This is a genomic window from Stutzerimonas stutzeri, from assembly GCF_024448955.1.
GTDB classification, from domain to species: domain Bacteria; phylum Pseudomonadota; class Gammaproteobacteria; order Pseudomonadales; family Pseudomonadaceae; genus Stutzerimonas; species Stutzerimonas stutzeri_AQ.
Genome location: NZ_JAMOIH010000004.1, coordinates 171735 through 229405 on the forward strand (window position 1 = coordinate 171735; position 57671 = coordinate 229405).

Sequence of the window (57671 nt, forward strand, 5' to 3'; positions counted from 1 at the left end):
TCGTTCCTGTCACCGCAAGCCCTGGAAACCCTGGACGGCTACGCTAAGCAGGCTCATGTTGCGGCCCGCCGAGGCCCCGCCGCGGTGGATAGCTGGATCGCCGCGCTGCAGCAGGACGAGCCTGGGCTGGCGCTGGTCGTGGATCGTCATCATCAGTCGCTTGGCGAGCGTGAACTGGATGAGCGGGAGCGCAATCTGCTGCGCTTCGCCCGGCCATACGATAGCCCCATGAGCCGGCGCGCCGGTCCGCGTCCAATGATCGCCATTCCTTTCAACGAAAGCGGCGACCAGCTGGTCATGCAACTGCCCGAACGCCTCAGCCCCTGGCCTCACCAAGCCCTGCTGATCGTCCTTATCGTGTACCTGCCCCCCGTGGTGCTGTCGGTCCTGTTCGGCTGGCTGCTCTACCGGCTCCTCATATCGCCCCTCGATCATCTGCGCCGGCAAGCCAACACGCTGCGCGGCAACCGTCTGAGTTCACTGCTGCCGCTCACGCTGACCCATCGCAACGACGAGTTGGGGGAGCTCGGCCGCTCGCTCGAATACCTGACCCGGCGCCTGCATGACTCGATCCGCCAGCAACAACAGCTATTGCGCGACCTCTCTCATGAATTGCGAACGCCACTGAGCCGACTTCGGGTCGCCTGTGAAAGCGACCTGCCTCAGGCGGTGCTGCGCGAGCGTGTGGAGCGAGAAGTCTCAGGCATGCAGCGCCTAGTCGACGACACGCTGGAGCTGGCCTGGCTCGATAGCGAGCAGCCACAGCTCGAGCGAGAAGCTGTCGATATCGAGTCCCTGTGGAATCTGATCTGCGAGGACGCCTGCTTCGAATCCGGATGGCCAAGAGCGCGCCTTCACAGCGACATCCCAGAAGACTGCCAGGTTTTCGGCAACCTCAACGCCTTGGCCCAGGCGATGGAAAATGTCCTGCGCAACGCCATCCGACATTCTCCAGCCGACGGCACCGTACGCCTGACCGCACGCCGCGAAGAGGCCCACTGGCGTCTTTGTATCGAAGATCAAGGCCCCGGCGTACGGGAGGATCAGCTAGACGTGATGTTCCGCCCGTTCTCTCGCCTGAGTGCCGCCCGGCCGGGTGGAGATGGCTTCGGCCTGGGCCTTGCCATCGCGCGAGGCATGGTGATGCTGCAGGGCGGCCGCATCTGGGCGGAGAACCTCCACCCTGGCCTGCGAGTGAATTTTGTTTTGCAAGATGTATAGATTGTAAATGCGCTTTACTCTCAGTTGAGAATGACTAGCATTCGTGTGCCTGCGCAAACGACCACACCTGCGCAGGCTGACGCACGCTTAGTTATCCGTTCCCACAGCCCAGCCTTGCCGATGATCCAGGCACGGTAGGCATGCCCTGCAATGACGGGCCGGGGGATATTCGAACAACCAGAGATAAAGACATGCCCATCGTCAAAAGCCGGTTCATCGCAACGCCACGTCCCACGTTCCAGAAAACCCTCATCGCCGCCGCGCTGGCTTCGCTGGCATGTTCGGCCTCAGCACAGGAACGACTGGAACTGGATTCGGTTGTAGTTTCGGCCTCGGGTTTCGAGCAGAACATCAAGGATGCTCCGGCTACCATCTCTGTCATTACTGCAGAAGAGTTGAAGAAGCGCTCCTACACGGATATCACCGATGCGCTGAAGAACGTCGCCGGTGTGCAGATTTCCGGAGGTGGCGTCGAGCAATCGATCATGGTCCGTGGCATGACCTCGGCCTACACCCTGTTCCTTATCGATGGCCGCCCGGCCCAAGGCAACGATGCCTTTTCTGAGAGAGGGTCACAGGCCGGTACGCCGATCAACTTCCTTCCTCCGCTCGAGTCGATTGAGCGAATCGAGGTCATTCGTGGCCCGGCGTCCGCTCTCTATGGCTCCGATGCCATGGGCGGCGTGATCAACATCATTACCAAGAAAGTGACCAACGAGTTGACCGGCAGCATCACCGCCGAATACACCACGCCCGGCAGCGGCAACAAGCTCAACGAAGATACAGTCCAGACCAGCGCTTACTTGAACGTACCGCTGATCGAGGACGTTTTGGGCCTGCAGCTGACCGGGGCGTTCCACGATCAGGAAGAAAGCAACTTCGTCGGTGGAAGCGACAGCGCGGCCACCGATCCCAAGTACGAAAAGCGCAATGCCGGCGCCAAGCTCTCCTGGAACCTGAACGACCAGAATGCGCTGACGATCGGGCATACCTACACCAAGCAGGAGCGCTGGCATAACCCGGGTAGAAGCCTCGCCGAGGAAACCGAGGCAGGCGTTGCCATAGAGCCTACCTACAGCGAGTCGATCAAGCGGAACTACTTCATCGATCACGAAGGCAACTACGACAACCTTCTGCTGAAGTCGTACATCAACTACGACCACTCAGAAAACCCGACCACCGCAAACGCCGAGACCGGCAAAGGCATCGACTACGAAGTCATCACAGCCAACACCCAGGCGACCTACTTCCTCGGTGCCCACGCCATCACGGGCGGTCTGACGCACAAATACGAGAATCTGGAGCACAACTCCAATGGTTTGCGAGAGCCGGTAGTTCCTGACGCCAACGCCACGGTCGAGATGAACCGCTATCAGAACTCCATCTTCCTTGAGGACAACTGGAATCTAACCGAAGATTTCATCCTGACCCTGAGCGGACGCTACGACGACAACCAGGCATTCGGCGGCCAGTTCAGTCCAAAGGTATATGGCGTCTACCACCTGAACGAAAGCTTCACCATCAAGGGCGGTGTCACCACTGGCTACAAGGCGCCTGACCTGCGCTCCAGCGCCACCGACTTTGGCTCCACCTCGATGGGCGGCGTGATCATCGGTAATCCTGATCTGGTTCCGGAAACCAGCGTAAACCGCGAGATCGGCATCGCTTACGAAGATCAGGAACTGGGCCTGCTCACTACCCTGACCGCCTACGTGATCGATTACGAGGACAAGATCAACCGTACCGGCCGCGTCTGCCTGCAGAACGAACCCTGTAACTACAACGGCACGAACTACCCTGCTCATCCGTTCGGCTACACCGCCTACGAGAACGTCGACGAGGCAGAGCTGCGCGGCATCGAGTGGACCTTCGATTACGGCATTCTCGATAACCTCTCCTACCGCCACAGCTACACCTATACCGAAACCGAGCAGAAATCCGGGGACTTCAAAGGCGAGCCGCTCAACGACATCGCCAAGCACATGTTCAACGCCTCACTGGACTGGCAGGTAACCGACCGGCTCAACGCCTGGACTCAGTACAACTATCGCGGCAAGACCTCCGGTCGTTGGCAGACCGGCACCAGCGGTTCCAGCACCAATGGCATTCGCTATCCGGCCTACAGCTTCGTGGACGTCGGCATGGCGTTCAGAGCGACTGACGACCTGAGCCTGAAAGCCGGCGTCTACAACATTGGCAACAAGGAAGTTTCCACCGATGGCGATTACGCCTACAACCTGGACGGCCGACGCTTCATCTTCTCGGTGACCCAAGCGTTCTGATTTATCGCTGAATGACGCTCCCTGGCGATCCGTTGTTTCGCCGGGGAGCGTTCTGGTTTTGAACGTTCAGCCCGTAGGGCCGAATTCATTCGGCCGCAGAGTTGAAGGCCGAACAAGTTCGCCCTACGGCGCTCAACCTGACAGGGCAGGTTCCGTCGAGCGCGCAGCGAAACGGGACAAAACACCTAGCGTCTGTAATGCAAGCGGACCGGCTCCAACCGGACGCGCCAGAGGCCAAGCACAATGAGCAGCAACGATGGGTACGTAATGGACGTGGCCTACCCGCCCCACTTCCACAAGGAGATCCAACCTGTCTGGCTGACCAGTATGGTTCAGTTTCTCGGCACGGCTGCGCCCGATATTTCCAGGCCTTACTCCTACTGCGAGTTGGGCTGCGGTATGGGTATCAACCTGCTCATCGGCGCAATGACGAACCCGCTGGGGCAGTTCGTAGGTGTCGATGCCAACGAGAAAGCGCTGAATATCGCGCGCTCGGCTGCGGCAGCGATGGACATCAAAAACATCCGTTTCGTCCAGGCTGACTTCGCCCAGTTTGCCCAGAGCAACAACCTGTTCTTCGACTTCATCACCACCCATGGTGTCTGGTCATGGATCGCGGAAAGCCAGCAGAAAGGCATTCTGCAATTGGTAGCGAAGTCGCTCAAACCCAAAGGGTTGTTCTATCTGCACTACATGTGCCACCCAGGCGCGACACAAATGCTGCCAGTGCAGAAGCTGCTGAACGACCTGGCTCGACAGTTACCGGGTTCTTCGGAGCAGAAGCTTCAAGCTGCGCTGGATTTCGTCTGCGAACTGGACGCTGCCGGCACCTTCATAGACCAGCCCAACCTGAGCGAAAAGATAAGGTCACTCAAGCAAAAGCCGGCCTCTTATCTCGCCCACGACTTCCTGACCGACCATTGGACTCCGCAGCACTCGACCGATGTTCATCAATCGGTGGCACAGGCCGGCGTCACTTATATAGGCAGTGCCAGCGCCTTCGACAATCTGGACAGCCTGTCCGTACCGGGCGCCGTACAGCCGCTTCTGGCAAAGCTGGCCTCGCCAGCACTAAGGGAAACGGTCAAGGATCTGGCCAGGAATCAGCATCAGCGCAGCGATCTGTTTCAGCGTGCTCCGGTACGCCTGGGCCAGCAGGACGTTCTACAGCAGGTCGATGCCCTTCGGTTTCAGCTGATGCCCCAAGCGCCACGCTCAGGCGCGCTGTCTTTCCAAACGCCAATCGGCGAAATCCAGGGCCCCGGCGACATCTTCTCCCCTCTGCTGGAAAAGCTGGCCGAACGACCCGCCACTTTTGCCGAGCTAAGACAGCTGCCGGCTTTTACCGAAAAGCTCGGCACGCTAACGCAAGCGCTACAGATGCTGATGTGGCAGGGCCATATCCATCCCCAACGTCCGGATGGCCTCAACTGCAGCGATCAGGCAAGCAAATTGAAAGTCTGGATCGAACGGAACCAGCTGAAATTGAACGTTGTGGAGAATTGCGGAACAGCCATTCACCAGCCGACCGGCAACTCATGAACAACTATGGCGCGACACACCGGAGCGTTCGTTTCGGTCCGTACGTTTCGCCCGCCCCCCCTTCGTACCCTGTTCAAAATGAAGAGAACGCACCGATGAAAGCCCCTTCACAACTTTGGCCGGTAGCATCGCGAACCCTCGCGGCCGTGCTGGGCGGCTACGTGTTCACCTACTGTTGCACGGCGGCACTGGCGCGCCTGCTTCCTTTGGCAAAATCCGATGCGGTGGTAGTCGCGTCGCTGGCGGCCTTCATCATCTATACGGCAGTCATCCTCTGGGCGTTTGGCTGCCGCAGCGCATGGCGTGCCTGGGCGGTGCTAGCGCTGGCGGGACCCTTGGCGGTCATCGGCTTCTGGCCACAGTTGCTGGAGGTCTTGGGATGAAACAAAAGACCATCACGCAATCCATGTCGTGGCTGCATACCTGGTGCGGGCTGCTGATCGGCTGGGTGCTGTTCGCCATCTTTCTCACCGGCACCCTGGCGGTGTTCGACAAGGAAATCAGTTGGTGGATGCAGCCGGAGTTGACCGATCAGGGCCAGTCGCCTGCAGCTGCCGCCAACGTCGCGCAGCACTGGCTATCGAAGAATCATCCAGACGAGTCGAACTGGAACATCAGCCTGCCGACCGAGCGCTCGCCGGCGCTCAGCGTATCCGTCGGGGAACGGCGTCGCGGTGCCGGTAGCACTCACCTCGATCCATTGACGGGCGAAACCGTCGAGGCCCGGGAAACCATCGGCGGCAATTTCTTCTTCCATTTCCACTACACCCTGCATATGCCACGGCTGCTCGGCATCTGGGTGGTTGGGTTCGCGGCGATGGCCATGCTGGTGGCGTTGATCAGCGGCATCATCATCCACAAGAAAATCTTCAAGGAGTTCTTCACCTTCCGCCCGGCCAAAGGGCAGCGCTCCTGGCTCGACGGCCACAATGCCAGCGCCGTCCTGCTGTTGCCGTTCCACCTGATGATTACCTACACAGGACTGGCGATTTTCTTCGTGCTCTATATGCCGGCAGCAGTCGATGCACTGTACGACGGCGATCGCCAGGCCTATTTCCGCGAGGCGCAACCGGCCCGTGCCGCCGCTCAGGTGTCGCGCGGCGAGGACCGCGGCAGCAAACCCGTCCAGGCGCCGGCTGCGCCACTACTGGCGCTGGGTGAGATCGTCAGCCGTGCCGAAGCGCACTATGGCGCCGGGATGATTGGCGGCCTGACCGTGAGCAACCCCGGCCGAGCAGATGCCCAGGTCACGGCGCGGCCGGTGCTGGGTAACCGCATCGAACTGACCAAGGGCGAAGGTATGGTCTTCAACGGTGTCACCGGTGAGCTGATCCAGGCTCCCGAACCGTCGCGCACCAGCCAGCTGACCCAGCGCGTGATGGCGGGCCTGCATTTTGCCCAGTTCGGCGGCTACCCGATGCGCTGGCTGTATTTCATCTGCGGGCTGGTCAGCTGCGCCATGATTGCAACAGGGCTGGTGCTCTATGCGGTCAAGCAGCGCAAGCAGGCCAAGGCCAACGCGCACTTCCTGCGGATGGTGGAAAGCCTGAACGTGGCGGTCGTCGCGGGGCTTTCGCTGGCCTGCATAGCGCTCTTGTGGAGCAATCGCCTGCTACCGGCGGAGCTGGCCAGCCGGCAGGATTGGGAGCTGCGGCTGTTCTTCGGCATCTGGGCGCTGAGCTGGCTGCATGCCTGGGTACGCAAGCCGTTACTGGCGTGGCGCGAACAGCTCTGCGGCGCGGCTGTGCTGGCGCTCACGCTGCCCGCACTGGATCTGATGACAACCGACGCGACACTGGACGGCATCCGCTTGCCCATCCTCGCATCCGTCTTTGCCCTGGGTCTGCTGGCTGGCTGGACCGCCTGGAAGATCCCCACACTCGTCGCTGCGAGAAAAGCCCGCCAACCCCAGCTCGACGGCACAGTCACAGGAGTCTCGTCATGAACGGTTCTGCCCTGCTTGCCAGCCTTCTGCTGGCCTACGCCGGCATGCTCGGGTTCTGCCTCGGCAAGGAGCGTCACTGGAAGCAATTGGCTAATCCGCGCGTTCCTGCGCAACTGCGTCGCCTCTGCTTTCCGGCGGGAGGCTTGCTGCTCGGCCTTGCCGTGTATACCGCTACCGGCGTTTGGCCCGGAGGCATGGCGCTGGTTGGCTGGTTCGGCCTGATCTCCCTCGCCGGCTTCGCCCTGCTCCTGCTGATCCCCTACGCACCTCGCTTGGCCATGGGGATGCCGGTGATGGGCAGTCTGCTCTGGGCCGTTGCGGCACTGCTGTGATTTCCTGCCCTGCCGGCTAAGGCGACCGGCGCTACCGCAGGCGTGAATACGAGCATTACCTTCGCCTTTAGCCTCGTCCCTAAACCGCGAGTCCCGACGCGCCTGCGTTCATGACCTTCTTTCAACGAAGCAGATGCGCTGTGTAACGTGGCGGTCTCTGACTTATGCTGCCGGCCATCTCACGTCTATTCTGTGACCGTCATGACCCAGCGTGCCGTATCGCCCTTCCAACTGCTCATTCTCGTGCTCTCGATTTACGTGTTGGGCGCATTGATCGCCGACATCCTGTTCGACCTACCGCCCGACGTATCTGAGTTGCTCAGTTACATAGACAACATTGTCTGCCTGTTCTTTTTCATCGACTTTGCTAGACGTCTGCAACTCGCCGAGGATAAATGGCGCTTCATGCGCTGGGGCTGGATCGACCTCCTGGCCAGCGTACCGGCGGGCGGACTGCAAGCGTTCAAGATGGTGCGCGCCGTGCAGGTGTTGCGTGCGCTGCGTGCGATCAAGTCGACCCAAATGATCTGGCGCCTGCTGTTTCGCAACCGTGCAGAAAGCATCGTCGTGTCCGCCGCTACGGCCACGTTGCTACTCGTGGCATTTGGCGCCATCACGATGTTGCTGGTCGAGGCGCCTAACCCGCAAAGCGCCATCAATACGCCGGAAGAAGCGCTCTGGTGGGCCTTCGTGACCGTCACGACCGTCGGTTATGGCGACTACTATCCGGTCACGACCCAAGGCCGTATCGTGGCGGTGCTGCTGATGGTGTCCGGGGTTGGCCTGTTCGGCAGCTTCGCCGCCTATATCGGCTCGCTGTTTATCGCCGACAAGCATGATGAAAACATCGAACAGCAGGAAGCGGACCGAGCGGTGCTGCACAACCTGCTCGAGCAGGTAGAAAAATTGACCACCGAAGTCCAGGCTTTACGAGGGCAACTGGAGGAACGGGGACAGCCGCCACGGGAGTAATTGTCAGTGGTACCGGCAGCATCTTTCAGCCTGCCCGTGCAGGCTACCGTCGATCCTGAGCAACGGCACACTCCGCAATACGCACCGATCTCCCGCGTCGACCTGCCGAAAACGCCCAGCGGCCAATCCCAAACCAGCCGCCAACCATTACAATGCGCGACTTTCGATTTACCGGTCCGCGCTCATGTCCCTACCCCAGCATCACCTCGAACTCCTCAGCCCCGCGCGGGATGTGTCCATTGCCAAGGAAGCCATACTGCATGGCGCCGATGCGGTGTATATCGGCGGGCCGAGTTTCGGGGCGCGGCACAACGCTGAGAACAGCGTGGCGGACATTGCCGAGCTGGTGACTTTCGCCCACCTGTTCCATGCGCGGGTCTTCGTCACCATCAACACCATTCTTCATGACGATGAACTGGAAGCTGCGCGCGCGCTGATCTGGCAGCTGTATGAAATCGGTGTAGATGCGCTGATCGTTCAGGACATGGGCGTGATGGAAATGGACATTCCACCCATCGAGCTGCACGCCAGCACCCAAACCGACATCCGTACCCTGGAGCGCGCCAAGTTTCTCGACAAGGCCGGCTTCTCTCAGCTGGTGCTGGCCCGCGAGCTGAATCTGCAGGAAATACGTGCGATCAGCGATGCCACTGAGGCTGCCATCGAATTCTTCATTCACGGTGCCCTGTGCGTAGCGTTTTCCGGACAGTGCAACATTTCTCATGCGCAAAACGGCCGCAGCGCCAACCGTGGCGACTGCTCCCAGGCGTGCCGCCTGCCCTACACACTCAAGGATGATCAGGGCCGCGTCGTCGCGTTCGACAAGCATCTGCTGTCTATGAAGGACAACAACCAGAGCGCCAACCTGCGCGCACTGGTCGATGCCGGCGTACGCTCATTCAAGATCGAGGGTCGCTACAAGGATGTGAGCTACGTGAAAAACATCACCGCTTACTACCGCCAGCGTCTGGATGAGATTCTTGAAGACCGCACTGACCTGGCACGCGCTTCCAGCGGCCGTACCGATCACTTCTTCGTGCCGGACCCGGACAAGACCTTTCACCGCGGCAGCACTGACTACTTCGTTACAGATCGCAAAATTGACATTGGTGCCTTCGATTCGCCGACCTTCACCGGCCTCGCTGTAGGCGAAGTGCTCAAGGTCGGCAAGCACGATCTCACGGTGCAGACACGCGAGCCGCTGTCAAACGGCGACGGTCTGAACGTGCTGGTCAAACGCGAAGTGGTGGGCTTTCGCGCCAGCGTCGTCGAGCCTTTAGGGCAGTTCGAAGAGGACGGCCAGCAGTTCTTGCAATACCGAGTCGAGCCCAACGAGATGCCGGCTGCCCTGCGTCAGCTGCGTCCGAACCATCCGCTGAATCGCAACCTGGACCATAACTGGCAGAACGCGCTGCTCAAGACTTCCGCCGAGCGCCGCATCGGTGTGCGTTGGTTAGCCAAGCTGCGTGCCGATGAGCTCGAGCTTCACGTCACCAGCGAGGAAGGCGCTTATGCCAGCGTCTCGCTGGCCGGCCCGTTCGGCGAAGCGAAAAAGCCCGAGCAAGTACCCGGACAGATCGCCGACCTGCTGAGTCAGCTGGGCACGACGATCTACCACGCCGAAGAAGTCGACGTGGACGCCCCGCAGGCGTTCTTCATCCCGAATTCGCAGCTCAAAGCCCTACGCCGTGAAGCCATCGATGCGCTCACCGAGGCCCGCGAAGCCATCCGCCCGCTGGGGAGCCGCAAGGCCGTCAGCGTACCGCCGCCGGTCTACCCCGAGTCGCATCTGACCTTCCTCGCCAACGTCTACAACGAAAAGGCGCGCACCTTCTACCAGCGTTACGGTGTCGAGCTGATCGATGCGGCCTTCGAGGCCCATGAGGAAACCGGCGAAGTGCCTGTGATGATCACCAAGCACTGCCTGCGCTTCTCCTTCAACCTGTGTCCGAAACAGGCCAAGGGCGTGACCGGCGTGCGCACCAAGGTCGCGCCAATGCAGCTGGTGCATGGCGATGAAGTACTGACCCTGAAATTCGATTGCAAGCCTTGCGAGATGCACGTGATCGGCAAGATCAAGGGCAACATCCTCAACCTGCCGCAACCGGGCAGCGCCGCCAGCGTGGTCGGGCACATCACGCCGGATGACCTGATAAAGACCATCCGCAGCAAGCCGCGCGCCTGAGTGCGACCAACGCACCCGATGACGTATTCAATGGCCGAATAAATTCGGCCCTACGATGGACGCTCTGTAGGGCCGAGCTTGTTCGGCCGCCGGGCGATCCCCTCGGCGCGCGCTGTAGGACCGACGTCTGAACTTCGGGCAATACTGTTGTCTGCTGTTCAGCTTCCGCAGGCGGCACCGGCAATGAGATTTGCACGCCGTTCATATGCAAACAAGGACCGAACATGCTTCAAGGATCAGCTCGCTGGATCGTCACGCTGTCACTCGCCGCCGCACTCGTCGGCTGCTCGATGTCCCCTCTCCGGGGTCCTGCCACGAGTCCTTCTCCGCCATCCGCCGTAGGCGAACATATCGGCTCCGGAAAAGCCTCGTACTATGGAAGCCAGCACCACGGCAAGCTGACCGCCAGCGGCGAGCGTTTCAATCAGGGGGCGCTCACCGCCGCCCATCGCAGCCTGCCCTTCGGCACGAACGTTCGGGTCACCAATACTCGCAACGGCAAAAGCGTGGTCGTGCGTATCAATGACCGTGGCCCCTTCGTACGTGGGCGGATCATCGACTTGTCGAAAGCAGCCTTCGAGCGCATCGGCAACACGCGGGCCGGCATCATCCGGGTGCGCCTCGAAAGGGTCGATTGAATCGGACGGGGCGACTCCAGACGCCCCACCTGATCGCATTTCGGGATTTCTCAGAGTACCGTTCAGCTTCAGCCATTTCGGCCAGCGCGCTGTAGCGCTTGGGGTCACGGTCGATCCGGTGACGGTAGTGCCGTTCCGGCATGGGCGCCTGTGTGCCTGGTCAGCGTTCGTTTCAGCCAAGATCGAGAGATCGCAGTAAAAAATTAAAGCCATCAGTGTGCGTTAAGAACCGCCATGGCGTGCCGATAGAGATGCACGTCAATCCACCATGGTGCTTCCATGTTCAACGGCCACTTAAAAAAACAACTCCAAGAACAAAGGGCGGAGCTGGCGCTGCTGCGTCAGCTCCATGAGCAGATGGAAAGTACGATGGCGTCGATCACCCTCGACCCTGATTTTCGTATTGCCGCTCTGAACCAAAGGTTCGCTCGCACGCTCGGTTACAACCTCGAGCAACTGAAGGGGCGCGCAATGGCCGACATCGTGCCGACTTACGTGAAAGATTTACCGTGCTTTCATAACTTCCGCGCCGCGGTAGCCAAAATGACTCCCATCAGCGATGACTATCGCTACCTGCGCGCCGACGGCAGCCTTGCCTGGTTGCATGTCGATTGGTATCCGATCAAGAACGAAAACGGCACCCTGCTGAACATTCGCGGCATTGCCCGTGAAGTGACCAAGGAGTTGCAGGTGGCGAAGGAGAACGAGGCGTTCATCAACGCGCTTCTTCGCTCCACCGCGGTCATCCAGTTCAATCTGGACGGCACCGTGATCACCGCCAACGACCAGTTCTTGCAGGCGATGGGTTACTCGCTCAAGCAGGTCGTGGGCAAGCATCACAGCCAGTTCTGCACTGCAAGCGAGGCCGGATCGCAGCAGTACAAGGCCTTCTGGCAGACGCTCAACCGCGGCGAGTTCGTTGCCGACCGCTTCAAGCGGGTCGACAGCCAGGGCCGCGACGTCTGGCTCGAGGCGAGCTACAACCCGGTACACGACACTGAGGGCAAGCTGTGCAAGGTGGTCAAGTTCGCCAGCGTGATCACCGACCAGGTTGCCCGCGAAGAGGATGTTCGGGGGGCGGCCGGCATCGCCTATGACGTGTCCCGGCAGACCGATACCAGTGCCGAGCGCGGCGCCGTGGTGGTCAAGGACACGGTCGCGACGATGCAGCGCATCGCCGAGCAAGTGGAGTCGGCCACGCAGGGCATCGAGGCTCTGGGCCAGCAATCGCTGCTTATCAGCTCGATCGTGCAGACCATTAGCGGTATCGCTGCCCAGACCAATCTGCTGGCACTGAACGCAGCCATCGAAGCGGCACGCGCCGGAGAGCAGGGTCGCGGTTTCGCGGTGGTCGCCGATGAGGTTCGCCAGCTGGCAGGCCGCACCAGCGCAGCCACAGAAGAGATCGTCAGCGTGGTGCAGAAGAACCAGTCATTGGTAGATGAGGCCGTACGAGAAATGGCCAGCAGCCGAGAGCAGGCCGCCCAAGGCCTGTCATTGGCCAATCAGGCCGGCGCGGTGATCGTCGAGATTCAGGACGGCGCCAAGCAGGTGGTGAACGCTGTCGGCCGCTTCGCAAAAGAGTTGAAGTAAGACTCAGCTGTGACGAGGCGGATGCTTCATCCGCCTCGTTCATGCGATCAGAGCGCAGCCTTCTCTAACGGCCTGGCGAAACGATAGGTCGCCAAGCAGCACAGCACGACACCACTCGATGCCAGCAGCCCACCGACAATGCCCACATTGCTTAGGCCCAGATGGACGGTAACCAGGCTGCCGAGCAGCGCGCCGCCGCCGATGCCGACGTTATAGATGCCAGAGAACATGGCCATGGCGACGTCGGTCGCATCGGACGCAAGATTCAGCACCTTCGCCTGCAATGCCAGGCCAAAGCACATCCCGGCGATCCCCCAGACCACCACCAGTGCGCCCAGCAGCGAACTGTCGCGTGAAGCCGGCAGTAACAGCAGCAAACACGTCGCCATGGCCGAGATCGCGGCGATCGGAAAGCCCCTCGGATAACGGCCGCTGTAGCGACTGAACAGGAACGAACCAAGAATGCCGGCGCCGCCGAACAGCAGCAGCAATGCCGTAGTCATGTCACCGCTCAGGTGGGCGATGGTCTGCGCGAAGGGTTCGATATAGGTGTAAGCCGTGAATTGCGCAGTGATCACCAACGCGGTCAGTACGTAGGCCGCGACCAGCGCAGGGCGCTTGAACAGCACCGGCAGGCTGCGCAGCGAACCGGAATTCTGGCTCGGTAGCAGCGGCAGCGTCCGCGCCAGGCAGAGCGCCACCAGCGCCGCGATCACGCCAATCGAGAGGAATGTCGTGCGCCAGCCCAGCGCTTCACCCACCACACGGCCAAGCGGAATGCCCAGCACCATGGCCAGTGCGCTGCCGGTGGCCAACAGACCCAGCGCCTGGGCCTGCTTGCCTTGCGGCGCGACGCGCACGGCCAGCGATGCGGTGATCGACCAAAACACCGCGTGCGAAAGCGCGATACCAATACGGCTGATCATCAGCATGCTGAAGCTCGACGCCACGCTGGACACCAGATGGCTGCCGATGAACACCGCGAAGACGACGATCAGCAGCCTGCGGCGTTCGACGTTGCGCGTCAGCAGCATCATCGGCAGCGACATCAGTGCCACCACCCACGCGTAGATGGTCAGCATCAGACCGACCTGGGACGGCGGCATGTCGAACGAACCCCCGATGTCGCTGAGCAGAGCGACCGGGACGAACTCCGTGGTGTTGAAGATGAAGGCGGCCAGCGCCAGTGCGACGACACTGAGCCAGCTTCCGGCGTGGGGGTGTTGCGATTCGTTCATGTGGGCGATGTCTTGATGCTGCCAATCGGCAACCGCAGCGCGCCTTTTTGAAAAGCTATGTCTGTTGGCGCAAAGGCCCGCAGTGTGGGCCGGGCGACGTTCCGCTTCAGCCCACCAACGCGGTCAGCGTGGGCTAAAGCCCACCTACAAGGCTCGGAGCCTTCCCAAAACCAATTGGCAACAGACATAGCCTTTTTGAAAAGGCACACCACAGCGTGACGAGAGAGAATTCAGGGACGACGGTCGTGCTCTATCGTCACAACGCACCCGACCCGCGAGCTTCGAAGAAGTACGGGCAGCAGCGGAAACGATTGAGATGCGAAACAGGACAGTCGGAGCGGCGCGGATTCTACGCCCGCGCCGTGCCGATGTCAGGCCGCGAAAACCATCTGCGACGAGCGGCCGCAGCCGCGGCTCGCTAGCGTCGCCAAAGGCTCGTCCGGCCTTGAACGTTCGAGGCCGGGTGATACGCGTATCACTTGGCGAAGTACGCCTGCGCACGCTCCGCTTCCGCGGCGGTGGGCTTGTAGCTGATCCACTCGTCGCTCTCGTTCTTCTTGTAGCGCACGACGCCCTGCGCCACATCGAACTCGTAGAAGGGATAAACCTCGCGCAAGTTGTAGAACGCAGCGGGGGCGAAGAAGAGGATGTCAGCGGCCAGATAGCCACCGTTGAACTTGAGCGGGATCAGCCCGTACATGGGCTCCATGCCTTCCTGGGTGGCGCGGAAGCGGTACTGGCCGAAGCTGGTGGTTTTGTAGGTTTTGCTGACAGGGTTCTTCAGCACCAGCGGTGCATCGTCATTGATCTTGACGCTGAGACTCGGATCGCTGGAACGCAGCGAGGTGGTGGCGGTACAGGCGGACAGCAGCGCAGCCATCAGCGGCAGCGCCAGGAGTTGCTTGGCTTTCATGTTCGATCCTTGCAGGTGGCGTGGACGACCTGGACCGGCCCTACGCTGGGGCCGGCGGCCATCCTTGGCGGGCGGCACTATAGGCCACTGCCTGATCATAGCCAAGCGCCATCAACCTGGGGTTCGTAGGGTGCGCTTCGCGCATCGCCGGGGCTTCGGTGCATCTGGTGCGCGGAGCGCGCCCTACTTGTCCTAGACGAAACCTTTTTCGATCACTGGCCATGCGCGTACCACTCGGCATTCAGCCGAAACTTTCCCGCCCTCCATCAGCCGTACCTACAGAACCCACTCACACCGGAGAAGGTATGGCTTACCCGAAGATCCCCGCACAGAAGCAGGACCGCCAGCCCGGCTTGGAGAGCGAGATGCAGCCGCCCGCCGAGTTCATCCGCGGCAATTACAAAGGCAGCGGCAAGCTGGCCGGCAAGGTGGCGCTGGTCAGCGGCGGCGACAGCGGTATCGGTCGCGCGGCAGCGCTGCACTTCGCGCGCGAAGGGGCTGACGTGGCGATCATGTACCTCGACGAACACGATGACGCCGCAGCAGCCAAGCGCATGGTGGAAGCCGAAGGGCACCGCTGCATCACCCTGCCCGGTGATATCCGCGACAGCCGCCACTGCAACGAGGCGGTCAGGCAGACAATCGAAGACTTTGGCCGACTGGACGTGCTGGTGAACAACGCCGGGCGGCAAGAGGTACAGACGCGGCTCGAGGACATCACCGACGAGCAGTGGGAGAAGACCTTCGCCACCAACATTCACGGTTATTTCTATCTCACCCGAGCCGCCCTGTCCCATCTGAAAGCTGGCGCGTCGATCATCAATACGACCTCGATTAATTCCTTCATCGGCAATCCGATGCTGGTCGACTACACCGCGACGAAGGGCGCCATCGACGGCTTTACCCGAGCCCTGTCGCAGCAGTTGATCGAGCGCGAAATCCGCGTCAACCAGATCGCTCCCGGCCCGATCTGGACGCCGCTGCAGCCGGCCACCATCGGCAAGCACGACCCCGAGATGCTCGAAGATTTCGGCAGCCAGATGCCCATGGGCCGCTGCGGCCAGCCGTCGGAGCTGGGCCCGGCTTACGTTTATCTGGCATGCGAGGACTCGTCCTATGTCAGCGGACAGACCATTCACATCAATGGCGGCAAGGTGGTGAACGGCTGAGGTTCGCCATACCGAACGCAGCCTGGTCTGCACGAAACCGAGGTGAAATCATGACCCAGATTCTCATTGCCGCTTTTGACCATTACGCCGAAGCCGAGCACGTCAAAGCCGAGCTCCTGAGCAAGGGAGTGCCTAGCGACGACATCCAGATATCCGCCTCCTTCAATCCCGCCACTGTCGACAGCAGCCGGGTCGAAGTCATCGGGGAAGAGCCGGACGAGGACGCTACTGTCTCCGAAAAAGTTGGCAGCTTTTTTCGCAAAGTCTTTGGGGATGGCGCGAGTGAACATGCCGGACGCTATCCAGAAGCGGCCCGTCGCGGCTCCACCGTCGTCACCGTCACCGTCGAAGATGAAGGCCAGGTGTCGATGGTCGAGCAGCTGATGGAGCGAAACGGCGCAATCGATATCGACGAGCGCAGTGCCGGCTGGGGCGACGATGACACGACGCCCGTCACGGCCAGCACCGAAACCCTGACGACCGGCTACCCGGACGCCACATCCATCAGCGTCGACGAACGCGAGCTGAATGGAATGGCCACACCGGATCGCGGCGCAGACGATGGCTCGATTCCAGGCCGTGCCGAAAACGAAAAGGCCGCGCGTCGTGACAACACGGCCGGGCGGGTGCGGATCGTTCCGCGGTAACGCGCCGCCGAACGTGCGTCACACTCATTGCGCCGTGAACACCTCATCGAGCAGGTCGTTCATGGCCTCGAAAGCTCGCTTCGCCACCAACGGGTTGTACTCGTTGCGGCCCGGCACCTTGGCGTAAGGATCAGTGAACGAATGCACGGCGTTGCCATAGCTGACCATTTGCCAGTCGGCATCGGTGGCTTGCATCTCGGCGACGAAGCCATCGACCTGCTCCTTCGGCACCGCCGGATCATCGGCGCCGTGCAGCACCAGCACCGGCGCTTTGATCTGCTTGGCATCGTCGGGGTTAGGCGTGTCCAGGTTGCCATGGAAAGAGACGAAGGCGTCCAGATCGGCACCGGAGCGGGCCAGTTCCAGCACCGCGCCGCCACCGAAGCAGAAACCGATCGCTGCCATCTTGCTGGTATCCAGCGCTACCTCCTGCTGTGACCTGAACGCATCGACCGCAGCCTGGGCGCGCTTGCGCATCAACGCACGATCACTGCGTACAGAGGTAGCGGCCGCCTTGGCTTCATCCGGATTCGATGGCCGTACCGCCTTGCCGTATAGATCCGCCATGAACACCACGTATTTCTCCCCTGCGGCGCGCGCGGCTTTCTCAGCCGAACGCTCGGTCACCCCGAGCCAGTTGGGCACCATCACCAAACCGGGTCGTGGCGTGGTCACCGCATCGTCGTAAACCAGCAAGCCCTCGAAGGCTTCGCCGTCGATTTCATAGGCATGGGGTTTGACCACCACAGCGGCTTCGGCAACGCCGACCATCCCAGCCAGCGCCAGGGCAATGCACGTCTTTTTCATGGATTCATACCTGCGAAGTGAGACGACGTTTCAACAGTAGCGGAAAAACACCATCGCACAGGTGCAATGCTGTGCGCTCAAGCGCTGTCGCCTCAGGCTCCTGTTTTTCGGACAGGCCTACGGCCTGTTCGCAGCGAGGTCGCGCCTCCCACTGAAGCCATGTGCACCCGCTTTCGTGGGAGGCCCGACCTCGGGGCGAACTAGCTTAAGTGAACGACATTGGTCGCGCAGGCCACCTAACTTGGAACCGTTTCTGTTTGTGTCGGTTTTTATCAGTGACCGTCGCCGCCTGGATCAAGATCAACAGAGACGACTCTGCAACTCCAGCGCATTGGCCGTCGCCGCCCCGCTGGCCGTGTTGTCGAAGATGCACCAACAGGCAACGCCCTTCGGCTGATCGGCCAGGCGTTCGGCCAGCGCACCAAGCCAATCAGCGTCGTACGAAGAATGGTAGATGCGCGGCGAACCGTGTAGGCGGTAATAGCGAAACCCCGGCCAGCCGCCCGGCTCGGCTGCTTCGGCGAAGGGTGCCGGATCGGCGACGACACGGGCGATCTGCGCTTGCTGCAGCAGCGACTCTGCATCGAGCCAGCTGCGATGGCGAGGCTCGATGGCCACCGGGCCGTCGTGACGGGCTCTCAATGCAGCGAAAAAGACACTGGCGCTTGCCAGGTCATAAGCCAGCGAAGGCGGCAATTGCACCAGCAGGCAGCCCAACTTGTCGCCCAGATGGCCGCACTCCTGCAGAAAACATTCGAGCAATTCTTCGCAGGCGACCAGCCGCCGTTCGTGGGTAATCTGCTTGGGCAGCTTCACGCAGAAGCGAAACGCCGCTGGCACGCTTTCGGCCCATTTGGCGTAGGTCGCGGGTCGATGGGGACGGTAGAACGAGCTGTTGATCTCCACCGCAGGAAAACGACCGGCGTAGCGCTGCAGGTGCGTGCCCTCGTCCGGGAAAGCTGGCCACTGCTCGCGTGGCAGGCTCCAGCCCGCCGTGCCGAGAAATATGGAGGTGTCGAAGTCCTTCACTGAGGGTCCCGCCGGATGTTGGCTCTTATAGATGACCATCGCGCATGCCGGCTCGATCCTCCCGGCGGTAATCGAGCCTAGCGTGCCGATTGCGTGCCCGACTGGACGGGCAGCCGCTTGAGCAGCCATTTGCGCGCCGGCACTACAGCATGCTCCTGCGCCCAGACACAGAGCACGACCGTCAAGATCAAGTAAAGCGGATAGAACAATAGTGTCAGCTGCTGTTCTCCGGCTCGGACGGCGCAATCGGCCCAGGCTTCGAAGCAGCTGGTCGAAGCGACGCCCAACAACTTTTCTGATCGGGAAAACAGGATGAACGCCGGTACATGCAGCACAAACAGCGGCAGCGATGCCGTCCCTAGACGTTGCGACCAGCGATTCACGCGGGCGCTGCCTGGCGTAGCGATCAGCGCAAAGAGGTAGACCAGCGTCAGCTGCGAGGGCAGCAGCAGCCCGTTGTGCAGCAGGAAGTACCAGAGCTTTTCCCCCTTCAGCAGCCAGATGGCGGCGATGAAGCAGGCCAGCACGAAGCCTGCCAGCGCCAAACGACTGCCCAGCCTCGGCACGCGTCCCTGGCTCTGCATCTCGCGGAATAACCCGTACAGCAGAATCCCGGCAAGGAATTCGGGCAGGCGCAGCAAGGGCATGCGGTGCAGCATGCCGGTATAGGGAATCCCGTATTCCTGCTGCTGGATCACCCAGAGCGGCGGGATCAGGTAGATCACCGCGACGACTACGAGCCAAAGTGCCTTGTGCCGCAACCGCATCAGCCGCGGCGCCAGCAAAGGGAACGTCAGATAGAAGAAGAACAGCGTGGAAATCGACCACAAGGGTGGGTTGAAGGTCAGGTAAAGCGGATTCCACGCCTGCAGCATGAACAACTGCAGGACGAAGTTAAGCAGCAATTCGCCATTGCCCATGAAGTGCTCAAGGGTCTCTCTGGACGCCTCGCCCAGATCCTCGTTGGTGTCATAGACCACGAAACGCAGGGTCGCCTTGACGTCGTCCGGCGGGATACCGAGCTTGGCGATAATGAACAACACCACCGCCGTCAACCCCAATGAAAACAGGTGCAACGGGTAAAGATTGGCGAAGCGCCGGCTCAGAAAGCTGCGCCCCGGTTCGCGCAGTTGTCCTTGCTGACAATAGACATGGGCCAGCAAGAAGCCCGACAGGACGAAAAAGCTGCTGGTCGCGAAAAAGCCCACCCCGGTCAGATCCGACAGCCACCAAGGCCGCTGCTCCTCGGGATACGCATGGATCGTATGAAAGAACACCAGATACATGCCGAGCGAAAAACGCAGCCACTCGAGCCCGATGAATTTTTCCTTGCTGTCTTGCTCCACGCATTGCTCCTTCCATGCGGCAGCCAACGTGCCGTACGAACTAGGACGGCACGTTGCAGGCAGTCGTTCGATATCCACTTCGCATTGGGCCGCTCGCCGACGTGATGGCGAAACCGGCGGCATACGGATCGTCAGCCGTATCAATATTTCGTCACGTATGTGTCGGGCACGGGCCGGGGCGATGCAGGTCCAACCATGATCAATAACCGGCAGAGAGGTCCGCTAACCGTGTTGTTCCGAGCCAAGCCCCAGCTACGAACAGGTATCGCAACGTCCCTGCTGATGGCAATGGTCCTGCTTGCATCGCCACTGCGGGCGGTGGCGCAGGACGGCTTCAGCTGGACGGAAAACTTCCTCGAACACATCGCCAAGGTCGATGCGAGCACCTCGGGCGAGCTGGGCATCTACCTCAAGGATCTGGATACCGGCGTGTCAGCCTCCTACCACGGCGAGGAAGCCTGGTACCTCGCGTCCACGGTCAAGGTCCCGGTGGCCATTGCCGTCATGCGGCGCATCGATCAGGACACCCTGAGCCTGGACAGCACCGTGCGCCTGCTGGAGTCGGACTATGTCGACGGCGCCGGCCCGACCAAACGACACGCACCGGGCACCTCGCTCAGTGTCCGTTACCTGATGGATCAGATGCTGATCCACAGCGATAACACCGCAAGCGACATGCTTATTCGCCTGGTCGGCCTCGACGCAGTAAACGCCGTGACCCGCGAGCTGGTGCCGGCAGGCCTCGGCCCGATCACCACCCTGGCGGATGTGCGCAGGCTGATCTACGGGGAACTGCACCCCTCTGCCCGCCTGCTCTCCGGCAGGGATTTCCTTTCGCTCAAAGCGCAGCGCAGCGAAGCCGGCCGCCTCTCGCTGCTGGCCAGCCTGCTGGGCGTCCAGCAGAGCGCGTTCACCAAAATCCCGCTGCGCGACGCCTATGAGCGTTATTACGCGACGCCCTTCAACTCGGGCACGCTGCAAGCCTATGGCGATCTCTTGTCCGCAGTGGTGGAAGGCAAGGCGTTGAGCCAGGCCAGCACCGAATACCTGCTCAGCGTGATGAATCGCGTGGCCACCGGAGCCCAGCGCATCAAGGCCGGATTGCCGCCGACGGTCGGCTATGCACACAAGACCGGCACTCAGCGCGCCCGCATCTGCGATGCCGGCGTGATCGCACCGCCGCCATTTCGCATAGCCGACCCCGCCGGACGTATCGTTGTGATCGCCTGCGTGCGCGGTGCTGCATCCACCGCCAAGGCCGAACGCGCGTTGCGCGGCGCGGGCGAAGCGATAACCGCCTCTGGAGTGCTTCGCCTATGAGACCAGTCCCGCTCGCGCGCACAGGGAAATTGCTCGCCCTACCGGCCTTGGTAGGGCTCGGGCTGGCGCTCTGGGCATATAAGGAACAGGCCTATTCGGATTCCTGGCGCAACGTGCTGGAGCAGGACATCCGCCAGATCGACGAACAGAGCCCGGGCAATCTCGGCGTTTACATCAAACATCTGGGTGACGGCGAGGCACTCGATTACCAGGCGGACCGCTTCTGGTACCTGGGCTCGGCGGTCAAGGTGCCGATCGCCATCGCGGTCCTGCAGAGCGTCGACGAAGGCGAGCACAGCCTCGACGAACAGATGAGTTTGGAAGCCACCGACAAGGTTGACGGTTCCGGCGATCTGGTCTGGCAGGACAATGGCGTCGAATACTCAGTGCGCGCGCTGCTGAATGAAATGCTCATCGAAAGCGACAACACGGCCGCCAACATGCTGATCCGGCTCATTGGAGAGGATGAGCTGAACGAGCGCACCCGCAAGAACATGGGTGGCAAGGGCTTTGAACGCATCACCGACTTCACCCAGGTGCGGCGGGACGTCTACGGCGAGCTGCATCCCGATGCGCACGAGTTGGACAATATCGAACTGGTGAAGCTTGCATCGGCGCCCTTCAGCGAGCCGCGCTACGAGGCGGTCGCCAACGCCCTGTCGCTTCCCAAAAGCGAGCTGAAGGCCGACAGCATGGAGCAGGCTTACAAGCGCTATTACGCGCGTAACCTGAATTCCAGCACACTGGAAGCCTACGGTACGCTGCTGGAGAAGCTGGTCGAAGGCGATCTGCTTTCCGAGTCCAGCCGGGATCTGCTGTTCAAGGACATGAAGCTGGATCGGTATGACGCCTACCGCCTCGAAGCCGGCCTGCCCAGCGATGTGCCCTTCATCCAGAAAACCGGCACGCAACTGGAACGCGCCTGTCACGTAGGCGTGATCGAACCCCTGGCAGAAAAGCAGGCGAAGACCGTCATCATCGTGGCCTGCGCCGAGGCCTTGGACGAAGCCAAGGAAGCCGGAGCGGCCTTCGAACGCGTGGGCGAAGCCATCACCCGAGTGCTGCTAAACAAACCCGAGTGACGTTCGATGGTTCCGCCGCGCCCGTGCGGCTCAAACTCAAAAGCTTCGCCCCGAGGGCGGGCCTCCCACGAAGTCAAAAGCACAGGCCGCTCAGTCCGTAGGGCCGAATTCATTCGGCCGCAGTTGCGAAGGCGAACACGTTCGGCCCTACGGCTCCGAGAGTAGACCTCTCAGTGAATGCAGAGCGAGTGATCGGAAGTTGTCATTGGGTTGTCCATAATGGCAGCTGAACTGATCAGAGAGGCGTCGATCATGCGCAAGGCCGAAGTCAAACACCGCAATACCGTCAAGCTGGAGCGGTTGCAGCGCTTTCTGAGCTGGGCGGCGGAACGTCATCCGGACTTCGTGCCGAAGAAGAACCATCAGGAAAAGTGGTTCAGCACCTATATCGGCCATCAACCGCCTGAGATCGGTCGCGCGGCGCGGTTGTTCTGGTTGGGATTGGACGAGCCGACGGTCGATGCCAACCTCGAAGGAGCCGAATCCCAGAGCCTGATTGGCCGGTTGCTGAATCGGGATCTGAACGACTACAGCTGCAACGTCGATATCTTCGGCATCGAGAAAACGCTCGACTGCGGCCCGGTACAGAACTTGCTAGAGCCCGAGCTCGCGCTGCGCATCCCTGACAGCACCTCCATCGACGAATTCGAAGCCAACGTGGACGACGCCATCGAAGCGCTGGTCCGGGACCGCCTGCACGTGCTGGAGCGCCCCTTCGCCAGCATGACGGACGAGCAGAAGATGCGCGTCCTGGATCGCCTGCCGGTAAGACTCTCCCGCCTCGATGACTTTGCCGCCAAGGCCGTCGATATCCTCAACGAGGTGAAGCATGAACTGCGCTATGTCGTGGAGCTGCGCCACGGCGACGTCGCGCTGGACCTACAGCGGCGCATTCCGGGCGGCCAAGGCCATGTATTGAGCGACCAGGACGTGGCCGAACTGAAGGCGCAAGATCGTCAGGATCTGCTGGCCAAGTTCGAGACAATGATCGAGGAAGCCGGCGACTTCGACTTGCAGCTGCTGGGCGAGAAGCGGCTGACCGAAGTGTTCATGATGGAGCCGAAGAAACTTCGCCGAACCATCCGCTTCGCCCGCCAGGACCACAAGGAAAAGATGGCCTTCGCGGTGCTACTGGAGAACAACCCGCGCTTCGTGCACTACCACAAGCTCTACGCGGCACGCCGCATCACCCGCACCTGGACCGCCCTGCTCGGCCCGACCAACAGCGGCAAAACCCACCAGGCCATCGAGGCGATGACCGGTGTCGTTCACGCCATCTATCTGTCGCCACTCAGGCTGATGGCGCTGGAAAACCAGGAACGTATCGAGTCCATGGGCGTGCCCTGCTCGTTGGTCACCGGCGAAGAGGAAATCATCCGCGAAGGCGCCACGCATTACTGCTGCACGGTCGAAGAGTTCGCCCGTTTCCGTCATCAGCCCTGGGACGTGGTGGTCATCGACGAAGTGCAGATGATGGCCGACTCGCAGCGTGGCTGGGCCTGGGTCGATGCGCTGGTCAGCGCCTATACCCCAGAGCTGATCATGACCGGTCCGGAGCTGATCCGACCCTCGCTGAAAACGCTTTGCGACCTGTGCGAGGACGAACTGGTGGTCAAGCGCACCAAGCGTCTGTCGCCGGTCGAAGTGGCGCGGCGTTCGACCACGCTCAAGCAGCTCGACGAGGGCTCGATGCTGGTCGCCTTCAGCCGCAAAACGGTGCTGGAGCTCAAATCGATGCTGGAGATGACCGGCAAGAGCGTCTCGGTGGTCTACGGCGCGCTGTCACCGGAAGTGCGCCGCGAGCAGGCGCGGCGATTTCGCGAAGGCGAGGCGGACATCATGGTCGCCACCGATGCCGTCGGCATGGGCTTGAACATGCCGGCGCACACGCTGTGTTTCTACACGGACGAGAAGTACGACGGCATTCAGAACCGTCAGCTCAAGGTGCAGGAGGTCAAGCAGATCGGTGGGCGCGCCGGGCGTTTCGGTCACCACGACAGCGGCCTCATCACCGCGCTCGATGCCCAGACCTTGCAGTCGATCAAGCGCCTGTTCCACAGCGAGGACCTGCCGGTGGACCTGTCGCAATTCCAGGTCCGGCCGTCCATTGAACACCTGCAAGCCATCTCCGAATTGATGGACGAACCCAGCCTGTTGCGCGCCTGGCTGACCTTCAATCGCAACATCAACTATGGCGATGAGTTCATCTCAGTGCTGCCGGACGAGTTGGCCGAGTGGATCAAGCTGATCGACGACCCAACCATCGACCTGCCACTGCGCTGGATCTTCGCCTGCACGCCGATCCGCGGAGGTCTCGACAGTCCCGCCAGCATCTTCGCCCAGCAATGGCTGAAGAAGGTTGCGCAGGACAAGGAAGTCCCGCTGCCGCGGCTGATCATCGATGCCGACCTGGCGACCTTGGAAAGCTCGCTGCATGTCATCGAAACCTATCTGCATCTGGCGCGAACACTGCCGGCGCACTTCCCGGCGCTGGAACAGGCCGAACAGCATCGCAGCCTGCTCAACGGCGCCATTACCCGCGAGCTGTCGCGCCAGCGCAAGCCACGCAGTTCGGACCGCCGGCGGCTGTCTGGCGAAACCCGCAACTGCAAGCAATGCGGCAAGGCGATGCCGATGGCCGAGCGGCAATTTCGTTTGTGTCAGAACTGCTTTCAGGAACAGCGGAGCAAAGACCAGCCAAGCGCCAAAAGGCGCGCTCCAAAGCGGGTAAAAACGTAGCGAGCCACAGCCAGGCGGGCGCCCCATCAGCTCAAATGATTTATGAGCCGTAGGGTGCCCGCTTCTTTGCTTTGGCTGTTAACGATGTCCTCTGCGCCAGTCTCGACGCTCCACTGGCACCATGACGTACTCGACGCGTTTCGGCCGGTACTTCACCGCACGGAGCGCATGCCGATGGTGATGAACATGATGCTTCGGCTGGTGCTGATAACGGCGAGAATGTCGATGGCTGTGACGGTCATCGGAATCGTTCGATAGCACTGCCACCAATACCGCCCCAACTGCCGCACCGGCCAATACCGGAACAACAACGTTGCGGTCGGCCGCTGAAGCGACATTGGCGGTAACCAGGCAGCCGGTAAGCAGACCGATCTTGAGTATGCGACTGAACATGGCTTTCTCCTTCAACGAGTGGGCTCGTTGCCCACAGCCATCAAACACCGCCGCTCGGTCAAGGGGCGTCAGCGCCATGTAAACAACGCGTAAACAGCACCTCAGAAGGAGCGAATCATCGAGCCCGGGGCTGTCTCATATGAACGATGGACGCAGCGTGCGGAGGCACCCATGCACGATACTTACGACCTGAAACGATTCGTCGCCGCTCAAGACGGCATCTACGACCGCGCCCTGGCGGAACTGCGCAGCGGCCGCAAGCAGAGCCACTGGATGTGGTTCGTCTTTCCGCAGATCGCCGGGCTCGGCCATAGCGACATGGCGCGACGCTACGCCATTTCCAGCACAGACGAGGCGCTCGCCTATCTGCAGCATCCGCTGCTGGGAACGCGGCTGGAGGAATGCACGCAGGCGATGCTGCAGCACACCGATCGTCCGGCGCGGCAGATTCTCGGTTCGCCCGATGACCTGAAGCTACGTTCAAGCATGACCCTGTTCAGCGCCGTGGCACCCGAGCGAACGATCTATCAGCAAGTCCTGAACACCTTTTACAAAGGCGAGGCAGACCCGGCGACGCTGGCCAGACTGCAACGCTGAGCGTTGCCAAGCTCTAGCATGTGGTTGTCAGAGGCGATTGCACTGTCGCTATGCCGGAGGGGCCTTGGTGCGCGGAGCGCACCCTACAAGGGTCTCGTCCATCCTTAGGGTGCGCTCTGCGCACCGGCCAGTACCTCACAGTTCGTTTGCCTGAGCGTCCGGCGTTTTTTTCTGTGAAAAAACTCTTTTGGCAGATCACCATGCGAGGTGCATCAGAGTTGCGCCGCGCTGAGGCCACACGGCGTTGACGTTCCACTCTTCTTCGCACTTTGCCGCTGCCTGGCCTGCGCCAGCTGATGGCGACAACAGATCTACCGCTCCGTTCGCTACCTTTTCGATGAAATGTTCAAGTTTTTACTTTGACAGCGCCTATTTTTGACTTTAAGTTTTCGCTTCCGAACATTTCCGAACCCTCGCAGTATTCGGATTATAAAAACAACAGTCTCCATAAGAGGTTCTGCGCATGAGTAACCCGTCCACCCCGACGCTACGGGGGCAATGCATTGCCGAATTCCTCGGAACCGCCCTGTTGATCTTCTTCGGCACCGGCTGCGTAGCCGCGCTGAAGCTTGGTGGGGCTGATCTAGGTCTTTGGGAAATAAGCGTTATCTGGGGGATCGGCGTCAGCATGGGCGTGTATCTGGCCGCTGGCGTGTCGGGCGCTCACCTGAACCCCGCCGTGTCCATCGCGCTCTGGCTGTTCGGCACCTTCGAGCGCAACAAAGTACCCGCCTTCATCCTCGCCCAGACGGCAGGCGCGTTCTGCGCCGCCGCGTTGGTTTACGGTCTTTACAGCAGTCTGTTTTTCGATTTCGAACAGGCGCAGCAGATGACGCGCGGTAGCCTCGCCAGCCTGGAACTCGCGTCAGTGTTCTCCACCTATCCGCATGCATCGCTTTCGATCGGCCAGGCTTTTCTGGTGGAAGTGGTGATTACCGCTATCCTGCTCGGGATGATCATGGCGCTGACCGATGACGGCAACGGCCTGCCCCGCGGCCCGCTGGCACCGCTGCTGATCGGTTTGCTGATCGCGGTGATCGGCGGCGCGATGGGCCCGTTGACGGGCTTTGCTATGAACCCGGCGCGGGATTTCGGACCGAAGCTGATGACCTTTTCCGCCGGCTGGGGCGAAGTGGCGTTCACCGGCGGTCGGGACATCCCCTACTTCCTGGTCCCGCTGATCGCGCCGGTGCTGGGCGCCTGCATCGGCGCGGCGGGCTACAAGGCACTAATCTGCAAGCATCTCCCGAATCTGGGTTCGGGCGCTTGTGCTGCACCTGAGCCAGATCACGAAGCCAAGCGTTACAGCAAACACGATGCCACCGCCCAAGAAGCTCGTTAAGGAATCGACACCATGAGCAACCCGAACGACAAGCAATTCATCGTCGCCCTCGACCAGGGCACCACCAGTTCCCGTGCCATCGTGCTGGACCGCAACGCCAACGTGGTCACCATCGCCCAACGCGAGTTCGCCCAGATCTACCCGCAGCCGAGCTGGGTCGAGCATGACCCAATGGAGATCTGGGCCACCCAGAGCGGCGTCTTCGTCGAGGCATTGGCGCAGGCCGGCATCACCAATGAGCAAGTCGCAGCCATCGGCATTACTAACCAGCGCGAAACCACCATCGTTTGGGATAAGAAAACCGGTCGGCCTATCTACAATGCCATCGTCTGGCAGAGCCGCCAGAGCACGCCGATCTGCGATCAGCTCAAGCGCGACGGCATGCAGGAGCACATCCGCAAGACCACCGGCCTGGTCATCGACCCCTACTTCTCGGGCACCAAGATCAAGTGGATTCTCGATCACGTCGAAGGCAGCCGTGAGCGCGCACGCCGTGGCGAGCTGCTGTTCGGCACCGTCGACTGCTGGCTGATCTGGAAGATGACCCAGGGCAAGGCTCACGTCACCGATTACACCAACGCCTCGCGCACCATGCTGTTTGACATCCACAAGCTGGACTGGGACCCGGTCATGCTGGAGGCGCTGGATATTCCGCGCGAGATGCTGCCAGAAGTACGCTCGTCGTCCGAAGTCTATGGCCACGCCTATCTCGGCTCCGGCCAGAGCACCGGCATTCCCATCGCAGGCATCGCTGGCGACCAGCAAGCCGCGCTGTTCGGCCAGATGTGCGTCGAACCGGGTCAGGCGAAAAACACCTACGGTACCGGCTGCTTTCTGTTGATGAACACCGGAACCAAGGCCGTGCAGTCCGAGCACGGCCTGCTCACCACCATTGCCTGCGGCCCCAAGGGCGAGGTCAATTACGCACTCGAAGGCGCCATCTTCAACGGCGGCTCTACCGTGCAATGGCTGCGCGACGAGCTGAAGGTGATCAACGATTCGCTGGATTCCGAATACTTCGCCACCAAGGTCAAGGACAGCAACGGCGTCTATCTGGTGCCGGCGTTCACCGGTCTCGGCGCGCCCTACTGGGACCCACGCGCCCGTGGCGCACTGTTCGGCCTGACCCGCGGCGTGAAGGTCGACCACATCATCCGCGCCGCGCTGGAATCCATCGCCTATCAGACCCGCGACGTACTCGACGCGATGCAGCAGGACGCTGGCGAGCGCCTGCGTTCGCTACGCGTTGACGGCGGCGCGGTGGCCAACAACTTCCTCATGCAGTTCCAGGCCGACCTTCTCGGCACTCATGTGGAACGCCCGGAAATGAAGGAGACCACCGCCCTCGGCGCGGCTTATCTAGCGGGTCTGGCAACCGGATTCTGGAGCAGCCTCGACGAGCTGCGCAGCAAGGCCACCATCGAGCGCATCTTCGAACCGGCATGCGATAGCGAACAACGCGAAACGCTCTACAAAGGCTGGAAGAAAGCCGTCGGCCGTACTCGGGACTGGGAAGAGGAATAACCCATACCGGCATTGCTAACGACGTGGCGCTCGGCCCGGATTCGATTCCGCGCCGGGCGCCGCTATTCGTAAACGAACAATTCTTTAATCAACGACCAGACTGCGGCATGCTTCCCGGCATATCGATAAGAAGGAAGCCTCCATGAGTCTGGCCCCACGACAGCAGAGCATTCTCGAACTGGTGCGCGAACGCGGCTACGTCAGCATCGAAGAGCTGGCGCAGCAGTTCGCTGTGACGCCGCAGACCATCCGCCGCGACATCAATCAGCTCGGCGAAGCCGGCCTACTGCGCCGTTACCATGGCGGTGCGGCTCACGACTCCAGCGTACAGAACACCGCCTACACCCAGCGCGCCCGGCAAATGCGCGACGAGAAACGGCGCATCGCTGATGCCATGGCTGCACATATTCCCGATCAGGCCTCGCTGTTCATCAACATCGGCACCACCACCGAAGCCATTGCTCACGCCCTGCTCAATCATCGCGACCTCAAGGTCATCACCAACAACTTGCACGTGGCGAGCATCCTCAGCCCCAAGGAAGACTTCGACGTGCTGATAGCTGGCGGCAACGTGCGCAGCGACGGCGGCGTGGTCGGCCAGGCCACGGCGGACTTCATCAGCCAGTTCAAGGTGGACTTCGCCCTGATCGGCATCAGCGGCATCGACGAGGACGGCACTCTGCTGGACTTCGACTACCAGGAAGTCCGCGTCTCCCAGGCCATCATCAACAATGCTCGCAAGGTCTTCCTGGCCGCAGATTCAAGCAAGTTCGGCCGCAATGCCATGACCCGCCTCGGTTCGCTGGAACAGATCGACATGCTGTTCACCGAGGCCCAGCCACCGGAAGCGTTTTTGGAATTGCTGGCCCGACATAGCGTGAAGCTGGAAGTCACTGGCTGAATCATTCAGCGATAGCCTCACATGGCTCATGCTGTCACCAAGGCGAAGCACCACAGGCCTGCCTGTAGGAGCGAGATCACTGGCTGAGTCGAACTACTCGGCGAATCTCACATAGCCCGGTGCAGTCCCGTAATGCTATTCAGCTAAGACGAAAGCGCCACGGCACGGCACGAGGGCCGTGCCTGTAGGAGCGAGCTTGCTCGCGAAGCGTTTGCGAGGCCTGGGTTCGCGAGCAAGCTCGCTCCTACAAAGGCGAAATCACTGGCTGATCGAACTACTCGGCGAATCTCACATAGCCGGTGCAGTACCGTAATGCTATTCAGCTAAGACGAAAGCACCACGGCACGACACGAGGGCCTTGCCTGTAGGAGCGAGCTTGCTCGCGAAGCGTTTGCGTGGCCTGGGTTCGCGAGCAAGCTCGCTCCTACAAAGGCGAGATCACTGGCTGAATCGAACTACTCGGCGAATCTCACATAGCCCGGTGCAGTCCCGTAATGCTATTCAACTAAGGAGAAAGCGCCACGGCATGAAGGCCTGCCTGTAGGAGCGAGCTTGCTCGCGAAGCGTTTGCGTGGCCTGGGTTCGCGAGCAAGCTCGCTCCTACAGCAGTGAAGTTCGCTTACCCCCGAAACGCATGAATCTCGCCGCATACAAACGAGCCTGGAAGCATCAAAAATAGTTCGTTTTAATTCGATTATTTTCTTTTGATATAAAAAGTGAACATCAATTCTGGAGAGAAGAACTCTTCTGCGTTACGATGTTCACATTCGAAAGTAGATATTCGTTTTTTAGGAGAGACCCGTGAACGACACCCACTGCCCCGTTTCCGAGCTCTACGACATTGCCGTCATCGGTGGTGGAATCAACGGCGTGGGTATCGCCGCCGATGCGGCTGGGCGCGGCCTGTCGGTTTTCCTGTGCGAACGCGACGATCTGGCAAGCCATACCTCATCGGCAAGCAGCAAGCTGATCCATGGCGGGCTGCGCTATCTCGAACACTACGAATTCCGCCTGGTACGTGAAGCGCTGGCCGAGCGCGAGGTGCTGCTGCGCAAGGCACCGCATATCGTCAAACCGATGCGTTTCGTCCTGCCCCACCGCCCGCATCTACGACCTGCCTGGATGATTCGCGCTGGGCTGTTTCTTTATGACAACCTCGGCAAGCGGGAACAGCTGCCCGCCTCGCGCGGCCTGCGCTTCGGCGATGAAAGCCCGCTGAAGCCGGCAATCAAGCGCGGTTTCGAATATTCCGATTGCTGGGTCGACGATGCGCGGCTGGTGGTGCTCAACGCCATGGCCGCACGCGAAAAAGGTGCGCACATCCATACCCGTACCCGCTGCCTGAGCGCCAAACGTGCCGGTGGCATCTGGCATGTCGAGTTGCAACGCGAGGATGGCACTCGGTTCGCTCTGCGCGCCAAGGCGCTGGTCAACGCGGCGGGGCCTTGGGTCGCGCAATTCATCGGTGAAAACCTACAACAGCGCTCGCCTTACGGCATCCGCCTGATCCAGGGCAGCCACGTCATCGTGCCCAAGCTGTACGAAGGCGAGCAGGCGTACATCATGCAGAACGAGGATCGGCGCATCGTGTTCGCCATCCCTTATATGGGCCGCTACACCATGATCGGCACCACGGATCGCGAGTATCACGGCGATCCGGCCACGGTCAGTATCAGCGAAGAAGAGATCGGCTATCTGCTGGGCGTGGCCAATGCGCACTTCCGCAAGCAGTTGGAACCCAAGGACATTCTGCATACCTTCGCCGGCGTGCGCCCGCTGTGCGACGACGAGTCCGATAACCCCTCGGTCGTTACCCGCGATTACACCCTGTCGCTGGAAGCCGAGCAGAAGCAGGCGCCGCTGCTTTCGGTGTTCGGCGGCAAGCTCACCACTTACCGCAAACTGGCCGAGTCGGCGATGGAACATCTTGCGCCGTTCTTCCCGCAGATGGGCGAGCGCTGGACCGCGAAGGCCAGCCTTCCCGGCGGCGAAGGCATGAATTCACCGCAAACGCTGGCCGAGGAGCTGGTCGCCAAGGTCGAAGGCATCGACTTCGATTTGGCCCGGCGATGGGCGAATCTATATGGCGGCCGCGTCTGGAAAATGCTTGGCGAGGCCCGTTCAGTTACCGAACTGGGTGAACGGCTGGGCCAGGATCTCTACGCATTGGAAGTCGAATATCTGCACCAGCAGGAATGGGCGACCTGCGCGGACGATATTCTCTGGCGCCGCACCAAGCTCGGCCTGTCGTTCACGGCTGAGGAACTCGCCCGATTGCAGCACTACCTGGACACCCGGCCCGCGCTGGCGAAAGCAGCGGACGTGGATGCGGCCTGACGGTCGCCGCATTTCGAATCACCGTCAATTGCGGTAGGCTCAGCCACTTCTCAAGACGGAGTAACACCCCATGGCCCGAGCCACTGCCCGCCACATCCTGGTTCCCACCGAAGACAAGTGCAACGAACTGAAAGCTGCCATCGAAGGCGGCGCCGATTTCGCCCAGGTTGCCAAGGACAATTCCACCTGCCCATCCAGCCGTCAGGGCGGCGATCTGGGCTCGTTCGGCCCCGGCCAAATGGTCAAGGAATTCGACACCGTGGTATTCAGCGCCCCGCTCAATGAAGTGCAGGGCCCGGTGAAGACCCAGTTCGGCTACCACCTGCTGGAAGTCACCAGCCGTCAGGATTGATCCTGTGCCCCCGCGCTACGGTGCGGGGGCTCCCTCGCTTAACGTTTTCCGATCTTGCAGTTTTCCAACCTTCCAGCGACGCGCTGTCAATCGATCTGCCTGCCGGCGACGTGCCGATGGCGCCGCAAGCGTCAGGCTTCCAGCCGGAAGCGTCCAGTCAGTTTCTTCAAACCATTCATGCTCTGCATGATCGTCGTGCCGGAATTCGCCGTGTCCTGAGTGACCGTTGCGGCCTGATCCGCGACCTGGGCGATGCGTGTCAGCGAACAATTCATCTCTTCGGCAACTTGCGACTGTTCTTCGGCCGCGGTGGCGATCTGGTTGGTCATGCCGCGTATGGTCTGCACCGCGCCGACGATCTGGCTCAGCGCATGTTGCGTGGCTTCGATTCGCGAAAGCGTATCGCTGCTGCTCTGACGCGACGCATCCATGGCTTGGCCGGCGCGAGCGGCCTGGCTCTGCAGCCGCTCGACCAGCACCCCAACCTCCTTCGCCGACGTCTGCGTGCGACTGGCAAGGCTGCGCACCTCATCAGCGACCACCGCGAAGCCGCGACCCTGCTCACCGGCACGGGCCGCTTCGATGGCGGCGTTCAGTGCCAGCAGGTTGGTTTGCTCGGCGATGCTGCTGATGACGCCCAACACCTTGCCGATCTCATTGCTATCCAGGACCAGTTGCTGCATCACGCCGGACAAGCTGTCGACGTGACTGCCGAGCGCACGGATGGCATCGACGGACTCACTCATCACGGCACTGCCGTTGCTGGTTTCATGCTCGGCCAGATCAGCTGCGCTGGCGGCTTCTACGGTGCTGCGCGCCACTTCCTGAGAGGTCGCGAGCATTTCGTTCATGGCAGTGGCGACCTGATCGATCTCCGCTTGCTGGCCCTCAACATTGCGAGCGCTATCGCTGGCCAGGCTGGCCATCCGGGTACACTGACCGTCCGCCTCGTCAGCGGCTTGGCGTACCCCGCGAATCATCTCGCCCACCTGGCCCAGCAAGCGGTTATAGGCGGTGGTGATTTTGCCCATTTCATCCTCGGCGTAACGCACCTGGATCGGCGAGGAGAAGTCGCCCTGGCTGACTTTCTCCAGCCGCCCGCGCAACTCGTCGATCTGCAACATCAGCCAGTTCATGCCGGCGATACGCCCCAGGACCACCAATAGCAGGATGAAAAGGGTCGAAGCCATCGCGACCCACAATTGACGTGCCGCGCTGCGGTTGGCGTCATCGGCGATCAAGGTCACCACTTCGTTGGTCTCGGCGAGAATCGCCTTGGCATCGGCCGCAATGGCAATGAGATCGACAGTGGTATTACTTGTCGCCCCGGCAGCGAGCGCAACCACAGCCGGACGAAAGCGCTGCCATATCTGGTCGACCCGCTGCAGGTGCTGCTTTGCGGTAGCCACCTCGACCGGGGCGATCCCTCTCGCGGGGTCGCCCTGCAACAGCAAACGATGGGACGCTTCGAATTGCCGCACAGTCTCTTCCATATCGCCCGCGCTACCGATGCCCTGCGCGGCCAGCAATGCCTCCTTGACCATCTTCTGGCTCAGCATCCGCTGGGCACCGGCCATGTCGAGCTGAGCGGCGTCCTTGCTGGAGAAAAACAGCACGCCAGCCGTCACTGCGGCGCAGAGAAATATCAGGCAGTAGGAAAAGAAGAACTGAAGATTGATGGTACGTAGTCCCATGCCGCGTAAGAGGGTCTGAATGGCGTTCGCCAAGGTGCTAGTCATGCGAGTCGTCCTGTAGGCCGAAAGAAGCACCGCTGCCGTCGATACTTCTTTGGGCAGTGGCGCAGTTGCCGCCTCTATCGGCCCGAGGGAAACGTTCTTTACACCGTTGATCACCGCTGAAAGCATTGATTTAGAGCGGGTTTATGCATTTAAAGCCTCACCCATAAAAGCTTCACGATGGCATTGATTCACATCAATGAATCATCGATTTTTTGCGGCTTCCCGTAGACGCACACAGCCACGCGCTATGCTCAGAAAAGCTACCTCCACCGCAAAAGGAGCGATGTGATGTTCCACGTAACGCGCATAGGCGACAAACGCATCGACGTCGATTTTTCCGGCAAGCTCGACAGCAATGAAATGCGCTTCGCGCTCGATGAGCTGATGCGCAAATCAGAAGGCATCACCCATGGTCAGATGCTCTATCGCATCGGCGACTTCGACATGCCGACGCTGGGCGCTGTTGGAGTCGAGCTGTCACGGATTCCGCAGCTTTTTCGCTTCATCCGCCGTTTCGACCGCTGTGCCGTGGTCAGTTCCAGAGAGTGGGTACGCAAGGCCAGCGAGATCGAAGGTGCGCTGATCCCTGGCCTGACGATCAAGGCATTCGATGCGCACCAGAGCACTGAAGCGCATAACTGGCTCGAGGGCCTGCAATAGCCTGCCGGTATCTCAACGCGGCATGCCGAAGACTTGGGTCCAGTAACTGATGGCAGCGCTGTCCGGATTCGTCGCATACGCGGCGCCCATCTCGGTGAAGTCCGCCCGCATGATGTTGCGGCAGTGCCCGGGGCTGGCCAGCCAACCGGCCACGGCCTGCTCCACCGAGCCCTGGCCTGCCGCGATGTTTTCACCGACCCGGCTCCATGCGTAGCCGGCGCGGTTGGCTCGATCGCTGACCTGGCTGCCATTCGGCGCCCGATGGCTGAAGAAGTCCTGATTGGCCATGTCGCGGCTGTGGGCCAGCGCAGCCTCGGCCAGCCGATCATTCCAGCGCAATGCCGGCACCGCCCCGAATGTCTGGCTGCCACAGGTTCGCGCTTGCGCGCGGGCTTCGTTGACCTGTTTCAGAATCTTCTTCCCGACCTCCTGCCAGTCGCCTAGATCCGGCGATAGCAAAGGCTTGGCAAGTAGCACCTGCCAGGTACTCCCCTGCCTGGAGACACCGATTTCCGCGAACTCTTCGCTACGCAGCGCGCCGCAATAGCGTTGCCTGAGCGCATCCATGGCAGCCTTCGCGCTCGCAGGACCGGATATCGAGACCGCTTGCAGTTTCGCCGGACGATAGCCGGACGCTTGCAATGTACGTTGCAGCTGCGCCCCGCTGGTCGTTGGGGCCACGGCCAAGGCATCAGCGGGCGCAAGCGGCCCTACCGCGGCGCCTTTGGCACCGTCGCATGCCTGATCGGTATCGCGGAAAGCGTTGATCAAGCCAATCAGGTCTTCCGGTTCATCGGCGCTGATCCCGCCCGCGAACAGCGCAGTGAGCAGCAGCAATGGGCCTGCCCGCAACACATGGATCAGCGCTCGATCCGTTCGCGTCGAGGCTATCGATGGCGATCTGAAAGCTGTCATGGCAACACTTCGCTCCGGTTTGGCCGTGCCCCGTCAACGCGGAGCCTGACACTGGGTCGTTATTCTGCTGACCACAAGCAGCCGAGAGCGATCCAGGCGAGCAAGCGAAACAGGTCAGCAAACATGCGATCATCGCCCGGCAAAACCGAATGCCACGCGCCACATTCATCGATTCCGAACCACACCCAGCCATGACCCTGTCCGATTTTCTGCTGTTCGCGCTGCCTGCGATCTTTCTCACCGGGCTATCCAAGGGTGGCTTTGGCGGGGCCCTGGGCGGGATCGCCGTGCCTTTGCTGGCGCTCGCCATCTCGCCGAAGCAGGCGGCCGCCGTGATGCTGCCGATTCTCTGTCTGGCGGACGTGGTGGGTCTGAAGGCCTATTTCGGCAAATGGGACGTCCCCAATCTCAAGGTCATGCTGCCCGGCGCGCTGATCGGCATCGCCCTCGGCTCGCTCACCTTCGGCATGCTCGACGAGCGGATGATCGGCCTGATGATGGGGTTCATCGCCGTGGGTTTCGTGGCGCTCGGGCTGATCACCAACAACGACAAGCCCCGCCCTCTGCAACGCGGGCGCGGCACCCTGCTTTCGTCAGTTGCCGGCTTCACCAGCTTCGTCGCGCATGCGGGCGGGCCGCCGATCCTGATGCACCTGCTACCGCAGCAGCTGGACAAGCTGCGCTACGTCGCGACTATCAATTTGTTCTTTCTGATGACCAATGCGATCAAGCTGATTCCCTACACCGCACTCGGCCAGTTCAACCGCGAGAACCTACTACTGAGCCTGGCGCTCTCGCCCATCGTGCCGTTCGGCGTCTGGGCCGGGCTCTGGCTGCACAAGCGCATCGATCACACCTGGTTCTACCGGATCGCCCGCATCGGCATGGCGCTCGCCGGCTTGCAGCTGATCTGGAAGCATCTCTGAAGCCGGACCGGCATACCGCTGGCGCAACAATGCTGAACGATCACAGCTCACCCCAGTCGGAAATAATGTACCCACTGCAACAGGAGTCATCCTCATGCTGAAGTTTCTGGGCAGCACAATCGGCATCATTTTTCTGATCGGTCTGTTGGTGGTGATCGGTTTGTTCATGTTGGTGTTCTAACCACAACGGCAACCAACAGGCGCACAAAAACAGTTCGGCAATTCCGCTGTGCCGAACCCAGCCGTTCTCGACTATGCCGCCGGGCTTTCTGGCGGCATGGTCGTTCTTGCACTGAGTTCGGCGGGCATCGCTTCCGACCTACGGAACCGAATGTCTTGACCGAGACGATGGTCCAAACAGCACCTACACCAACCGAGGATGATGAAATGGGTCTGTTCGACAAGATCAAAGACAAACTGGGCTTGGGCGGCGTCAGCAACGAAGCGCACAAGCCTGCCGCGCCGAATTCGGGCGTCAACCAGCATGCAACTGACACGGTTGTCGATTCCGACCGCCCGACCACAGCCAACAACGCGACCACCACACCGCCCGGAGCCAGCGCATCGACATCGGGTATGGCTGGCAACGCCGGTACGGTCGGCGGCCCTAACAACGTTGTGGATGTCCCGGCGAAGCTCGACGGCATGGCGGCGAATTTTCCGGAGCAGCTGAACTGGCGCACCTCCATCGTCGACCTGCTCAAGCTGCTGGGCCTGGACAGCAGCCTGGAGTCGCGCAAGGAACTCGCTACCGAGCTGGGTTGCCCATCGGACAAGATGGCCGACTCGGCGCAGATGAACATGTGGCTGCATCGCGCCGTGATGCACAAGCTCGCGGAACACGGCGGCACCGTGCCGCCCGAACTGCGCACCTGATGAAGAGCTCGTTCCCACGCGCCAGCGTGGGAACGCAACCCGGACGCTCCTGCGTCCGAAACCTCAACCGTCCAATGAGGGCCCGATCATCTCGGCCAGTTGCGGATAGACCCCGGGGCAGGCGACGAGATAAGGATTGCCAAGCAGCAGCCCGTCGTTGCGAAAGAAGTCGTTCCCTCGTCCGCCCGCTTCCTTGACCATCACCAGCCCGGCCACGCAATCCCAGCTCTTGAGCTCGGTCTCGTAATAACCGAGCAGGCGGCCCGCCGCCACATAGGCGGTCATCAGCGCACCAGAGCCGTTGCGAAAGAACATGCCGCCCGCAGCCAGCAGTTTCTCGAGAAAAGGAATGAAGTGTTCCTTGCCGCGCGGGTGAAAGGTCCCGGTGGCGGTCACGCCTTGGCCCACATGAGTGGCATCGCTCGCCTTCAAGGGCCTGTCATTGACGAACGCGCCTCGCCCCAGACGGCCATGGAACAGCTCGTCATGATTGGGATCGGCGATAGCGCCCAGGTGCGGTTCGCCGTCGATCAGCAGACCGATCGACACGCACCAGTTATGCAGACCGTTGACGAAGCAGGCCGTGCCGTCGATTGGGTCGATCACCCACACGCAGCGGGCGCCGAGTCCAGCGGAACCGCTCTCCTCGCCGAGAAAACCGTCCTCGGGAAAGCGTTCGGTCAACCGACCGCGAATGAAGCGTTCGATCTCTTTGTCGGCGACGCTCACGACATCCTGCAAGTCATCGCCCTTGTGCTCGACCGTCAGCGCGTCGCGCTTGCGGTAGTACTCCATTCCCAGCTGTGCCGCCTCGAGAGCAAGGGCTTTGGCGCAGGCATAACGCGCGTCGATATCGAGTGGTTGCTCGGAACTCATGGCTGTCCTATGAACGGTTGCGCACAATCGCGCGGGGAGCAGGATTTTAATGAATCACGCTATACGGGCATACCACGCCGCAGCCCTTCCCAGTCACAGCGGCGCCATTCCGTCTGGCGCAGTTGCGCCAGACGGAAGCCTGGAGGCGGCTCAGCTTTCGCGTTCGCCGCTGCTGTAGGTCGATCCCGCCAGGTTTTCGCCCGGCGCGGCACGTCCTTCCAAGGGCGGTAACGCCTTGGCCTTTTCGATATCCACGCCAACGCCCTCCGCCAAGCGCTGACCGTAGTCCGGGTCGCAATGCCAGAAATGCCAGATCATGCGCAGACAGATTTCCTCAGGGCATTCCTTGAGGTCGGCGGTTATGTTGGCGATCAGGTCGTCGCGCTCCCAGCCCTCGAAACTGCGGTAACGCTCGCCGGCCTGGTGATAATCCGCGGCGGCTTTGGTCGTCTGATAGCGCCCCAGATGCCCTTCGACCCACTGGTGATAATCCTGCGTGGGCTTGGGTGCTTCCTTGAGTCCGCCGACGGAACTGGGCTCGTAATTGATGTGCGGATTGCCGCCGCCATCGACGAAGTGCGCCATCTGCCCGTCGCGCTGGTTGGTGGCGTACGGGCATTTGGGCGCGTTGATCGGCAGCTGCAGGTAATTCGCACCGACGCGGTAGCGCTGGGTATCGGAATAAGACAGCGTCCGGCCTTGCAGCATCTTGTCATCCGAGAAATCGATGCCGTCCACCAGCACGCCGGTGCCGAAAGCGGCCTGTTCGGTTTCCGCGAAGAAGTTCGACGGGTTGCGATCGAGCACCAGCCGTCCTACCGGGAGCAGCGGAAACTGGTCCTCGGGCCAGCGCTTGGTGTCGTCCAGCGGGTCGAAATCGAGCTCTTCGTGCGGATCATCGGACATGATCTGAACGCACATTTCCCACTCGGGAAATTCGCCCCGCTCGATGGCGTCGTAGAGATCGCGGGTGGCGTGGCCGACATCTTTCATCTGGATTTCAGCAGCCTGCTGGGAGGTGAGGTTCTTCACGCCGAGCTTAGGCTCGAAGGAGAACTTGCAGAGCACCGCCTCGCCCTTGTCGTTGACCATTTTGTAGGTGTTCACGCTCGAGCCCTGCATGTGCCGGTAGTCGGCAGGGATGCCCCAAGGGCTTTTGACCCAGGTCACCATGTGCAGCGCTTCGGGGTGGTGCTGAACGAAATCGTAGAAGCGCCAGGCTTCCTGACGGTTGGACACGGGATCGGGCTTGAAGGCGTGGATCATGTCCGGAAACTTGATCGCATCGCGGATGAAGAACACCTTGAGGTTGTTGCCCACCAGGTCCCAGTTGCCGTCTTCGGTGTAGAACTTAATGGCGAATCCGCGCGGGTCACGGGCGGTTTCCGGTGACTCTTTGCCACCGATCACGGTGGAAAAGCGCAGGAAGACCGGAGTACGCACACCCGCCTTGGTCAGCACCTTGGCGCGTGTATATTTGCCGGCCGGCTCGTCACCGATCTTGCCATAGGGCTCGAACCAGCCATGCGCCGCGGTACCGCGCGCATGCACGACGCGCTCGGGAATGCGCTCGCGGTCGAAGTGGGTGATCTTCTCGATGAATTGATAGTTTTCCAGCGTCGCCGGGCCACGCTCGCCGACGCTGCGCAGGCTCTGGTTATCGCTGACGGGATGGCCCTGACGGGTCGTGAGTGTGTTGCGTTCATCAGTCATAACGGCTCCTGGACAAGTCTAGGATGGGTGCTTTTTTAGGTGAACGGGGTGCTGCAACAAAACCGTGGGGCTATTTACGCCGCCGTCCCGCAGGCCCCTCAGGGCTGCTTCTGCTCTTCGTGCAGTCGAGCGTTGAGCTCATCGACGATCGGTACCCACTCAGCGTCTTCTATCCATTCTTCCGTCAGGAATGCACGCTGCGCGTCGCTCCAGAATGGCGCTTCGGTCAGTTTCATGTGGTTGGGTAGCGGGGCGTGGCTGGAGATGAAATCATCGATGCTGGCCGGGTCTGACGGTAGGCCCAGCTGCTCGAACAAGGTGCGCATGTCTTTGTTGGGAAGTTCCATCAAACGGCTCCTCTGCCTGATCGTTTTGCTGCCTATCGGGGCAGGCGATGCTTCCAGTAGAGGCATTCGAGCAAGCAACAGTTCAACAGATGAAACGTCGGGAACAAGCAGGAAGAAAAAGAACGGGCCTCGCCGAAAGCGAGGCCGTCACGAATTCAAGCCACCTTGTCGAACAACTGCCTGCCTTGGTTCAGGGATTGATCCACAAGCCACTTGCCGTGGGCAATGGACGCCCGCTGCGCTTTATCGAGTTCCGCCATGAAGGCGTGCCCGACCGGGAGCGCCATGCGCCGGCTGGTCTGTCCTTGCGGGTTGGTGATTCGGCAACCGCCCGCCCAGGGCGTCGGCGTGCCGGGGTGCTCCATTACCTCGGCGGTAATGATGTGATCGCGGTATTCACATTGCATCATGGTCATGGTGCCACCTCCTGACTGATGGCCGTGGCAATTCCTAAGCGATGCCGCCACGCGCCAATTGCCCCCCTCTCGTCAAGGTCCGCCACGAGCCTAGCGCGCCGGTCGTCGGCGCTCCTCGTGCGATACCTTCAATGGGTATAGCACAGGCACCGGAGATCGATAGGCCCGGTGGTCGCGCTATTGCCAAATAGGATCAGGTGGGACCGGGCGGTAACTGAGGCGAGGAGCAGGCATCGCGGGGCGATGCCTGCTGTTTCGATGGCGGCCATGCCCAATTCACATGGCACGGCTGGTTTCAGGAGGTACGCAGTTGCTCGTCGGCAAGAAAGTCCGCCTCTAGCAACGCATCCCTGTCTTGTACTTCGAGGGTTTCGCCTTCGATGGGCGTCGGCGCCGTCGCGCGTTTGCTGCGCAGTTTGCCGAACTGGTGCTTGAGAGCGTTGTTGAGCTTGTCGACGGCGCCATCGACGGCCAATTCCAGCGAAGCCGCCTTGTGCGTGACGGAAATCGGCTGCTGGCCTTTCGGCCGGGCCTCCATCTGGCAGCGCTTGTCCTGCGCGCCGGACTTGGAGCCGTTTTCGTCGTTCAGGTGCACCACGACGCGGGTGACGTCGTCGTCGAATCGATCCAGCTTGTCGGCAACAGCGCCACTGACCCAGCCTACGAGACGAGCGCTTCCTTCGATGTGTTTATCGCTATGTACCTGGATTTGCATATATTGCTCTCCCTTCAACGCGATCTGGTAAACCACCGTTCAGCTGCAACGGTCAGGACTAGCAATGCCACCGTTGGCGATATTAAGCAAGGCCAACGCAACGGCATCGGGAGCTCGACCGATGCGTTTTCGGCACGGCGGCACGCTGCCAGCGAAGCGCGCAGGCTCAAGGGAGAGGGATCGTAGCGGAGTGCTGGAGCACGTGCAGTCAGCACGCTCGTTGAGCAATCACTGACTGGTGGACAGCTTCTTCTTCGGATAAATGTCGTAACGGCTGGACTTGCCTTCCAGGCTGTAGCCCGGCTTGGGGCCTTCTATTGCGGGCGCCTTGCGCGGCCGCTTCACCACCACGCGGTGGCTGGCCAGCGCCAACGCCTGTTCCAACAGCGCGCCGGCATCCAGGTCGTCACCGACGAAGGGACGGAACAGGCGCATTTCCTTTTTCACCAGCGCGCTCTTTTCCCGGTGCGGAAACATCGGGTCAAGATAAATGACCTGGGGTGGCTCATCCTTCCATTGGCTCATCAACTCGATGGCGTTGCCGTGAAGCAGGCGCATGCGCGTGACGATCGGACGCACCTCGGCATCGTCTCGCGCTCGCGCCAAACCATCCTCCAGCAGTGCAGCGATCAGTGGCTGACGCTCGCAGAGCAGCATTCCGCAGCCCAGCGTCGCCAAGACAAACGCGTCACGCCCGAGCCCGGCGGTCGCATCCAGTACGCTGGGCCGAATGCCGGGCTGAATCCCGACCGCCTTGGCGATCATCTGTCCGCTGCCGCCACCGAATTGCCGGCGATGCGCGGCGCCGCCTTCGACGAAATCCACTCGCACCGGCCCCGGCGCCTGCGGGCCGAGCAGCTGCAATTGCAAACCGCCCTCACCCAGCTGCAGGGCGAATTCCGCCTCGTCCGCTTGCGTCGGCAAGCCCAACCGCGAGGCCCAGGCGTGCGCCTGCTCGACGAACTCGGGGGCAAGGGCTTCGACACGGACCAACGGGGATGAGGCTGTCATACGGAGCTCGGAAGACGGAAACGCCGCATTTTGCCAGAGGCGATGCCGGCACGCCTCAGCGGCACATGCCGAAACCGCCCATATCGACGTGGAAATGATCGTGGTGAGCGGCGTTGTATTCCGGACTCAGGGTGATTTTGAACGCATCGCAGGCAGCCGCCTTGACCTGGCGAAGGAAGCGCGCCTTGTCGTCGTCGCCGTTCCAGTCACGTGCGACGGTTATCCGCGTGCCGTCCTGCAGTCGAAACCCGGCCAGATCCAGTGCATTGGCCGAAGCATGCTGGCTGCGCCTGTTGCTGCGCGCGATATTGCGGCAGGCAAAGCTGCCGAAATGATCGACGCGCACCACCGGCTGGCCGAACACCTGCTGCGCCGCTGGCTGTAGTCCATGCCGCTCGAACAGCGCGTAGGCCGCAGCCAACGGGCAGGTCGCCAGAAACGCACCATTGAAGCGCACCGCCGAGCCGGTGACACGCACGGCGTTTTCCACCGGACAGCCAGGCTGCGGCGTGCTGTCGGAGACTGCGACGTAATCCAGATCGGAGGTGGTCAGCGCCTGCTCGCAAAGCGTTCGGTCGCTCTGCAGGCGCTGCAGCTTATAAGGCGTGAGCAGGTTCGGCGTCTCGCGGATGTCCAGCGGCGCCCAGGGATTCCACTTCGACGGAACGTCGACGTGGCCGCGCCACACCGCATAAACGAATCCGGCGAGCGCGAGCAGAAGCAATAGGAAGAAGCGGCCAAACGTCATGCTGGCTTTGGCAACGCGAGCGATTCAAGGTTGCAGGTCCGCTTCGTCACCTGCTTCGTCACGCAATACGGCGTCAGGCACCAAGCAACGACAGCTGCGACTCGCTCTGCATCGCAGGCACTGCCAGTGGTGGCAGACCTGGCAAACGCTGGGTGAGCTGTTCATGAAAACGCATGGCCAGATCCGGTGCCAGACGGTTATCCGGCGTATGCAGATAGACATGCGGTTGTTTGCCCGCCTCGATCCAACCCGCGACCTTGTCCAGCCAAGGCGTGAGAAAGGGATCGTTCGCCTCCAGTTCGGGATGCCCGACAAAGCGTACCTGCGGAAATTGACTGAACGCCGCGGGCCGCACTGGAAGCCGCGGCTTCTTGCTTTGCGCATGCAGCAACGCTGGATCGCGTGACCGGCAGCTGAACAGCGCACGTGTGTCCATGCAGATACGCTCCACGCCCCGCCCGTGCAGCAACCGGTTCAGCGCACGCTCCTCCTCGCCCTTGGCGAAGAAGGCGGTGTGGCGCACTTCCACGGCAAGAGGTCGATTCAGGGTCTCGATCACCTGCGCCAGCTCACCGAGGCGAGCCGGGCCGAACGTGGCCGGCAACTGCAACCAGAACGGGCTGACTCTCTGGGCCAGCGGCGCTAGCAGCGAACGGAACGACAGGACCAGATCCAGTACGTCATGCAGATTCGGCGCCTGGCTGATTTCACGCGGTAGCTTGGCGCAGAAGCGAAAGCCATCAGGCATCAGCGCCGCCCAGCGCTCGATCTTTTGCTCCGACGGCCAGGCATAAAGCGTCGTGTTGCCCTCGACGGTATTGAAGATCGAGCAATAGCGTGCAAGGAATTCGGTCGCAGGCAATCCTGGCGAATAAAGCGATCCACGCCAGGCAGCCTCGTTCCAAGAAGGGCAGCCGAGAAAATAGGGAAGATTCACGCGATGCGCGACGCCTTAGGCGTAGAGATCCAGGCCGAGTACTTCGTGCGCGTCGAGATCGGCATTGAAGCTCGCAGTGGTGCCATAGCTCTGCAGCGCCTGGGTCGCACGGCTGGTCAACGGGCGCTCCATCATGGCTTCGAAGCGCGACGGCATGAAATTGCCGGGGACGACCGAGGTGTAGTCGGTGGGCTCGTTTTGCGGGCGTCGAACGAGATGTTCGTAGGTGGGGTCGGCCTGATCGGCTGGCGAAATGATTGATTGGCGCGCCTGCTCAACCGCCTTTTCGCTTTCGCGATAGGGCACCGGCACGTTTTCCCGCTGGGGAACGTACTCGATGGGATAAGCGGAAGGAGCAAAACCGTTGAGGCGCATCATTCACCTATACGAAGTGATGTCGACTCTAGCGAGCCGCCTCGGGATTGGCAATGCCGTCCGTCACCGTGCGGCCTTCGGCGTCGCGACATTGTCACGCAGGTAAATTGGCTGGGCCTGATCGGCTTCTACCGCTTCCCCGCGCTGCCAGCCAAAACTGGCCAGGTGCAGCAGGTCTTCAGCATGCGGCAGCAGCGCGGCATCGACCGTCGCGGGCTGGACGGCAAGACGCTCAGCGTAGCGCCAGCCGGTGCCAGCACCGAACCAGTTACCGGAGCCATCACGCGGCAGACTGATGTGTTCCGGAGGCAGTACGGCTTCGATCCCGGCCAGCTGCATCTCGCCTTGGTGGGCGCGATAACAGCCCCAGTAGACTTCATCCATACGTGCATCGATGGCGACCGCCACCTGCTCCGCGCCATGCTCACGTTGCGCCCGCTGAGCGATCGTAGCGAGCGTCGAAATCGGCAGCACCGGACGCTCCAGCGCGAACGCCAGGCCCTGGACCACGCCAACCGCGATCCGCACTCCGGTAAAGGCGCCGGGACCACGACCGAACGCCAACGCATCGACCGCCGACAAGGCAATGCCCGCCTCGGCCAGCAGCGTCTGGATCATGGGCAGCAACCTTTGCGCATGCAGCCGCGGAATCACCTCGTAATGGCTCAGCACGCGACCGTCATGTAGCAGCGCGACGGAGCAGGCTTCAGTGGCGGTATCCAGGGCCAGCAGTGTGGTCATTGGCGGTTCCGGTCAGTCGAAAAAAGGCGGCGATTGTAACAGCTGTACGCGCGTCAGATTCCTTATGGACAACCCGGCTCGGCGTGAATGCATTGGCTGAAACGAAAACGGCCCGCAAGCGGGCCGTTCTGATTGCCTGGCGAGATCAGCTGAGCGCAGCCAGCACCTTGGCAGTGATTTCTTCCACCGAGCCGACACCTTCGACGCGGCTGCACTTGGGGGTGCCTTCAGCAGCTGCGAGGTTCTGGTAGAACGCCACCAGCGGCTTGGTCTGCGAGTGGTAGAGGCTCAGGCGGTGGCGGACGGTTTCTTCCAGATCGTCCTTGCGGTGAACCAGCTCCTCACCAGTGACGTCATCAATACCAGCGACTTTCGGCGGATTGTGCTCAGTGTGATAGATGCGACCCGAAGCCGGATGCACACGGCGACCGGACAGACGACCCACGATTTCCTCGTCATCCACGGCGATTTCCAGTACGTGGTCCAGCTTCACGCCGGCATCACGCAGCGCTTCGGCTTGCGGAATGGTGCGCGGGAAGCCATCGAAGAGGAAGCCGTTGGCGCAATCGGCCTGCTGCAGACGCTCCTGGATCAACGCGATGATGATCTCATCGGAAACCAGGCCGCCGCTGTCCATCACGTCCTTGACCTGCAGGCCCAGCGGCGAGCCCGCCTTGACCGCGGCACGCAACATGTCACCGGTGGAAATTTGCGGGATGGCGAACTTCTCGGTAATGAAGCGGGCCTGTGTGCCTTTCCCGGCACCGGGTGCTCCCAGCAGAATTACGCGCATGGATGAGTCCTCAAAGTTTGCAAAGGGATGCCGCCAGGATCGTTGGTCTGCAACCCTACCGCTGGCGAATCAAAAAATCTGGCCTGTCGCCATGCGACAAAAGGTTGAACACGATACACAGCGCATAGAACGCAGACAAGCGGCGCCCATGGGCCTTGTTTGGCGAACCGCGCTCCGGAGAATGGAGACGGAAAACCGTCTCTGTATAGTCGAAACGACGTTGGATCGTCACCTCCAGCCGGCCCCGCTTGTACTCATCCCGTGTTGCGCAGTCCCGCTGCAATACCTGCGACGCTGACCAACAGAGCTTGCTCCAACGGGCTTTCCGCCGGGGTGCGCTGCTGTCGCGAACGAGCCAGCAGTTCGATCTGCATCAGATGCAGAGGATCCAGATAGGTATTGCGCAGACTGAACGCTTCAAGGGTGGCGGGACTGTGCACGAGCAGCTCGGACTGGCCGGTCACGCTCAGGACCGCCTCCACAGCCTGCGACAATCTGTCACGCAAATCAGTACCCAGCGACTGCAATTGCGCCGTGACCAGTCGCTCGTCGTAGCGACTGGCGATATCCGCATCGGTCTTGGCCAGGACCATCTCAAGCATGTCGATGCGCGTGCTGAAGAAAGGCCAGCGCTGGCGCATCAGTCGCAGCCGATCGCCTTCGTCGCGCGCCAGCGCGGCCTCCAGCGCCTGCTCCCAACCCAACCAGGCGGGCAACATCAGGCGCGTCTGGGTCCAGGCGAATATCCACGGAATGGCACGCAAGCTCTCGATGCCCCCTTCGCGGCGCTTCGACGGTCGGCTGCCCAAGGGCAAACGACCCAGTTCCTGCTCGGGCGTCGCCTGGCGGAAGTAGTCGACGAACTGCGGGTGATCGCGCACCACGCTGCGGTAGGCCCTGACGCCCTCCTCGGCCAGCCGTTCCATGGTTTCGCGCCAGTCCGGCTCGGGTATCGGCGGCGGCAACAAGGTCGCTTCCAGTACCGCGGCCAGGTAGAGACTGAGGTTCTGCTCGGCGATATCTGGCAGCCCGAACTTGAAACGAATCATCTCGCCCTGCTCGGTGGTGCGGAAGCGCCCCGCCACAGATCCAGGCGGCTGCGACAGGATCGCCGCATGCGCCGGCCCGCCACCACGGCCGACCGTACCCCCTCGGCCATGAAACAGCAGCAACTCGACCTGATGCTCGCGACAGATGTCGACGAGGCTTTCCTGCGCGCGGTACTGCGCCCAGGCCGCCGCGGTGGTCCCGGCATCCTTGGCCGAATCCGAATAGCCGATCATCACTTCCTGCGGACCGTGCAGACGCTGGCGATAACCCGGCAGACCCAACAGCCGGTCGATGGTGGGACCGGCATTGTTCAGGTCATCGAGCGTCTCGAACAGCGGTACGACGCGCATCGGTCGCAGCAGACCCGCCTCTTTCAGCAACAGTTGAACCGCCAGCACATCCGACGCGCCGCGAGCCATGGAGATGACATAGGAACCGAGCGACGCACCCGGCGCCTGCGCCACCACGCGACAGGTCGCCAGCACCTCGGCGGTCTCGTCCGACGGCTGAAAGTGCGGCGGGAGCAATGGACGGCGATTGTTCAACTCGCGCTGGAGGAAATCCAGGCGCTGCTGCTCGTCCCACTGATCGTAGTGGCCGATGCCCAGAAAGTCGGTGATTTCAGCCAGAGCCGCGACATGCCGAGCGGAGTCCTGGCGGATATCGAGGCGCACGAGAAACAGGCCGAAAGCGGCAACCCGGCGCAAGGTATCGAGCAAAGCGCCATCAGCGATCACACCCATGCCGCACGCATGCAACGAGTGGTAGCAGAGTTCCAGCGGCTCGCGCAGCTCGCGATTGTCCTGCAACACCGCTGGCGACATCGGCTGGTCAGCGCCACCGGCCCAGTCGCGCGTGGCTCGCAGTCGTCCGCGCAGCCGCTTGAGCATCACCCGGTACGGCTCAGCCGACTCGCCGCTGTGGCGCAATAATTCCTCACTGGCGGTCTGCATCGACAGCGCAGTGATCAGCCCCTCGATATCGTGCAGAAACAAATCAGCCGCCACCCAGCGCGCCAGCATCAGCACCTCACGGGTCACCTTCGCCGTCACGTTGGGATTTCCGTCGCGGTCTCCGCCCATCCAGGAAGCAAAACGAATCGGGGCGGCGTCCAGCGGCAAATGCAGGCCGGTGCTTTGGCAGAGCGCCTGATCGGTCTGTCGCAGCACATTGGGCAGCGCCTGCCAGAGTGAGTTTTCGATGACGGCGAAGCCCCACTTCGCCTCCTCCACCGGCGTCGGTCGGCTGCGGCGGATTTCCTCGGTATGCCAGGCCTCGGCGATCAATCGCTGCAGACGCAGCTCGATCTGCGCCAGTTCCGCCTGGCCGAGGTCGGTGTGGTCGCGTGCTGCCAGCTGCGCGGCGATGGCGTCGTATTTCTGGATCAGAGTGCGTCGCGATACCTCGGTCGGGTGGGCGGTCAGCACCAGCTCGATGTCCAGCCGGCCTACTTGCCGCGCCACGAATTCCTGGGCGAAGCCCTCGCCTTTGAGCCGCTCGAGCAACCCACTCAGCACACCGGCCTCGAACGGCGCCGGCTCGCCGGGTCGGCGGCGGCGGATCTGGTGATACTGCTCGGCGATGTTGGCCAGGTTGAGGAACTGGTTGAAGGCGCGGGTCATTGGCAGCAATTCATCGTCGGCCAGCCCATCAAGGGTTTCCTGCAGCAACCGCGCATCGTCATCTGACCCACGTCGCGCGCCCTTGGCGCCTTTACGGATGCGTTCGATCTTGTCAACGAAGGCATCGCCGTGCTGCTCGCGAATGGTGTTGCCCAGCAGTTCGCCGAGCAGATGAACGTTTTCGCGCAGTCGCGCGTCGATCTTCGCCATGGTCCTGTCTCCCGGGTCGCATCACCGAAAGCGCCTTTCGATATGCGACCGATTGCTGAACGGCTACCTGTTAGAACCCTCCAAACAGAGTGCCCAGCGTCTCCGTCGAAGACAAGGCGTAGCGAAAAATGCCAGTTCGACGGCCGCTCGCACTCCACGTAGATATCGCTCGCCACGGCGGGCTAAGGATGGAGTCAATGAAAATCTCAGAACTGGTCCGTGAGTGGGAAAGCAGCGCCACTGGCCGCATGAGCAGCACGCAGTACAGCATCCCCCTAGACGTCGAGAGTGCCGCACGGCTGGCTGCCCTGGCGGAGATGTACCCCAAGCGCAGTACCGAAGAGCTGCTTGGCGAATTGGTCGGCGCCGCGCTCGAAGCCATCGAGACCAGCCTTCCCTATCAACAGGGCGCCAAGGTCATTGCCACCGATGAGCAAGGTGATCCGATCTTCGAGGACATTGGCCCGACACCGCGTTTCCTTGCCCTGTCGCGTAAGCATCTCGAGCGCTTGCTCACCGAGCAAGCGGAGCATTCCTAACGTTGCTCAGGTGGCACCGTTGCTCGGCGGCAAAGCTGTTCGCAAGCCTGCTAAGAGGCGACGCTCAGCTGCGCATCGCCCCTTTCTCGATCACACCGAAAAGCTGCTGAAAAGCCCTATCCAGAGGTTTCGTTTGCATCTGCGCTGGAACGATTGAGCGCCGCCGGCCTCACAAAAACATGCCCGTCGTGATTGGCGGACCCTTGAGTAAGGGCCGCTGCGGGCACTGTTCCGTGATCTTCAACTGGAGACTGGCCATGAAAATGAACACCATCGAAAGCCCTCTATTGCGATCTCAGTTACCCAAGCTGGCAGCCGTTGCATTAGGCGGTCTGCTGCTGGTTGGTTGTGCCGGCAATCCACCGAACGAACAGTTCGCCGTGACCGAATCCGCGGTACGTAGCGCCGTAAGCGCGGGCGGCACCGAATACGCCGCCGTTGAAATGCGCAACGCGCAGGAAAAATGGAAGCAGGCCGAGCTGGCCATGCAGAAGGAAAATTACGACGAAGCGCGCAAACTGGCCCAGCAAGCCGAGTGGGACGCTCGCGTCGCCGAGCGCAAGGCCCAGGCCGCCAAGGCGCAGAAGGCTGTGGAGGACGCCAACCGGGGAATCCAGGAGCTGCGCGAAGAAAGCATGCGCGGCACCCAGTGATCACCCTCCATTCCCACGCCTTCAAGACAGGATGATTCGTTATGAATAAATTACTGACGCTCCCTACCGTTCTGGCCATGACCATCGGCTTGGCCGCCTGCTCCTCGCAGCCCAACCAGAATCTCGAGCAGGCACGCGGGCAGTATTCGCAGCTACAGGCCGACGCCCGCTCCGCCACCCTGGCAGCGCTGGAAACCGAAGACGCCGGCAAAATGCTGGAGAAGGCCAACCAGGCCTACCTGAGCGATGCGGACGAAGAAAAGGTCGATCAGCTCGCCTATCTGACCCAGCGTCGAATCGAGCTCGCTGAGCAGACCATCGCCCTGCGTACCGCCGAGCAGGAAATCGAGAAAGCCTCTGCCAAGCGCGCCGAAGCCCGCCTCGAATCGCGGGAGCAGCAGCTCCAGCGCCAGCAGGAAGAAATTCGCAAGTTGCAGCAGGATCTACAAGCCAAGCAGACCGAACGCGGCACTCTGGTGACCTTTGGTGACGTACTGTTCGACCTCGACAAGGCGGAACTCAAGCAGTCCGGCATGCGCGGTGTGCAGAAGCTCGCCGAATTCCTCAATGACAATCCGGAGCGCAAGGTCGTGGTCGAGGGCTACACCGACAGCACCGGCGCGGCCAGCTACAACCAGCAGCTCTCCGAGCGTCGTGCCCAGTCCGTTCAGCGCGCCCTGACCCATGCGGGTGTCGATCCGCAGCGCATCCAGACGGTCGGTTATGGTGAAGAGTATCCGGTGGCAAGCAATGGCTCGACCTCAGGCCGGGCGATGAATCGCCGCGTGGAGGTGACGATTTCCAATGACAACCAGCGCGTCGCGCCACGTTCGTCCATGGAATGATCGGCCTCGTTCACGAGGCTTCTGTACGCCCGCCCTCGTGGCGGGCTTCAGGCTGCTGATACGTCTTAGCTTCGCCCACTCCCCCATCAAGCGCTAAGCCGTGTGCGGCCAATGCGCCCAGATTGCCTTCCAAGTTCGCCGCTCATACATATAGGTAGCCGGCTCAAGCGACTCGTCACCTCTCGAAGCTGACACTGTTCGCTCAAGACTTAGCTGAACGCATCGACAAGCATCACTGTTGGGTTGCCGGTGCCTCGCTCATCGGCACCTGCTGCCCCATGCAACGAATCGCACGCTTGCGGTTGTCTACCAGCACGCCGGTCAACCCCTTCTGCTCGGTGTCGAAAAGCACCAGCACACCATCAATGCATTCGGCCACCTGCGGTGCGGGCTTGAGCGAGACGCGATAGTCTTCGCCGGGAATGGTCTTGAGCATGGTGTAGTCGGCCAGCAGCAGGGCATCCTCCGGCTTGGCGATATGCACGTAGCCATAGTACGACAGCACCACGACGGTACCGATGACGCTGCCGATGGCGGTGAGGATCAGCGGGATGGGGTTACGTTCGGACATGGTCGGGCTCGCCTGATTTGAAATGCCGCATTGTCGCAAAATTAACGCTGAGGTGGAGAAGACACGCCGCTGGACAGTGCGACGTGGCTGGACAAAGCACGCGTAGAACTGTCGTTCTGCCAGCAAGATTTCCCTCAGCTGATTACCTGCCATTAGCGGAGCGAATAGCGCTTCCCGCTGATGCGATTACAGCTGAAGGTTGAAACTGCTTTCTTCCGACCGAACGAGCAGCCATGAATACTTTCGCCCGTCCCGATGCCTTCGATCTCGACCAAGCCTTTGCCGCCATCCCCGACCTCATCGCGCACCGGGCGGCGCACCGGCCGGACCATGCCGCACTGATCCAGGAAACCCGCCGCCTGAACTTCGCCCAGCTCGACGCTCGCATGAGCGAGGTGGCCGCCGCGTTGCAGCGCGACGGCGTTGGGCCGGGCGATGCCATCGCAATCTGCGCACTCAACTCCATCGAGTACGCGATTGTATTTCTCGGAGCCTTGCGCGCCGGCGTCGCGGTAGCCCCACTGGCGCCGTCCGCCAGTGCCGAAAGCCTACTAACCATGCTGACGGACGCCTCGGCCCGACTGTTGTTCGTCGACGCGCCATCGGCGCAGCACCTGGAGCCGGTCTCGGCGCAACTCCCCTGCCGGGTACTGCGACTGGAACAGACAGCCACGAACGGGCTGTCCGAATGGCTGAGCAATGCGATGCCGGAGCCGGTGGCGATCCAGCCGAGCTGGGCGTTCAACATCATTTATTCGTCCGGCACCACCGGCGAGCCCAAGGGCATCGTGCAATCACACGCCATGCGTTGGGCGCATGTCCGTCGCAGCGTCGCCTACGACTATGGGGTCAATGCCACCACGCTGATTTCCACGCCGTTGTACTCCAACACCACGCTGGTCGCCTTTCTGCCGACGCTGGCGCTTGGCGGCACGGTGGTGCTGATGAGCAAGTTCGAAGCAGGCGAGTACCTGCGGCTGGCGCAGCAGCACGGCGTCACCCATACCATGCTGGTGCCGGTGCAATACCAGCGAATCATGGCGCGCGACGATTTCGGTGACTACGACCTCAGCCGCTTCCGCTACAAGATGTGCACCAGCGCCCCGTTCAACGCCTCGCTCAAGGCGGACGTTCTGTCGCGTTGGCCGGGTGCCCTGATGGATGTCTACGGAATGACCGAAGGCGGCGGCACCTGCATCCTCGCCGCCCATGAATATCCAGACAAACTGCACACTGTCGGCAAACCGGCCGACGGGCATGACATTCGCTTAATCGACGACGAGGGCAACGAGCTGTCACCCGGCGCCGTAGGCGAGGTAGTCGGGCACTCGCCAGCGATGATGATCGGATACCTGAACAAGGCGGAGAAAACCGCCGAAGCCGAATGGTTCGACGCCAGCGGCAAGCGCTTCATCCGCACTGGGGACGTCGGGCGCTTCGACGATGAAGGCTTCCTGACCCTGCTCGATCGCAAGAAGGACATGATCATCTCCGGCGGCTTCAATCTGTACCCAAGCGATCTCGAAACGATACTGCGCGAACACCCAGCGATAGCCGACGCAACCGTGGTCGGGATGCCATCCACGCGTTGGGGCGAAACGCCGGTGGCCTTCGTGGTGCTGAAGTCCGGCGCGATGGAAACGCCCGAAGCGCTACTGGACTGGTTCAACGGTCGTGTTGGCAAAACCCAGCGCCTGGCACGCCTGGAACTGGCTGACGAGCTACCGCGCAGCGCCATCGGCAAAATACTCAAGCGCGAGCTACGCGATCGCTACCTGGCCGAGCATGGCATAGCGGACTGAGCGGACCGGCAACGCCGGCCGGTGAATAACAAAGTCCCGTTCAAAACCCCACGGCATGATGGCCCCGCCTGTAGGAGCGAGCTTGCTCGCGAAGCTTTTTGGTTCGAAGGACCCAGCGCCCCCCCTCGCTCCTGCTACGGAGGCGGAGTCGCTTAAGCCGAAAAAACGCCGCACCCTGCATAGAAGCGGCGTTTTTCTAATGGAAGGCATTACGCCTCGGGCAAAGCCGCTGGCTTCGAGCGGCAGAAATTTTGTCGCCGCGGGACGCGCCTCCCAGCGGAGCGAGCCCCCGCTCTTCAATAACCGCGCTGGATATCAATGACGCCGCTGATGGATTGGCCCCTTTCCAGCGCCGAGATCTTGCCGGTGATCTGAGCAATGGTCGCTTCGCGCAGGGTCCGCGCCGAGACATGCGGGGTGATGGTTACCTGCGGCATGTGCCAGAACGGATGCGTCGTCGGTAGCGGCTCCTCACGGAACACGTCGAGCACGGCGCGAGCCACGCGACCTTCTTCGATGGCGCGGCAGATATCCTGATCTACTAGATGCTCGCCGCGACCGACGTTGATCACCACGGCATCGGGCTTGAGCTTCGCGAGCAGCGAATAGTCGATCAGATCGCGGGTGCTGTCGGTCAGCGGCAGCGTATTGATCAACACGCGGGTTTCGCCAAGAAAGCTGTCCAGTTCGGCCTCGCCGGCGAAGCTGCGCACGCCCTCGATGTCGTACTTGGAACGCGCCCAGCCGCACACGGGATAGTCCAGCCTGGCCAGGGTGCGGGCGACGCGCTGGCCGATATGGCCGAGCCCGAGCACGCCAACCGGCCATTCGCTGCGCTCGATCGGCCGGCGCAGTTTCCACTGCCCAGCGGCCTGCTGCTCGCGGTAGGCGTCCATGTCGCGGCTGATGCCGATGACGTGATACGCCACGTATTCGGCCATTTGCACCGACATGCCGGCATCTTCCAAGCGCACCACCGGAATGTCGCGCGGCAGGTTCCGTACCCGGACCAGCGCATCCACGCCAGCGCCGAGATTGAAGACGGCCTTGAGCTGCGGTTCCTTGTCGAACAAGGCGGCCGGCGGATGCCAGACGATGGCGTAGTCGGCGCCGTAACTCGGGCTGTCTGAATGCCAAACCTGAATCTCGGCTTCTGGAAGATGCTGCTGAATCAGGTTGGTCCAGCGCTCGGGCTTGGGATCGGCGGCAACGAAGAGGATTTTCATGGGCGCTCTGCTTCAAATTATTGGAAAGGATGCCATCTGCGGCAGATGCTATATCGCGTAGACGTGACCGTTGGCCTCCAGCAGGCGCAACAGCGCCGGCCAGGTCAGCTTGGCGGCTTTGCCCAGTTCGGCCGATTGCTGGCGAGTGGTCTCGATGGCGGCGGCGGAGGGTTGATAGGTCGGCCCGCAGGATTGTGCACGCACCTGAATCTCGCAAGCCTTCATCAGGAAATAAAGATAGGTGAAGGCTTCGGCGACGGTGCTGCCCGCCGTAAGCACGCCATGGTTGCGCAGGATCATCATCTGCTTGTCGCCAAGATCGCGGATCAGCCGTTCGCGCTCGCTCAGGTCCAGCGCCACGCCTTCATAGTCGTGATAGCTGAGGTGATCGAGGCAAAGCATCGCGGTCTGGCTCAGTGGCAGCAGCCCATCGCGGTGCGCCGAAACCGCCGTGCCATCGGCGGCATGCAGATGCATGACCGCACCGGCATCTTCGCGGCCCATGTGAATAGCGCTGTGGATGGTGAAACCAGCCGGGTTGACCCGGTGCAGACTGCCGCTCTGGACGATCTGTCCTTCGCTGTCCACTTTCACCAGCGACGAGGCGGTGATTTCCTGGAACAACAGGCCATACGGGTTGATCAGGAAATGATGCTCAGGCCCTGGCACGCGAGCAGAGAGATGAGTGAAGACCAGATCATCCCAGCCGAAGTGCGCCACCAGCCGATAGGCTGCGGCGAGGTCCTTGCGAACCTGCCATTCCGCATCCCGAGTCGTCGAAGTTGAAGCTTGCATAGGTCTTCTCCATTGGTTTCGAAGGCGCCAGACAGCGACCTACAGCCGGGACGGTGCCGTCAGGCCTCCTGCGCGCTGGCGTGTTTGCGGTTCTCTTCTTCCTGCAAGGCACGCCACATCAGCTTGCCGGTAGACGAACGCGGCAATGACGCTACGAACTCGACGTACACCGGCGCCTTGTAGGCCGCCATCTCCGCCTTGCACCAGTCGATGACGTCCTGCTCGCTGACCTGTCCGGCCTGGCCGGCGCGCAACACCACGCAAGCCTTCACCGTCTCGCCGCGCTTGGGATCGGGGCGCGAGATGACGCAGCATTCCTGAATCGCAGGATGGCGGTACATCAGGCTTTCCACTTCCGATGGCCAGACCTTGAAGCCCGACGCATTGATCATGCGTTTGACCCGGTCGACCATGAAGAAATAGCCCTCCTCGTCGTAGTAACCCATGTCGCCGGTGCGGAAGAAACGCTTGCCGTCCAGCTCGATAAAAGCACGTTCGGTCTCTTCCGGACGGTTCCAGTAGCCGACGAACACCTGCGGACCGTGGCTGACGATTTCACCCACCTCGTTGGGGCCGAGTTCGCGTTGCGTAGTCAGGTCGATGATTCGGCTGTCGACATCGAACACCGGGATACCCAAGCACTGCGCCTTGGGCTGCGCCACCGGGTTGATATGGGTGGCGGCGATGGTTTCGGACAATCCGTAGCCCTCGATGTAACGCAGGCCGGTGAGCCGGTGCAGCTTCTCCTCCACCGCCTTGGGCATCGCCGCCCCGCCCCCGCCGACGCTGACCAGGCTGGACAGGTTGTAGCGCTCCAGGTCCGGATCGGAGAGAAAATCAATGGCCATCGTGGCGATATTGACCCAGCCGGTCACCTGGTGGCGCTCGATCAGCTGTGCCGCGACCTTGCGGTCCCAACGGGTCATGATCACGGCGGTGCCGCCGTTGTAGATCGGCCCGCTCATGGCACCCTGCATGCCGGTGACGTGGAAGTACGGCAGTGTCGCGAGGATCACCGATTCGCTGGTGCTGTTGGTCCAGACCACGCGGTGAATGATCGTCGCCATGGCTGAGCGATGGGTATGCATGCAGCCCTTCGGTGCGCCGGTAGTCCCGGAGCTGTAAGGAAATACGCAGAGATCGTCCGGTCCTACGGTGTGCGGACCGGGCGTATAGCCTGCGCTCACCGCCTCGCTCCAACCGATGCCGCCGGCGAAATCCGGCAAAGTCGCCGCGGCCTGCACTTCCGCTGGCAACGCCAGGTCGGTGGGCTGGCGAACGTAATCCGAATAGGCCGCGACGATTACCTGGCGCAGCTGCGCGGCACCAACGAGCGGTGCGATGAAACCGGTCAGTTCCTGGCCGCAAATGCAGACCGCCGCGCCGGTATCGTGCAGGTAGTGTTCCAACTCGGCACTGTGGTTCATCGGGTTGACCGGTATCACCACCGCGTCCGCGCGCAGGATCGCGTAGTAGGCGATGGTGAACTGCGGTGAGTTCTGCATGTACAACAGAACGCGATCGCCCTTGGCGACACCCAGATGCTGCAGGTAGCCGGCCAGCGCTTCGACTTCGCGCAGTAGTTCGGTATAGGTGATCAGGGTGTCGTAATAGACGATGGCCGTCTTGTCCGGGAAGCGCCGGGTGGAAATCTCCAGATTGGCGAACAGGCTGGTTTCCGGGACCGTCAGGTGTTTGGGCAGATCCGCAGGCCAGACCGCATGATGACGAGTGAACATTGCAAAGCTCCTGAATCGCTATTAGAGGGCCAGTTCGGCCATGGCCCGTTCTTCGCCCCACTCGAGCCAGCCCCGGGTGTCGCGCAAGGGTGTGAGGGCGATGCGCTTCTCGCGCAGCGCAGTGACGTCCGCCTCAGGCGCGACGATATGCGCCGAGGAATGCTCGAAGCCGAGCCACCAATACGGCAGCCCGCGACCGTCCCGGCCTGCCTGCAAGCGCGGGCGCGTAATCGAGCCGCGCGACTGTTGGGTCATCCGCAGATGGGTAACCGCCTCTGCCGGACAGGCGGGGAAGTTCAGGTTCCAGCAACAGCCGCCGTCCTCGCGACGTGCCCAGAGCGCGCGGATTGCGATTTCAGCGTAGGTCTCGACACAGGACCAGTCG

At 61.5% G+C, this 57671-nt stretch carries 53 protein-coding genes (2 of these 53 cut by a window edge); 28 read left to right on the plus strand and 25 right to left on the minus strand.

Going from position 1 to position 57671, the window contains the following annotated elements; translation table 11 throughout:
• The 10 genes from NA645_RS05840 to NA645_RS05885 all read left to right on the plus strand — a co-directional run.
• Positions 1-1221, plus strand: the 3' portion of a protein-coding gene (locus NA645_RS05840; RefSeq protein WP_256047966.1) for a sensor histidine kinase. 111 nt of this gene lie to the left of the window's left edge; only the last 1221 of its 1332 coding nucleotides appear in the window; its start codon lies beyond the left edge, outside the window; it ends in the stop codon at positions 1219-1221.
• Positions 1222-1412: 191 nt separating this feature from the next.
• Complete coding sequence (locus NA645_RS05845; protein ID WP_256047967.1) at positions 1413-3503, plus strand: TonB-dependent receptor domain-containing protein; 2091 nt, start codon at positions 1413-1415, stop codon at positions 3501-3503.
• A gap of 243 nt (positions 3504-3746) precedes the next feature.
• Positions 3747-5045: a class I SAM-dependent methyltransferase gene (locus NA645_RS05850; protein WP_256047968.1), complete on the plus strand. Its 1299-nt coding sequence runs from the start codon at positions 3747-3749 to the stop codon at positions 5043-5045.
• A 95-nt stretch (positions 5046-5140) separates the two neighbouring features.
• Entirely contained in the window at positions 5141-5428 is a 288-nt protein-coding gene (locus tag NA645_RS05855) for an iron transporter (protein WP_256047969.1), read from the plus strand.
• Entirely contained in the window at positions 5425-6990 is a 1566-nt protein-coding gene (locus NA645_RS05860) for a PepSY-associated TM helix domain-containing protein (protein WP_256047970.1), read from the plus strand. Before NA645_RS05855 ends, NA645_RS05860 begins: the two co-directional genes overlap by 4 nt.
• Positions 6987-7322: a DUF3325 domain-containing protein gene (locus NA645_RS05865; protein ID WP_256047971.1), complete on the plus strand. Its 336-nt coding sequence runs from the start codon at positions 6987-6989 to the stop codon at positions 7320-7322. Before NA645_RS05860 ends, NA645_RS05865 begins: the two co-directional genes overlap by 4 nt.
• A gap of 201 nt (positions 7323-7523) precedes the next feature.
• Positions 7524-8294: an ion transporter gene (locus NA645_RS05870; RefSeq protein WP_256047972.1), complete on the plus strand. Its 771-nt coding sequence runs from the start codon at positions 7524-7526 to the stop codon at positions 8292-8294.
• Positions 8295-8478: 184 nt separating this feature from the next.
• Positions 8479-10479, plus strand: coding sequence for a peptidase U32 family protein (locus NA645_RS05875; protein ID WP_256047973.1), 2001 nt, complete (start codon positions 8479-8481; stop codon positions 10477-10479).
• Between the two features lie 224 nt (positions 10480-10703).
• Entirely contained in the window at positions 10704-11117 is a 414-nt protein-coding gene (locus NA645_RS05880; protein ID WP_256047974.1) for a septal ring lytic transglycosylase RlpA family protein, read from the plus strand.
• A gap of 279 nt (positions 11118-11396) precedes the next feature.
• Complete coding sequence (locus NA645_RS05885; protein WP_256047975.1) at positions 11397-12710, plus strand: methyl-accepting chemotaxis protein; 1314 nt, start codon at positions 11397-11399, stop codon at positions 12708-12710.
• Positions 12711-12757: 47 nt separating this feature from the next.
• Here the strand turns inward: NA645_RS05885 and NA645_RS05890 are convergent, their stop codons facing one another.
• Both NA645_RS05890 and NA645_RS05895 read right to left on the minus strand, forming a co-directional pair.
• On the minus strand, positions 12758-13948 hold the full coding sequence (locus NA645_RS05890; RefSeq protein ID WP_256047976.1) for a sugar transporter: 1191 nt from the start codon (positions 13946-13948) through the stop codon (positions 12758-12760).
• A gap of 475 nt (positions 13949-14423) precedes the next feature.
• Positions 14424-14861 (minus strand): hypothetical protein, encoded by a 438-nt coding sequence (locus tag NA645_RS05895; protein WP_256047977.1) that lies wholly within the window; start codon positions 14859-14861, stop codon positions 14424-14426.
• A 305-nt stretch (positions 14862-15166) separates the two neighbouring features.
• On the opposite strand from NA645_RS05895, the gene NA645_RS05900 reads away from it, so the two are divergent.
• Positions 15167-16030 (plus strand): SDR family oxidoreductase, encoded by an 864-nt coding sequence (locus NA645_RS05900; protein WP_256047978.1) that lies wholly within the window; start codon positions 15167-15169, stop codon positions 16028-16030.
• Between the two features lie 50 nt (positions 16031-16080).
• A complete protein-coding gene (locus tag NA645_RS05905) occupies positions 16081-16677 on the plus strand; it encodes a hypothetical protein (protein WP_256047979.1) in 597 nt (198 codons plus the stop codon).
• A 24-nt stretch (positions 16678-16701) separates the two neighbouring features.
• On the opposite strand, the gene NA645_RS05910 is transcribed toward NA645_RS05905, so the two are convergent.
• The 3 genes from NA645_RS05910 to NA645_RS05920 all read right to left on the minus strand — a co-directional run bounded on the left by NA645_RS05910 (position 16702) and on the right by NA645_RS05920 (position 19859).
• Positions 16702-17448, minus strand: coding sequence for a dienelactone hydrolase family protein (locus NA645_RS05910; protein ID WP_423836566.1), 747 nt, complete (start codon positions 17446-17448; stop codon positions 16702-16704).
• Between the two features lie 336 nt (positions 17449-17784).
• Entirely contained in the window at positions 17785-18552 is a 768-nt protein-coding gene (locus NA645_RS05915; RefSeq protein ID WP_256047981.1) for a DUF72 domain-containing protein, read from the minus strand.
• Positions 18553-18590: 38 nt separating this feature from the next.
• Positions 18591-19859 carry an acyltransferase family protein gene (locus NA645_RS05920; protein WP_256047982.1) on the minus strand — a complete coding sequence of 423 codons (1269 nt, stop codon included), beginning with the start codon at positions 19857-19859 and terminating at the stop codon, positions 18591-18593.
• 282 nt (positions 19860-20141) lie between these two features.
• Between NA645_RS05920 and NA645_RS05925 the strand changes: the two genes are divergently transcribed.
• The 3 genes from NA645_RS05925 (at position 20142) to NA645_RS05935 (ending at position 25000) form a co-directional block, all read left to right on the plus strand.
• Positions 20142-21179, plus strand: coding sequence for a serine hydrolase (locus tag NA645_RS05925; protein ID WP_256047983.1), 1038 nt, complete (start codon positions 20142-20144; stop codon positions 21177-21179).
• 29 nt (positions 21180-21208) lie between these two features.
• The gene (locus NA645_RS05930; protein WP_423836567.1) at positions 21209-22261 is read left to right on the plus strand and encodes a serine hydrolase; all 1053 of its coding nucleotides are present in this window, start codon (positions 21209-21211) and stop codon (positions 22259-22261) included.
• Positions 22262-22513: 252 nt separating this feature from the next.
• Complete coding sequence (locus NA645_RS05935) at positions 22514-25000, plus strand: helicase-related protein (protein WP_256048093.1); 2487 nt, start codon at positions 22514-22516, stop codon at positions 24998-25000.
• A 78-nt stretch (positions 25001-25078) separates the two neighbouring features.
• On the opposite strand, the gene NA645_RS05940 is transcribed toward NA645_RS05935, so the two are convergent.
• A complete protein-coding gene (locus NA645_RS05940) occupies positions 25079-25393 on the minus strand; it encodes a hypothetical protein (RefSeq protein WP_256047985.1) in 315 nt (104 codons plus the stop codon).
• Between the two features lie 171 nt (positions 25394-25564).
• Here NA645_RS05940 and NA645_RS05945 point away from each other — a divergent pair, with 171 nt between their 5' ends.
• The 6 genes from NA645_RS05945 (at position 25565) to NA645_RS05970 (ending at position 32446) form a co-directional block, all read left to right on the plus strand.
• Positions 25565-25990 carry a DUF1810 domain-containing protein gene (locus tag NA645_RS05945; protein ID WP_256047987.1) on the plus strand — a complete coding sequence of 142 codons (426 nt, stop codon included), beginning with the start codon at positions 25565-25567 and terminating at the stop codon, positions 25988-25990.
• Between the two features lie 463 nt (positions 25991-26453).
• Positions 26454-27332, plus strand: coding sequence for an MIP/aquaporin family protein (locus NA645_RS05950; RefSeq protein ID WP_256047988.1), 879 nt, complete (start codon positions 26454-26456; stop codon positions 27330-27332).
• Between the two features lie 12 nt (positions 27333-27344).
• Positions 27345-28856 carry a glycerol kinase GlpK gene (glpK, locus tag NA645_RS05955; RefSeq protein WP_256047989.1) on the plus strand — a complete coding sequence of 504 codons (1512 nt, stop codon included), beginning with the start codon at positions 27345-27347 and terminating at the stop codon, positions 28854-28856.
• A 142-nt stretch (positions 28857-28998) separates the two neighbouring features.
• Complete coding sequence (locus tag NA645_RS05960) at positions 28999-29757, plus strand: DeoR/GlpR family transcriptional regulator (RefSeq protein ID WP_256047990.1); 759 nt, start codon at positions 28999-29001, stop codon at positions 29755-29757.
• An 801-nt stretch (positions 29758-30558) separates the two neighbouring features.
• Positions 30559-32094, plus strand: coding sequence for a glycerol-3-phosphate dehydrogenase (gene glpD, locus NA645_RS05965; RefSeq protein ID WP_256047991.1), 1536 nt, complete (start codon positions 30559-30561; stop codon positions 32092-32094).
• A gap of 70 nt (positions 32095-32164) precedes the next feature.
• Positions 32165-32446 carry a peptidylprolyl isomerase gene (locus NA645_RS05970; protein WP_256047992.1) on the plus strand — a complete coding sequence of 94 codons (282 nt, stop codon included), beginning with the start codon at positions 32165-32167 and terminating at the stop codon, positions 32444-32446.
• A 131-nt stretch (positions 32447-32577) separates the two neighbouring features.
• Here the strand turns inward: NA645_RS05970 and NA645_RS05975 are convergent, their stop codons facing one another.
• Positions 32578-34185, minus strand: coding sequence for a methyl-accepting chemotaxis protein (locus tag NA645_RS05975; RefSeq protein ID WP_256047993.1), 1608 nt, complete (start codon positions 34183-34185; stop codon positions 32578-32580).
• Positions 34186-34473: 288 nt separating this feature from the next.
• On the opposite strand from NA645_RS05975, the gene NA645_RS05980 reads away from it, so the two are divergent.
• Positions 34474-34845 carry an STAS/SEC14 domain-containing protein gene (locus NA645_RS05980; RefSeq protein WP_131648104.1) on the plus strand — a complete coding sequence of 124 codons (372 nt, stop codon included), beginning with the start codon at positions 34474-34476 and terminating at the stop codon, positions 34843-34845.
• 12 nt (positions 34846-34857) lie between these two features.
• Here the strand turns inward: NA645_RS05980 and NA645_RS05985 are convergent, their stop codons facing one another.
• Positions 34858-35760, minus strand: a complete 903-nt coding sequence (locus NA645_RS05985) for a CAP domain-containing protein (RefSeq protein ID WP_256047994.1) — start codon at positions 35758-35760, stop codon at positions 34858-34860.
• Between the two features lie 191 nt (positions 35761-35951).
• On the opposite strand from NA645_RS05985, the gene NA645_RS05990 reads away from it, so the two are divergent.
• Complete coding sequence (locus NA645_RS05990) at positions 35952-36686, plus strand: sulfite exporter TauE/SafE family protein (protein ID WP_256048094.1); 735 nt, start codon at positions 35952-35954, stop codon at positions 36684-36686.
• Positions 36687-37073: 387 nt separating this feature from the next.
• On the plus strand, positions 37074-37562 hold the full coding sequence (locus tag NA645_RS05995; RefSeq protein ID WP_256047995.1) for a DUF3597 domain-containing protein: 489 nt from the start codon (positions 37074-37076) through the stop codon (positions 37560-37562).
• A gap of 63 nt (positions 37563-37625) precedes the next feature.
• Here the strand turns inward: NA645_RS05995 and NA645_RS06000 are convergent, their stop codons facing one another.
• From NA645_RS06000 to ppc, 12 genes are all read right to left on the minus strand, one after another.
• A complete protein-coding gene (locus tag NA645_RS06000; RefSeq protein ID WP_256047996.1) occupies positions 37626-38438 on the minus strand; it encodes an inositol monophosphatase family protein in 813 nt (270 codons plus the stop codon).
• A gap of 150 nt (positions 38439-38588) precedes the next feature.
• Entirely contained in the window at positions 38589-40151 is a 1563-nt protein-coding gene (locus NA645_RS06005; RefSeq protein ID WP_256047997.1) for a catalase, read from the minus strand.
• A gap of 98 nt (positions 40152-40249) precedes the next feature.
• Positions 40250-40498, minus strand: coding sequence for a DUF2789 domain-containing protein (locus tag NA645_RS06010; RefSeq protein WP_256047998.1), 249 nt, complete (start codon positions 40496-40498; stop codon positions 40250-40252).
• Between the two features lie 155 nt (positions 40499-40653).
• Positions 40654-40914, minus strand: coding sequence for a hypothetical protein (locus NA645_RS06015; protein ID WP_131648097.1), 261 nt, complete (start codon positions 40912-40914; stop codon positions 40654-40656).
• A 295-nt stretch (positions 40915-41209) separates the two neighbouring features.
• A complete protein-coding gene (locus NA645_RS06020) occupies positions 41210-41629 on the minus strand; it encodes an HPF/RaiA family ribosome-associated protein (RefSeq protein WP_256047999.1) in 420 nt (139 codons plus the stop codon).
• A gap of 228 nt (positions 41630-41857) precedes the next feature.
• On the minus strand, positions 41858-42640 hold the full coding sequence (locus NA645_RS06025; RefSeq protein WP_256048000.1) for a class I SAM-dependent methyltransferase: 783 nt from the start codon (positions 42638-42640) through the stop codon (positions 41858-41860).
• A 55-nt stretch (positions 42641-42695) separates the two neighbouring features.
• Positions 42696-43388: an extensin family protein gene (locus NA645_RS06030; RefSeq protein WP_256048001.1), complete on the minus strand. Its 693-nt coding sequence runs from the start codon at positions 43386-43388 to the stop codon at positions 42696-42698.
• A 73-nt stretch (positions 43389-43461) separates the two neighbouring features.
• Positions 43462-44325, minus strand: a complete 864-nt coding sequence (locus tag NA645_RS06035) for a DUF72 domain-containing protein (RefSeq protein ID WP_256048002.1) — start codon at positions 44323-44325, stop codon at positions 43462-43464.
• Positions 44326-44340: 15 nt separating this feature from the next.
• Positions 44341-44703, minus strand: a complete 363-nt coding sequence (locus NA645_RS06040) for a hypothetical protein (RefSeq protein ID WP_256048003.1) — start codon at positions 44701-44703, stop codon at positions 44341-44343.
• 60 nt (positions 44704-44763) lie between these two features.
• Positions 44764-45441 carry a tRNA (adenosine(37)-N6)-threonylcarbamoyltransferase complex dimerization subunit type 1 TsaB gene (gene tsaB / locus NA645_RS06045; protein ID WP_256048004.1) on the minus strand — a complete coding sequence of 226 codons (678 nt, stop codon included), beginning with the start codon at positions 45439-45441 and terminating at the stop codon, positions 44764-44766.
• A gap of 145 nt (positions 45442-45586) precedes the next feature.
• Complete coding sequence (gene adk, locus NA645_RS06050) at positions 45587-46234, minus strand: adenylate kinase (RefSeq protein ID WP_256048005.1); 648 nt, start codon at positions 46232-46234, stop codon at positions 45587-45589.
• Between the two features lie 254 nt (positions 46235-46488).
• Positions 46489-49116: a phosphoenolpyruvate carboxylase gene (ppc, locus tag NA645_RS06055; protein ID WP_256048006.1), complete on the minus strand. Its 2628-nt coding sequence runs from the start codon at positions 49114-49116 to the stop codon at positions 46489-46491.
• A gap of 197 nt (positions 49117-49313) precedes the next feature.
• On the opposite strand from ppc, the gene NA645_RS06060 reads away from it, so the two are divergent.
• From NA645_RS06060 to NA645_RS06070, 3 genes are all read left to right on the plus strand, one after another.
• The gene (locus NA645_RS06060; RefSeq protein ID WP_256048007.1) at positions 49314-49655 is read left to right on the plus strand and encodes a pilin assembly protein; all 342 of its coding nucleotides are present in this window, start codon (positions 49314-49316) and stop codon (positions 49653-49655) included.
• 257 nt (positions 49656-49912) lie between these two features.
• A complete protein-coding gene (locus NA645_RS06065) occupies positions 49913-50308 on the plus strand; it encodes a DUF4398 domain-containing protein (protein WP_256048008.1) in 396 nt (131 codons plus the stop codon).
• Between the two features lie 41 nt (positions 50309-50349).
• Positions 50350-51153: an OmpA family protein gene (locus tag NA645_RS06070; RefSeq protein WP_256048009.1), complete on the plus strand. Its 804-nt coding sequence runs from the start codon at positions 50350-50352 to the stop codon at positions 51151-51153.
• A gap of 232 nt (positions 51154-51385) precedes the next feature.
• On the opposite strand, the gene NA645_RS06075 is transcribed toward NA645_RS06070, so the two are convergent.
• Positions 51386-51724 (minus strand): hypothetical protein, encoded by a 339-nt coding sequence (locus tag NA645_RS06075; RefSeq protein WP_256048010.1) that lies wholly within the window; start codon positions 51722-51724, stop codon positions 51386-51388.
• 233 nt (positions 51725-51957) lie between these two features.
• Between NA645_RS06075 and NA645_RS06080 the strand changes: the two genes are divergently transcribed.
• Positions 51958-53526 (plus strand): class I adenylate-forming enzyme family protein, encoded by a 1569-nt coding sequence (locus NA645_RS06080; RefSeq protein ID WP_256048011.1) that lies wholly within the window; start codon positions 51958-51960, stop codon positions 53524-53526.
• A 296-nt stretch (positions 53527-53822) separates the two neighbouring features.
• Here NA645_RS06080 and NA645_RS06085 read toward each other — a convergent pair whose 3' ends face one another.
• The 4 genes in view from NA645_RS06085 to surE are tightly spaced (at most 59 nt apart) and all read right to left on the minus strand, a layout consistent with a single transcriptional unit that may run on beyond the window.
• Positions 53823-54752, minus strand: coding sequence for a 2-hydroxyacid dehydrogenase (locus NA645_RS06085; RefSeq protein WP_256048012.1), 930 nt, complete (start codon positions 54750-54752; stop codon positions 53823-53825).
• A 48-nt stretch (positions 54753-54800) separates the two neighbouring features.
• The gene (locus NA645_RS06090) at positions 54801-55547 is read right to left on the minus strand and encodes a class II aldolase/adducin family protein (protein WP_256048013.1); all 747 of its coding nucleotides are present in this window, start codon (positions 55545-55547) and stop codon (positions 54801-54803) included.
• A 59-nt stretch (positions 55548-55606) separates the two neighbouring features.
• Complete coding sequence (locus NA645_RS06095; RefSeq protein WP_256048014.1) at positions 55607-57286, minus strand: long-chain fatty acid--CoA ligase; 1680 nt, start codon at positions 57284-57286, stop codon at positions 55607-55609.
• 21 nt (positions 57287-57307) lie between these two features.
• Positions 57308-57671, minus strand: partial view of a 5'/3'-nucleotidase SurE gene (surE, locus tag NA645_RS06100; RefSeq protein ID WP_256048015.1) — the 3' end only. Its footprint extends 419 nt past the window's final position; only the last 364 of its 783 coding nucleotides appear in the window; its start codon lies beyond the right edge, outside the window; it ends in the stop codon at positions 57308-57310.

Excerpts from the sequence above, each read along its gene's own strand:
- NA645_RS05865 (WP_256047971.1), top strand. The coding sequence starts at position 6,987 with ATGAACGGTTCTGCCCTGCTTGCCAGCCTTCTGCTGGCCTACGCCGGC.
- NA645_RS05885 (WP_256047975.1), top strand. The coding sequence starts at position 11,397 with ATGTTCAACGGCCACTTAAAAAAACAACTCCAAGAACAAAGGGCGGAG.
- NA645_RS05960 (WP_256047990.1), top strand. The coding sequence starts at position 28,999 with ATGAGTCTGGCCCCACGACAGCAGAGCATTCTCGAACTGGTGCGCGAA.
- NA645_RS05935 (WP_256048093.1), top strand. The coding sequence starts at position 22,514 with ATGCGCAAGGCCGAAGTCAAACACCGCAATACCGTCAAGCTGGAGCGG.
- ppc (WP_256048006.1), bottom strand. The coding sequence starts at position 49,116 with ATGGCGAAGATCGACGCGCGACTGCGCGAAAACGTTCATCTGCTCGGC.
- NA645_RS06090 (WP_256048013.1), bottom strand. The coding sequence starts at position 55,547 with ATGCAAGCTTCAACTTCGACGACTCGGGATGCGGAATGGCAGGTTCGC.
- NA645_RS05995 (WP_256047995.1), top strand. The coding sequence starts at position 37,074 with ATGGGTCTGTTCGACAAGATCAAAGACAAACTGGGCTTGGGCGGCGTC.
- NA645_RS05985 (WP_256047994.1), bottom strand. The coding sequence starts at position 35,760 with ATGACAGCTTTCAGATCGCCATCGATAGCCTCGACGCGAACGGATCGA.
- NA645_RS05860 (WP_256047970.1), top strand. The coding sequence starts at position 5,425 with ATGAAACAAAAGACCATCACGCAATCCATGTCGTGGCTGCATACCTGG.
- NA645_RS06015 (WP_131648097.1), bottom strand. The coding sequence starts at position 40,914 with ATGACCATGATGCAATGTGAATACCGCGATCACATCATTACCGCCGAG.
- NA645_RS05950 (WP_256047988.1), top strand. The coding sequence starts at position 26,454 with ATGAGTAACCCGTCCACCCCGACGCTACGGGGGCAATGCATTGCCGAA.
- NA645_RS05855 (WP_256047969.1), top strand. The coding sequence starts at position 5,141 with ATGAAAGCCCCTTCACAACTTTGGCCGGTAGCATCGCGAACCCTCGCG.
- NA645_RS05975 (WP_256047993.1), bottom strand. The coding sequence starts at position 34,185 with ATGACTAGCACCTTGGCGAACGCCATTCAGACCCTCTTACGCGGCATG.
- NA645_RS06010 (WP_256047998.1), bottom strand. The coding sequence starts at position 40,498 with ATGGAACTTCCCAACAAAGACATGCGCACCTTGTTCGAGCAGCTGGGC.
- NA645_RS05850 (WP_256047968.1), top strand. The coding sequence starts at position 3,747 with ATGAGCAGCAACGATGGGTACGTAATGGACGTGGCCTACCCGCCCCAC.
- NA645_RS06080 (WP_256048011.1), top strand. The coding sequence starts at position 51,958 with ATGAATACTTTCGCCCGTCCCGATGCCTTCGATCTCGACCAAGCCTTT.
- NA645_RS05925 (WP_256047983.1), top strand. The coding sequence starts at position 20,142 with ATGGCAATGGTCCTGCTTGCATCGCCACTGCGGGCGGTGGCGCAGGAC.
- NA645_RS05845 (WP_256047967.1), top strand. The coding sequence starts at position 1,413 with ATGCCCATCGTCAAAAGCCGGTTCATCGCAACGCCACGTCCCACGTTC.
- NA645_RS06030 (WP_256048001.1), bottom strand. The coding sequence starts at position 43,388 with ATGACGTTTGGCCGCTTCTTCCTATTGCTTCTGCTCGCGCTCGCCGGA.
- NA645_RS05890 (WP_256047976.1), bottom strand. The coding sequence starts at position 13,948 with ATGAACGAATCGCAACACCCCCACGCCGGAAGCTGGCTCAGTGTCGTC.
- adk (WP_256048005.1), bottom strand. The coding sequence starts at position 46,234 with ATGCGCGTAATTCTGCTGGGAGCACCCGGTGCCGGGAAAGGCACACAG.
- NA645_RS05990 (WP_256048094.1), top strand. The coding sequence starts at position 35,952 with ATGACCCTGTCCGATTTTCTGCTGTTCGCGCTGCCTGCGATCTTTCTC.
- NA645_RS05980 (WP_131648104.1), top strand. The coding sequence starts at position 34,474 with ATGTTCCACGTAACGCGCATAGGCGACAAACGCATCGACGTCGATTTT.
- NA645_RS05970 (WP_256047992.1), top strand. The coding sequence starts at position 32,165 with ATGGCCCGAGCCACTGCCCGCCACATCCTGGTTCCCACCGAAGACAAG.
- NA645_RS06065 (WP_256048008.1), top strand. The coding sequence starts at position 49,913 with ATGAAAATGAACACCATCGAAAGCCCTCTATTGCGATCTCAGTTACCC.
- tsaB (WP_256048004.1), bottom strand. The coding sequence starts at position 45,441 with ATGACCACACTGCTGGCCCTGGATACCGCCACTGAAGCCTGCTCCGTC.
- NA645_RS06095 (WP_256048014.1), bottom strand. The coding sequence starts at position 57,286 with ATGTTCACTCGTCATCATGCGGTCTGGCCTGCGGATCTGCCCAAACAC.
- NA645_RS06085 (WP_256048012.1), bottom strand. The coding sequence starts at position 54,752 with ATGAAAATCCTCTTCGTTGCCGCCGATCCCAAGCCCGAGCGCTGGACC.
- NA645_RS05895 (WP_256047977.1), bottom strand. The coding sequence starts at position 14,861 with ATGAAAGCCAAGCAACTCCTGGCGCTGCCGCTGATGGCTGCGCTGCTG.
- NA645_RS05905 (WP_256047979.1), top strand. The coding sequence starts at position 16,081 with ATGACCCAGATTCTCATTGCCGCTTTTGACCATTACGCCGAAGCCGAG.
- NA645_RS05870 (WP_256047972.1), top strand. The coding sequence starts at position 7,524 with ATGACCCAGCGTGCCGTATCGCCCTTCCAACTGCTCATTCTCGTGCTC.
- glpK (WP_256047989.1), top strand. The coding sequence starts at position 27,345 with ATGAGCAACCCGAACGACAAGCAATTCATCGTCGCCCTCGACCAGGGC.
- NA645_RS06025 (WP_256048000.1), bottom strand. The coding sequence starts at position 42,640 with ATGACAGCCTCATCCCCGTTGGTCCGTGTCGAAGCCCTTGCCCCCGAG.
- NA645_RS06070 (WP_256048009.1), top strand. The coding sequence starts at position 50,350 with ATGAATAAATTACTGACGCTCCCTACCGTTCTGGCCATGACCATCGGC.
- NA645_RS06075 (WP_256048010.1), bottom strand. The coding sequence starts at position 51,724 with ATGTCCGAACGTAACCCCATCCCGCTGATCCTCACCGCCATCGGCAGC.
- NA645_RS06000 (WP_256047996.1), bottom strand. The coding sequence starts at position 38,438 with ATGAGTTCCGAGCAACCACTCGATATCGACGCGCGTTATGCCTGCGCC.
- NA645_RS05900 (WP_256047978.1), top strand. The coding sequence starts at position 15,167 with ATGGCTTACCCGAAGATCCCCGCACAGAAGCAGGACCGCCAGCCCGGC.
- NA645_RS06040 (WP_256048003.1), bottom strand. The coding sequence starts at position 44,703 with ATGATGCGCCTCAACGGTTTTGCTCCTTCCGCTTATCCCATCGAGTAC.
- NA645_RS06005 (WP_256047997.1), bottom strand. The coding sequence starts at position 40,151 with ATGACTGATGAACGCAACACACTCACGACCCGTCAGGGCCATCCCGTC.
- NA645_RS05875 (WP_256047973.1), top strand. The coding sequence starts at position 8,479 with ATGTCCCTACCCCAGCATCACCTCGAACTCCTCAGCCCCGCGCGGGAT.
- NA645_RS05940 (WP_256047985.1), bottom strand. The coding sequence starts at position 25,393 with ATGTTCAGTCGCATACTCAAGATCGGTCTGCTTACCGGCTGCCTGGTT.
- NA645_RS06060 (WP_256048007.1), top strand. The coding sequence starts at position 49,314 with ATGAAAATCTCAGAACTGGTCCGTGAGTGGGAAAGCAGCGCCACTGGC.
- NA645_RS06020 (WP_256047999.1), bottom strand. The coding sequence starts at position 41,629 with ATGCAAATCCAGGTACATAGCGATAAACACATCGAAGGAAGCGCTCGT.
- NA645_RS05915 (WP_256047981.1), bottom strand. The coding sequence starts at position 18,552 with ATGGTCATCTATAAGAGCCAACATCCGGCGGGACCCTCAGTGAAGGAC.
- NA645_RS05945 (WP_256047987.1), top strand. The coding sequence starts at position 25,565 with ATGCACGATACTTACGACCTGAAACGATTCGTCGCCGCTCAAGACGGC.
- NA645_RS05910 (WP_423836566.1), bottom strand. The coding sequence starts at position 17,448 with ATGGTCGGCGTTGCCGAAGCCGCTGTGGTGGTCAAACCCCATGCCTAT.
- NA645_RS05880 (WP_256047974.1), top strand. The coding sequence starts at position 10,704 with ATGCTTCAAGGATCAGCTCGCTGGATCGTCACGCTGTCACTCGCCGCC.